59 protein-coding genes and 3 pseudogenes are annotated in these 55,037 nt (G+C 73.0%); 51 read left to right on the top strand and 11 right to left on the bottom strand.

Features of this window, described 5'->3' with window-relative positions:
- Window positions 1-388: 388 nt before the first annotated feature.
- Window positions 389-604, top strand: coding sequence for an I78 family peptidase inhibitor (locus tag OG422_RS06045; protein WP_143941144.1), 216 nt, complete (start codon window positions 389-391; stop codon window positions 602-604).
- A gap of 106 nt (window positions 605-710) precedes the next feature.
- Here OG422_RS06045 and OG422_RS06040 read toward each other — a convergent pair whose 3' ends face one another.
- Together OG422_RS06040 and OG422_RS06035 are read right to left on the bottom strand one after the other, a co-directional pair.
- Window positions 711-1,733, bottom strand: a complete 1,023-nt coding sequence (locus OG422_RS06040; protein ID WP_405740565.1) for a phosphatase PAP2 family protein — start codon at window positions 1,731-1,733, stop codon at window positions 711-713.
- 325 nt (window positions 1,734-2,058) lie between these two features.
- Window positions 2,059-3,249, bottom strand: coding sequence for a hypothetical protein (locus OG422_RS06035; RefSeq protein WP_143941146.1), 1,191 nt, complete (start codon window positions 3,247-3,249; stop codon window positions 2,059-2,061).
- Between the two features lie 214 nt (window positions 3,250-3,463).
- On the opposite strand from OG422_RS06035, the gene OG422_RS06030 reads away from it, so the two are divergent.
- Together OG422_RS06030 and OG422_RS06025 are read left to right on the top strand one after the other, a co-directional pair.
- The gene (locus tag OG422_RS06030; RefSeq protein ID WP_405740562.1) at window positions 3,464-5,086 is read left to right on the top strand and encodes an MFS transporter; all 1,623 of its coding nucleotides are present in this window, start codon (window positions 3,464-3,466) and stop codon (window positions 5,084-5,086) included.
- Window positions 5,087-5,225: 139 nt separating this feature from the next.
- A complete protein-coding gene (locus OG422_RS06025; RefSeq protein WP_405740559.1) occupies window positions 5,226-6,422 on the top strand; it encodes an acyl-CoA dehydrogenase family protein in 1,197 nt (398 codons plus the stop codon).
- 174 nt (window positions 6,423-6,596) lie between these two features.
- Here the strand turns inward: OG422_RS06025 and OG422_RS06020 are convergent, their stop codons facing one another.
- The gene (locus OG422_RS06020; protein WP_143941149.1) at window positions 6,597-7,043 is read right to left on the bottom strand and encodes a cell division protein SepF; all 447 of its coding nucleotides are present in this window, start codon (window positions 7,041-7,043) and stop codon (window positions 6,597-6,599) included.
- Between the two features lie 400 nt (window positions 7,044-7,443).
- Between OG422_RS06020 and OG422_RS06015 the strand changes: the two genes are divergently transcribed.
- The 5 genes and pseudogenes from OG422_RS06015 (at window position 7,444) to OG422_RS05995 (ending at window position 10,293) form a co-directional block, all read left to right on the top strand.
- Window positions 7,444-7,701, top strand: coding sequence for a hypothetical protein (locus OG422_RS06015; protein ID WP_405748081.1), 258 nt, complete (start codon window positions 7,444-7,446; stop codon window positions 7,699-7,701).
- Window positions 7,698-8,302, top strand: a pseudogene (locus OG422_RS06010) (nitrate- and nitrite sensing domain-containing protein); the annotation flags it as partial. The gene OG422_RS06015 and the pseudogene OG422_RS06010, both read left to right, overlap by 4 nt.
- A gap of 33 nt (window positions 8,303-8,335) precedes the next feature.
- Window positions 8,336-8,722, top strand: a complete 387-nt coding sequence (locus OG422_RS06005; protein WP_405748079.1) for a hypothetical protein — start codon at window positions 8,336-8,338, stop codon at window positions 8,720-8,722.
- A pseudogene (locus OG422_RS06000) lies at window positions 8,644-9,123 on the top strand (ATP-binding protein); the annotation flags it as partial. The gene OG422_RS06005 and the pseudogene OG422_RS06000, both read left to right, overlap by 79 nt.
- Before the next feature lie 651 nt (window positions 9,124-9,774).
- Window positions 9,775-10,293 carry a GTP-binding protein gene (locus OG422_RS05995; RefSeq protein WP_405747656.1) on the top strand — a complete coding sequence of 173 codons (519 nt, stop codon included), beginning with the start codon at window positions 9,775-9,777 and terminating at the stop codon, window positions 10,291-10,293.
- A gap of 131 nt (window positions 10,294-10,424) precedes the next feature.
- On the opposite strand, the gene OG422_RS05990 is transcribed toward OG422_RS05995, so the two are convergent.
- Complete coding sequence (locus tag OG422_RS05990) at window positions 10,425-11,372, bottom strand: ABC transporter substrate-binding protein (RefSeq protein ID WP_405740555.1); 948 nt, start codon at window positions 11,370-11,372, stop codon at window positions 10,425-10,427.
- Complete coding sequence (locus tag OG422_RS05985; protein ID WP_405740552.1) at window positions 11,369-11,866, bottom strand: GNAT family N-acetyltransferase; 498 nt, start codon at window positions 11,864-11,866, stop codon at window positions 11,369-11,371. Before OG422_RS05985 ends, OG422_RS05990 begins: the two co-directional genes overlap by 4 nt.
- Before the next feature lie 750 nt (window positions 11,867-12,616).
- Here OG422_RS05985 and OG422_RS05980 point away from each other — a divergent pair.
- The 11 genes and pseudogenes from OG422_RS05980 to OG422_RS05930 all read left to right on the top strand — a co-directional run bounded on the left by OG422_RS05980 (window position 12,617) and on the right by OG422_RS05930 (window position 24,417).
- Window positions 12,617-13,495, top strand: a complete 879-nt coding sequence (locus tag OG422_RS05980; RefSeq protein ID WP_405740549.1) for an amino acid ABC transporter permease — start codon at window positions 12,617-12,619, stop codon at window positions 13,493-13,495.
- Window positions 13,492-15,411 carry an FAD/NAD(P)-binding protein gene (locus OG422_RS05975; RefSeq protein ID WP_405740546.1) on the top strand — a complete coding sequence of 640 codons (1,920 nt, stop codon included), beginning with the start codon at window positions 13,492-13,494 and terminating at the stop codon, window positions 15,409-15,411. Before OG422_RS05980 ends, OG422_RS05975 begins: the two co-directional genes overlap by 4 nt.
- Window positions 15,395-15,937: pseudogene (locus OG422_RS05970) on the top strand (ABC transporter permease subunit). The gene OG422_RS05975 and the pseudogene OG422_RS05970 overlap by 17 nt, the downstream one beginning before the upstream one ends.
- Window positions 15,934-16,764 (top strand): amino acid ABC transporter ATP-binding protein, encoded by an 831-nt coding sequence (locus tag OG422_RS05965; protein WP_405740543.1) that lies wholly within the window; start codon window positions 15,934-15,936, stop codon window positions 16,762-16,764. The pseudogene OG422_RS05970 and the gene OG422_RS05965 overlap by 4 nt, the downstream one beginning before the upstream one ends.
- Before the next feature lie 75 nt (window positions 16,765-16,839).
- A complete protein-coding gene (locus tag OG422_RS05960) occupies window positions 16,840-17,079 on the top strand; it encodes a hypothetical protein (protein WP_405740540.1) in 240 nt (79 codons plus the stop codon).
- A 28-nt stretch (window positions 17,080-17,107) separates the two neighbouring features.
- Entirely contained in the window at window positions 17,108-18,166 is a 1,059-nt protein-coding gene (locus OG422_RS05955; RefSeq protein ID WP_143940203.1) for an LLM class flavin-dependent oxidoreductase, read from the top strand.
- Entirely contained in the window at window positions 18,163-19,539 is a 1,377-nt protein-coding gene (locus OG422_RS05950; RefSeq protein WP_405740537.1) for an NtaA/DmoA family FMN-dependent monooxygenase, read from the top strand. The genes OG422_RS05955 and OG422_RS05950 overlap by 4 nt, the downstream gene beginning before the upstream one ends.
- Window positions 19,536-20,327 carry a DUF1684 domain-containing protein gene (locus OG422_RS05945; protein ID WP_405740534.1) on the top strand — a complete coding sequence of 264 codons (792 nt, stop codon included), beginning with the start codon at window positions 19,536-19,538 and terminating at the stop codon, window positions 20,325-20,327. The genes OG422_RS05950 and OG422_RS05945 overlap by 4 nt, the downstream gene beginning before the upstream one ends.
- 301 nt (window positions 20,328-20,628) lie before the next feature.
- On the top strand, window positions 20,629-21,534 hold the full coding sequence (locus OG422_RS05940; protein ID WP_405740531.1) for a S1 family peptidase: 906 nt from the start codon (window positions 20,629-20,631) through the stop codon (window positions 21,532-21,534).
- Between the two features lie 211 nt (window positions 21,535-21,745).
- Window positions 21,746-22,756, top strand: a complete 1,011-nt coding sequence (locus tag OG422_RS05935; RefSeq protein WP_405747654.1) for a slipin family protein — start codon at window positions 21,746-21,748, stop codon at window positions 22,754-22,756.
- A gap of 593 nt (window positions 22,757-23,349) precedes the next feature.
- Window positions 23,350-24,417: a S1 family peptidase gene (locus OG422_RS05930; RefSeq protein WP_405740528.1), complete on the top strand. Its 1,068-nt coding sequence runs from the start codon at window positions 23,350-23,352 to the stop codon at window positions 24,415-24,417.
- Between the two features lie 105 nt (window positions 24,418-24,522).
- Here the strand turns inward: OG422_RS05930 and OG422_RS05925 are convergent, their stop codons facing one another.
- A complete protein-coding gene (locus OG422_RS05925; RefSeq protein WP_405740525.1) occupies window positions 24,523-25,005 on the bottom strand; it encodes a subtilase-type protease inhibitor in 483 nt (160 codons plus the stop codon).
- A 350-nt stretch (window positions 25,006-25,355) separates the two neighbouring features.
- On the bottom strand, window positions 25,356-26,417 hold the full coding sequence (locus tag OG422_RS05920; RefSeq protein WP_405740522.1) for a DUF3533 domain-containing protein: 1,062 nt from the start codon (window positions 26,415-26,417) through the stop codon (window positions 25,356-25,358).
- 241 nt (window positions 26,418-26,658) lie between these two features.
- On the opposite strand from OG422_RS05920, the gene OG422_RS05915 reads away from it, so the two are divergent.
- A complete protein-coding gene (locus OG422_RS05915; RefSeq protein ID WP_405740519.1) occupies window positions 26,659-30,189 on the top strand; it encodes a DNA polymerase III subunit alpha in 3,531 nt (1,176 codons plus the stop codon).
- Window positions 30,186-31,442: a hypothetical protein gene (locus tag OG422_RS05910; RefSeq protein WP_405740516.1), complete on the top strand. Its 1,257-nt coding sequence runs from the start codon at window positions 30,186-30,188 to the stop codon at window positions 31,440-31,442. The genes OG422_RS05915 and OG422_RS05910 overlap by 4 nt, the downstream gene beginning before the upstream one ends.
- Window positions 31,443-31,506: 64 nt before the next feature.
- On the opposite strand, the gene OG422_RS05905 is transcribed toward OG422_RS05910, so the two are convergent.
- Window positions 31,507-32,790, bottom strand: a complete 1,284-nt coding sequence (locus OG422_RS05905; protein WP_405740513.1) for an APC family permease — start codon at window positions 32,788-32,790, stop codon at window positions 31,507-31,509.
- Between the two features lie 81 nt (window positions 32,791-32,871).
- On the opposite strand from OG422_RS05905, the gene OG422_RS05900 reads away from it, so the two are divergent.
- A complete protein-coding gene (locus OG422_RS05900; RefSeq protein WP_143940195.1) occupies window positions 32,872-33,339 on the top strand; it encodes an Lrp/AsnC family transcriptional regulator in 468 nt (155 codons plus the stop codon).
- Window positions 33,340-33,380: 41 nt separating this feature from the next.
- Here the strand turns inward: OG422_RS05900 and OG422_RS05895 are convergent, their stop codons facing one another.
- A complete protein-coding gene (locus tag OG422_RS05895; protein WP_405740510.1) occupies window positions 33,381-34,322 on the bottom strand; it encodes an NADP-dependent oxidoreductase in 942 nt (313 codons plus the stop codon).
- Between the two features lie 69 nt (window positions 34,323-34,391).
- Between OG422_RS05895 and OG422_RS05890 the strand changes: the two genes are divergently transcribed.
- On the top strand, window positions 34,392-35,405 hold the full coding sequence (locus OG422_RS05890) for a GlxA family transcriptional regulator (protein ID WP_405740507.1): 1,014 nt from the start codon (window positions 34,392-34,394) through the stop codon (window positions 35,403-35,405).
- A gap of 41 nt (window positions 35,406-35,446) precedes the next feature.
- Window positions 35,447-35,929 carry an NUDIX domain-containing protein gene (locus tag OG422_RS05885; RefSeq protein ID WP_405740504.1) on the top strand — a complete coding sequence of 161 codons (483 nt, stop codon included), beginning with the start codon at window positions 35,447-35,449 and terminating at the stop codon, window positions 35,927-35,929.
- Window positions 35,930-36,007: 78 nt separating this feature from the next.
- Here the strand turns inward: OG422_RS05885 and OG422_RS05880 are convergent, their stop codons facing one another.
- Window positions 36,008-36,343: a hypothetical protein gene (locus tag OG422_RS05880; RefSeq protein WP_405740501.1), complete on the bottom strand. Its 336-nt coding sequence runs from the start codon at window positions 36,341-36,343 to the stop codon at window positions 36,008-36,010.
- A gap of 430 nt (window positions 36,344-36,773) precedes the next feature.
- Here OG422_RS05880 and OG422_RS05875 point away from each other — a divergent pair, with 430 nt between their 5' ends.
- Window positions 36,774-38,009: a helix-turn-helix domain-containing protein gene (locus OG422_RS05875; RefSeq protein ID WP_405740498.1), complete on the top strand. Its 1,236-nt coding sequence runs from the start codon at window positions 36,774-36,776 to the stop codon at window positions 38,007-38,009.
- The gene (locus tag OG422_RS05870; protein ID WP_405740495.1) at window positions 38,006-38,563 is read left to right on the top strand and encodes a flavoprotein; all 558 of its coding nucleotides are present in this window, start codon (window positions 38,006-38,008) and stop codon (window positions 38,561-38,563) included. Before OG422_RS05875 ends, OG422_RS05870 begins: the two co-directional genes overlap by 4 nt.
- Window positions 38,564-38,782: 219 nt before the next feature.
- On the opposite strand, the gene OG422_RS05865 is transcribed toward OG422_RS05870, so the two are convergent.
- Entirely contained in the window at window positions 38,783-39,163 is a 381-nt protein-coding gene (locus OG422_RS05865; RefSeq protein WP_405740492.1) for a GntR family transcriptional regulator, read from the bottom strand.
- Between the two features lie 769 nt (window positions 39,164-39,932).
- Here OG422_RS05865 and OG422_RS05860 point away from each other — a divergent pair.
- From OG422_RS05860 to xerC, 25 genes are all read left to right on the top strand, one after another.
- Window positions 39,933-40,316 carry an ATPase gene (locus OG422_RS05860; protein ID WP_405747653.1) on the top strand — a complete coding sequence of 128 codons (384 nt, stop codon included), beginning with the start codon at window positions 39,933-39,935 and terminating at the stop codon, window positions 40,314-40,316.
- A gap of 34 nt (window positions 40,317-40,350) precedes the next feature.
- Complete coding sequence (locus OG422_RS05855; RefSeq protein ID WP_405740489.1) at window positions 40,351-40,533, top strand: hypothetical protein; 183 nt, start codon at window positions 40,351-40,353, stop codon at window positions 40,531-40,533.
- A gap of 272 nt (window positions 40,534-40,805) precedes the next feature.
- Window positions 40,806-40,928: a hypothetical protein gene (locus tag OG422_RS05850; RefSeq protein WP_405740486.1), complete on the top strand. Its 123-nt coding sequence runs from the start codon at window positions 40,806-40,808 to the stop codon at window positions 40,926-40,928.
- A gap of 69 nt (window positions 40,929-40,997) precedes the next feature.
- Complete coding sequence (locus OG422_RS05845) at window positions 40,998-41,309, top strand: hypothetical protein (RefSeq protein ID WP_405740483.1); 312 nt, start codon at window positions 40,998-41,000, stop codon at window positions 41,307-41,309.
- Window positions 41,306-41,680 carry a hypothetical protein gene (locus tag OG422_RS05840; RefSeq protein ID WP_405740480.1) on the top strand — a complete coding sequence of 125 codons (375 nt, stop codon included), beginning with the start codon at window positions 41,306-41,308 and terminating at the stop codon, window positions 41,678-41,680. Before OG422_RS05845 ends, OG422_RS05840 begins: the two co-directional genes overlap by 4 nt.
- Window positions 41,677-42,144 carry a Pycsar system effector family protein gene (locus OG422_RS05835; protein WP_405740477.1) on the top strand — a complete coding sequence of 156 codons (468 nt, stop codon included), beginning with the start codon at window positions 41,677-41,679 and terminating at the stop codon, window positions 42,142-42,144. The genes OG422_RS05840 and OG422_RS05835 overlap by 4 nt, the downstream gene beginning before the upstream one ends.
- A complete protein-coding gene (locus OG422_RS05830) occupies window positions 42,141-43,409 on the top strand; it encodes a hypothetical protein (protein WP_405740474.1) in 1,269 nt (422 codons plus the stop codon). Before OG422_RS05835 ends, OG422_RS05830 begins: the two co-directional genes overlap by 4 nt.
- Window positions 43,410-43,631: 222 nt before the next feature.
- Entirely contained in the window at window positions 43,632-44,117 is a 486-nt protein-coding gene (locus OG422_RS05825) for a hypothetical protein (RefSeq protein WP_405740471.1), read from the top strand.
- Window positions 44,114-44,449, top strand: a complete 336-nt coding sequence (locus tag OG422_RS05820) for an RRQRL motif-containing zinc-binding protein (protein ID WP_405740468.1) — start codon at window positions 44,114-44,116, stop codon at window positions 44,447-44,449. The genes OG422_RS05825 and OG422_RS05820 overlap by 4 nt, the downstream gene beginning before the upstream one ends.
- 12 nt (window positions 44,450-44,461) lie before the next feature.
- Window positions 44,462-44,770 carry a hypothetical protein gene (locus tag OG422_RS05815; protein ID WP_405740465.1) on the top strand — a complete coding sequence of 103 codons (309 nt, stop codon included), beginning with the start codon at window positions 44,462-44,464 and terminating at the stop codon, window positions 44,768-44,770.
- Between the two features lie 189 nt (window positions 44,771-44,959).
- A complete protein-coding gene (locus tag OG422_RS05810) occupies window positions 44,960-45,160 on the top strand; it encodes a hypothetical protein (protein WP_405740462.1) in 201 nt (66 codons plus the stop codon).
- Window positions 45,157-45,399 carry a hypothetical protein gene (locus OG422_RS05805; protein ID WP_405740459.1) on the top strand — a complete coding sequence of 81 codons (243 nt, stop codon included), beginning with the start codon at window positions 45,157-45,159 and terminating at the stop codon, window positions 45,397-45,399. The genes OG422_RS05810 and OG422_RS05805 overlap by 4 nt, the downstream gene beginning before the upstream one ends.
- 51 nt (window positions 45,400-45,450) lie before the next feature.
- The gene (locus tag OG422_RS05800; protein ID WP_405740457.1) at window positions 45,451-45,678 is read left to right on the top strand and encodes a hypothetical protein; all 228 of its coding nucleotides are present in this window, start codon (window positions 45,451-45,453) and stop codon (window positions 45,676-45,678) included.
- Window positions 45,671-46,471, top strand: a complete 801-nt coding sequence (locus OG422_RS05795) for a hypothetical protein (protein ID WP_405740454.1) — start codon at window positions 45,671-45,673, stop codon at window positions 46,469-46,471. Before OG422_RS05800 ends, OG422_RS05795 begins: the two co-directional genes overlap by 8 nt.
- 1 nt (window position 46,472) lies before the next feature.
- The gene (locus OG422_RS05790; protein ID WP_405740451.1) at window positions 46,473-46,640 is read left to right on the top strand and encodes a hypothetical protein; all 168 of its coding nucleotides are present in this window, start codon (window positions 46,473-46,475) and stop codon (window positions 46,638-46,640) included.
- Window positions 46,641-46,643: 3 nt separating this feature from the next.
- The gene (locus OG422_RS05785) at window positions 46,644-47,150 is read left to right on the top strand and encodes a hypothetical protein (RefSeq protein WP_405740448.1); all 507 of its coding nucleotides are present in this window, start codon (window positions 46,644-46,646) and stop codon (window positions 47,148-47,150) included.
- An 87-nt stretch (window positions 47,151-47,237) separates the two neighbouring features.
- On the top strand, window positions 47,238-49,487 hold the full coding sequence (locus OG422_RS05780; protein WP_405740445.1) for a hypothetical protein: 2,250 nt from the start codon (window positions 47,238-47,240) through the stop codon (window positions 49,485-49,487).
- A 175-nt stretch (window positions 49,488-49,662) separates the two neighbouring features.
- A complete protein-coding gene (locus OG422_RS05775; protein WP_405740442.1) occupies window positions 49,663-50,151 on the top strand; it encodes an AAA family ATPase in 489 nt (162 codons plus the stop codon).
- Between the two features lie 9 nt (window positions 50,152-50,160).
- The gene (locus OG422_RS05770) at window positions 50,161-50,319 is read left to right on the top strand and encodes a hypothetical protein (protein ID WP_405740439.1); all 159 of its coding nucleotides are present in this window, start codon (window positions 50,161-50,163) and stop codon (window positions 50,317-50,319) included.
- A 17-nt stretch (window positions 50,320-50,336) separates the two neighbouring features.
- Window positions 50,337-50,798 (top strand): single-stranded DNA-binding protein, encoded by a 462-nt coding sequence (gene ssb, locus OG422_RS05765; RefSeq protein WP_405740436.1) that lies wholly within the window; start codon window positions 50,337-50,339, stop codon window positions 50,796-50,798.
- Window positions 50,799-50,883: 85 nt separating this feature from the next.
- Window positions 50,884-51,765, top strand: coding sequence for a bifunctional DNA primase/polymerase (locus tag OG422_RS05760; protein WP_405740433.1), 882 nt, complete (start codon window positions 50,884-50,886; stop codon window positions 51,763-51,765).
- Window positions 51,762-52,112: a hypothetical protein gene (locus tag OG422_RS05755; protein WP_405740430.1), complete on the top strand. Its 351-nt coding sequence runs from the start codon at window positions 51,762-51,764 to the stop codon at window positions 52,110-52,112. The genes OG422_RS05760 and OG422_RS05755 overlap by 4 nt, the downstream gene beginning before the upstream one ends.
- A complete protein-coding gene (locus OG422_RS05750) occupies window positions 52,109-53,341 on the top strand; it encodes a DUF3631 domain-containing protein (protein WP_405740427.1) in 1,233 nt (410 codons plus the stop codon). The genes OG422_RS05755 and OG422_RS05750 overlap by 4 nt, the downstream gene beginning before the upstream one ends.
- A 138-nt stretch (window positions 53,342-53,479) precedes the next feature.
- Window positions 53,480-53,683: a helix-turn-helix domain-containing protein gene (locus OG422_RS05745; RefSeq protein ID WP_405740424.1), complete on the top strand. Its 204-nt coding sequence runs from the start codon at window positions 53,480-53,482 to the stop codon at window positions 53,681-53,683.
- A 67-nt stretch (window positions 53,684-53,750) separates the two neighbouring features.
- Window positions 53,751-54,914 (top strand): tyrosine recombinase XerC, encoded by a 1,164-nt coding sequence (xerC, locus tag OG422_RS05740; protein WP_405740421.1) that lies wholly within the window; start codon window positions 53,751-53,753, stop codon window positions 54,912-54,914.
- Window positions 54,915-55,037: the final 123 nt, after the last annotated feature.

Below are 55,037 nucleotides of genomic sequence, written 5' to 3'. Positions count from 1 at the left end.
GGAGCGGCGGGCGGCTCGTCGGCGGCCGGGAGGACCGATGTGCGAAAAGTGTGTGTGGAATGTGTCTCATTTCGCGGGCGGCCGCGGCCGGTGAATTCCCCCATCCGACGGGAATCCGCGGCGCGGTCGGGGCGTAATTCCGGCCGTGCTCACCCTTCCGGGTAAAGAGCCCGGCCGGGGTGTCCGGAATTCACGCCCGGCGCAATGGTGGATGCTTTGTTTTCCACCCGGATGCGCCGGTGTACGACGCGTAAGAGTGACGGAAGTTACCGCAAACGCCGAGACGTTGGCTGTGACACAAGTGTGACCAAGGAAAGACCGTGGAGAGACCGGAGCGAGGAACCGAACGCCCTTCCGTGTACCGCCGCGGGCGCCTACCGTGACACCCATGGCACCCGAACCACAGCTTCCGAACGAACCCGACGACGACCCCGAGGCGTACGTCGGCCTCGCCCGTCAGGAGGCGGAGGAGCGCGCCGGCGGCCGCGGCTGGAGCACCGTCCGCTCGCTGCCGCCGGGCGCGCTGATCACCATGGAGTACCGCGCCGGACGGCTCAATTTCGAGGTCGAGAACGGCCGGGTACGCCGCAGCTGGCGGGGGTGAGGCACCCGCGTACGACGAAGGCCCCGGCCGCTCACAGGGAGCGGCCGGGGCCTTTCGGCGCGGGGGTGCGGGTGTGCGTACCGGCCCCGCGGTGTGTGCGGCGGTCTCAGCCGCCGGGGCCGCGCCCGGTGGCCGGGCTCAGCGGCGTGGTGCGTGGCAGACGGTCGGCGTGCGGCGGCCGGCGGCTGCCCGCCGGGGTGACCGGCGCGCGCTCCGCGCGGGAGGCGTACGGCCGCGCCGGGTGATGCGGGCGTCCGTCCGGCGCGCGGGTGGCGCCGCTCCGCGCCGACGGGCCGGGGACGGCGTCGTGCCATACCACCTCGCCGTCCGGGGTGACGGGCTGCAGCGAGAGCCCGGCGGGGGCGGCGGCCGGGAGCGGGCCGCGCAGCGAATCGGGGCGCAGTCGCAGCCAGAGCCGCAGGATGATGCCCATCAGGCGGTCCTCCACCCAGATGATCCCCGGCTCGATCCACGGCAGCGCCAGCAGCACCAGCAGACCGGCGGCCCAGCCCAGCAGGACGTCGCTGACCCAGTGCGTACCGAGGTAGACCGTCGTCATCCCGACGCCCAGCGCGCCCAGCGCGGCGATCACCGAGAGGGTCCTGCGGCGCAGTGACGTGGTCGCCAGATACGCCAGCACGCCCCACGTGACCACGGCGTTCGCGGTGTGTCCGGACGGAAATATATCGCCGCCGAGCCACATCTCGTTGGAGCCGACGGCCGTCGCGTAGTGCGGTCCCAGGCGGCCCATGCCGATCTTCGCGGCGCCCACCGTCATGTTCAGCAGCAGCAGCGAGGCGCCGAGGACCAGCAGCGGGTGGAGGTTGCGCTGACGCCAGCAGCGCCAGCCCAGCCACGCGGCAACGGCCACCGCCGTGGGGCCGCGCTGGCCCAGGACGACGAAGTAGTCGAGGAAGGCATGGATCGACGGCCACTGCTTGTAGGGCCGGAAGAACATGACCTGCCAGTCGAAGGTGACCAGCCAGGTGGAGGCCAGCACCCCGGCCACGATCACGAGATACACCGCCAGCGTGCCCCAGAACAGCCATTGGCGGGTCGGGGTCATGTGTGGTCGGGCGCGATCGGGCGGGTGCCCCTCCCTCTGGTCCAGCTTCTCATCGGTACGCACTCAATCGACGTTACCGCGTGTGATGTAGGCACCTGGTCAGACCGTGCGCTTTGTAATGACGATGTGATGTGGAATGTGCCCGGGAAGTCGCCGGGCGGCGGCGAATCGGAACCGAATTAACGGAGAATCGGATTCCCGCCCGAGCTGCTCGCCGGACTTCATCGAGAGCTTTATCTTCTTTTCGCCACAGCCGTTTATCCGTGCGCGGTACGGGCGTCGCCCGCCGTTTCCCGGCGCCGGAGCGGTGACGGAGGGGGATCGTCCGGTCACGGAGGGCCGGTGCAGGCGGCCAGGGGAGTCGACGTGGTAGTCCCCGGAGGTCCGGTCACGGAGGGCCGGTGCCGTTGAGCCAGAAGGCCCCGTAGAGCGCCGAGCCCACCGCCACCGCCCCGATCAGCAGCCCGGCCCGCAGCGGGCGCCACCGGGCGAGGCCCGCGGCCAGCGGCAGCAGCAGGGGGTACGCCGGAAGCATCAGCCGCGGTTTGGAGCCGAAGAAGCCCTTCGCGGTCAGCGCGAGGAAGACCACCACCCCGCAGTAGACGAGCAGCGGCAGCGGCTGTCCGCGGCGTACGCCCGCCGCGTAGAGGACGAGGACCAGCGCGACCCCGGCCGTCAGTCCGAGGCCACCGGCCCAGCCGGGCCCGGACAGCAGGCCCCACAGGAAGCGGCCGAAGGCGAAACCGCCGTCGAAGCCGTTGCCCCAGGCGCCCTGGACGTCGAGATAGCCGGTGAGGCTGCCCTGTTGCGCGCCGACCCACAGGAAGTAGCCGCACCAGCCGAGCGGCGCCACCAGCACACCCGCCACCAGCCCGCGGCGCCGCGCCAGGCTCGACCGCAGCGTGGCACCGCCCGCCCGGTCGGCGAGGAGCGCCGCCGCGGCGGTCAGCCACACGGCGGCGACCACGGCGACGCCCACCGGCCGGGTCAGCCCGGCCAGCGACGCCAGCACCCCGGCCCACACCCACCGCCCCGTCCACACTGCGTACACGCCCCACGCCGCGAGGGCGGTGAACAGCGACTCGGAGTACGCCATCGACTGCACGATGCCGATCGGCAGCGCACCCCACAGTGCGGCCAGCGCGACCCCGGCCCGCGGCCCGTACAGCCGCTCGCCCGTCGCGTACAGCGCCCAGGCGGCGGCGAGGGAGGAGAGCCAGGCGACGGCCATCCCGGCGTCGGCGGGGGAGAGTGGGGTGAGTGCCGAGCCCAGCCGCTCCAGCCACGGCAGCAGCGGGAAGAACGCGAGGTTGGAGTGGGTGCCGCCGTCGGGGAGCGGCACGGTGTAGCCGTAGCCCAGCTCCGCGACGCGGGTGTACCAGAGCGAGTCCCAGCGGGCGGTGAGCAGCGTGTGCCAGCTCGCGCCCCGCGAGGCGGACCAGACGGCGAGGACCGCCCAACCCAGCAGCCGGATCGCCGCGAAGGCCGCCAGCCCCGGCAGCGCGCGGCGCAGCGCGGCCCGGACGGCGGGGCGGCACAGCGTCCGGCCGGGGGCGGCGGCCGAGGCGAGATCATTCATCCGGACGATTATCCAGGTGCCCGGCGGGCGTCGTGCGGGCCCCGGGGAGGCAACTGCGGGCGCTGCGATACGCGTCTCATCAGGAGGTGAGCCTCACGACACCGTTCCCCACTCGCGTAGTCTGACGTCTCAACTCGCCCGTGCCGCCGGTTTGACCCGGGGCTTTTTCGTGCCCCGGTCCGCGGCCGCGAGTGCCTGACAGGGAGGTACGTGCATGACCGGGACGAGCCCGTCCGGCACGGGACGGACGGCCGGCGTTCCCCGGCTCCCCGGTGGGGGCGCGAACCGCTGGACCGTGCTGATCGTGCTCTGCGTCAGCCTGCTGTTCGTCGCGCTGGACACCACGATCCTCTACGTGGCCGTGCCCTCCGTCACCGAGGACCTGCGTCCCGGGCCGGTGGAGCTGCTGTGGATCGTCGACGTCTATCCGCTGATCGCGGCGTCGCTGCTGATCCTCTTCGGCACGCTCGGCGACCGGGTGGGACGGCGCCGGATCCTGCTGCTGGGCTACGGCCTGTTCGGCGCGGCGTCGGCCCTCGCGGCGCTGGCGCCCAATCCGCAGATCCTGATGACGGCCCGGGCGCTGCTCGGCATCGGCGGCGCCATGATCATGCCCGCCACGCTGTCGATCCTGCGGCAGGTCTTCCCCGACCGCCGGGAGCGGGCCGTCGCCATCGGGGTGTGGAGTGCGGTCGCCGCGGTGGGCGCGGCGGTCGGACCGGTCCTCGGCGGCTTCCTCGTCGAGAACTTCTGGTGGGGCTCGGTCTTCCTCATCAACGTCCCGATGATGCTGGTCATGCTGCTGATCGGCCGCTGGCTGCTGCCCGAGTCGCGGGGTGAGCGCAACGGCCCCTGGGACGTGGTCGGCGCGGTCGTCGCGGCGCTCGGCGTCCTCGGTGTCGTGCTCGGCGTCAAGCGGATCGGCGGCGGCACCGCCGTCCTCGGGGTGACCACCCTCGGCCCGATCGTGCTGGGCCTGCTGCTGCTCGTCCTCTTCGTCCGGCGGCAGCACCGCCGGGAGCACCCGCTGATCGATATGCGGCTCTTCGCCCGGTCGGCGTTCGGCACCTCCGTCGGCTGCATCGTGCTGGCGATGCTGGCCCTGGTCGGCCTCCAGCTGATAGCCGTGCAGTACCTCCAGCTCGTGCTCGGGCTCTCGCCGCTGCAGACCGGGCTGCGGATGCTGCCACTGGTCTTCGCGGCGATGGCGGCGGGCCTCACCGGCTCCCGGATCCTCCAGATCCTCGGCCCGCGCACCATGGTCTCCTGCGGTTTCGTGCTCACCGCCGGCGCGGTGCTCTGCCTGACCGCGATGAACGCCCACGACCGCTTCTGGCTGCTCTCCGCCTGCTTCGTCCTCCTCGGCTTCGGCTTCCAGGTGACGCTGTTCGGCGCGTACGAGTCGATGCTCAGCGAGGCGCCTCCGGAGCAGGCGGGCGGCGCGGCGGCCATCGGGGAGACGTCGTACCAGCTCGGTGCGGGCATCGGCGTCGCCCTCCTCGGCAGCGTCATGAACGCCGCCTACGCCCCCGGCGTCGGCCATGTCGCGGGGGTGACCGCGCGGGAGGCGACGTCCGCGTCGCACTCGCTCGGCGAGGCGTACAAGGTGGCGGCCGCGCTCGACGGTCCGGCCGGGGCGGCGCTGCGGGTGGTGGCCCGTGACGCCTTCGTCCGCGGGCTGCACATCACGCTCGTCGCCAGCGCGGTGCTGCTGCTGGCCGGTGCGGCCATCGCGCTGCGGCTGCCGCGCGGCGCCACGGACTCCGTGGAGCGCGCCGAGGGCGACAACGCGCCGGGCCTGGACGCCGAGCCCGCCGCCGCCCGGACCCACGGCTGACGGCCCGCCCTTCTTCCCCCCTTTTTCCGGACACCCCGCCGCGCGGTGGCTCTTGCCCGCGCGGCGGGGTGCGCCGTACCGTCGGACCGCGCTATAACTACCACTGCTAGTTTTCCGCCGATCTGCCGGAGGCCCCGCCATGTCCGCCACGCCCTCCTCGCCGCTCCCGCCGTTCGACGCGGGTGACCCGCTGGGCCTCGACGACCTGCTCACCGACGAGGACCGCGCGGTACGCGACACCGTCCGCCGCTGGGCGGCCGACCGGGTCCTGCCGCACATCGCCGGGTGGTACGAGCGCGGCGAACTCCCCGGCATCCGCGACCTCGCCCGCGAACTGGGCTCCCTCGGCGCCCTCGGCATGTCCCTGACCGGCTACGGCTGCGCCGGGGCCTCCGCCGTCCAGTACGGCCTGGCCTGCCTGGAGCTGGAGGCCGCCGACTCCGGCATCCGCTCCCTCGTCTCCGTCCAGGGCTCGCTCGCCATGTACGCGATCCACCGCTTCGGCTCCGAGGAGCAGAAGCAGCGGTGGCTGCCGCGGATGGCGTCCGGCGAGGTCATCGGCTGCTTCGGCCTCACCGAACCGGACCACGGCTCCGACCCCGCCGGGATGCGCACCCACGCCCGCCGCGACGGGTCCGACTGGGTCCTGAACGGCCGCAAGATGTGGATCACCAACGGTTCGGTCGCCGGGGTCGCGCTCGTCTGGGCCGCCACCGACGACGGCGTCCGCGGCTTCGTGGTCCCCACCGACACCCCCGGCTTCGCCGCCCCCGAGATCCACCACAAGTGGTCGCTGCGCGCCTCGGTCACCAGCGAACTGGTCCTGGACGACGTCCGGCTCCCGGCCGACGCGGCCTTGCCCGAGGTCCGCGGGCTGCGCGGCCCGCTGAGCTGTCTGAGCCACGCCCGCTACGGCATCGTCTGGGGCTCCATGGGCGCGGCCCGCGCCAGCTTCGAGGCGGCGCTGGAGTACGCGCGCACCCGCGAGCAGTTCGGCAAGCCCATCGGCGGTTTCCAGCTCACCCAGGCCAAGCTCGCCGACATGGCCGTCGAACTGCACAAGGGCATCCTGCTTGCCTACCACCTCGGGCGGCGGATGGACGCCGGGCGGCTGCGCCCGGAGCAGGTCAGCTTCGGCAAGCTCAACAACGTCCGCGAGGCCATCGAGATCTGCCGCACCTCCCGCACGATCCTGGGCGCCAACGGCATCTCCCTGGAGTACCCGGTCATGCGGCACGCCACCAACCTGGAGTCGGTGCTCACCTACGAGGGCACCGTCGAGATGCACCAGCTGGTGCTGGGCAAGGCGCTCACGGGGCTGGACGCCTTCCGCTGAGCGCGGCGGTACGAGGCGGGCACGCGGGTGCGGGAGGGCCGGGCACCCGCCCCGCTGCGTCCCTGCCCGTCGTCGGACAGGGAAGACTCGTCCGTCGCCGGACAGTGAAAAGCGGAGGGTGCAGCGGTGTCCGCCGCCTTCCCCTCCGCCGGACGGAACCGGGCCCGCGCCCGGTCAGCTCTGGTTGAAGAACCCGCCGTTGCGTTCCCGCGTCTCGCCGCTGACGACGCGGTAGTCGGCCGGGGTGAGCAGGAAGACCCGGGTGGCGACCCGCTCGATCGAGCCACGCAGCCCGAAGGCGAGACCGGCGGCGAAGTCCACCACGCGCTTGGCGTCACCCGACTCCATCGCCGTCAGGTTGACGATCACCGGGACGCCGCCGCGGAACAGCTCACCGATGCCGCGGGCGTCCCCGAAGCCGTCCGGGGTGACCGTGGCGATGCGGGTGCTCTGGTCCTCGGCGGGGCTCTCGGCCACCCGCAGACCCGGGTCGGTCACCCAGGAGCCGGTCCCCTGGGCCCCGTGCTCCGGTCCCTCGGCATAGTCGTCGTCGTAGTAACGCTCGTCATCGTTGTCGTCGACGAGGCCAAGCCAGGCACTCGCCTTGCGCACCGATCCCATGGACGCCTCCTCTCACCCGCGGTGTCTGTATGTCCGCCCCCCTATGGTCCTTCATGAGGCGGAGGGTGTGCCAAGTGGATAGCCGCCGCACGGGGGGTTCGTGACAGATCTGGTGCAGAGCGGATGGCGGCTTGTCAGCTTCCGCGGGTGGGACGGGAACTGACGTGGTGATGGAAGTCACGATAGGCCCGGGCTGCGGACCATGTCGACACGCGGTCCGCGGGAACCCTCCTCGACCGCCGGGTAGGTTCCGGCGGGAGACCAGGGCATATGTCCCCGGCCCGGGGAAACGTCCCGGAGCCGGGCAGATGATCGGGTGACCGACACAACGGAAGGTCGTTGACACGGCAGCAGATTTCCGTCTGCTGTCCGGACCACACACCTTCGAAAGTCTCTCCCAGTGGAAACACGGACCAAGGAAGCCGGATCCGCGCGCTTCCGGCGGGCGTTCACGGCAGCCGTCGTGGCGCCGCGCACCATCCGCGCCAAGCTCATCCGCATCCTCTGCGTCGCGCTCGCGATACTCCTGGCCCTGCTCGGGTTCTCCGCCGCCCACCAGATCGGCGACTACCAGAACGCCAGCGCCACCGCGTCGGACGCCCATCTCGCCGACGCCGCCAGGGGTTCCTCCACGAACACCAGAAGGAACGCGGACTGACCACCGGCTACGTCGGCGGGATCAAGCAGTTCCGCACCGGCATGCCGGCCCAGCGCACGCTCACCGACGCCGCACGCACCAAGGTCGACGGCGAGCTCGCCGACCGCGACGACCCCGCGGCCGACTCCGTCCGCACCGCGCTGCGCCGCGCCGACGCCCTCAAGGACATCCGCGCCGCCGCCGACAACGGCACCGGCGTCGTCGCCCGCACCTACGACTACTTCACCGGCACCGACGAAGCCCTCGGCCGCCTCGACCTCGGCCTCGTCCACGTCCGCGACGCACGGCTGCGCGCCGACCACCAGGCGCTCCAGGTCCTGGGGTCGATGAAGGAGCTGCTGGGCCAGGAGCGCGCCATCGTGCTGGGCTCGCTGCATGCCGGGGCGTTCCGCGGGACGACTACACCCGCTTCCTGACCGCCCGCGCCGGACGCCTGTCGGCCGCGGCCGGCTTCCCCGAGTGGGCCACCGGCCCCCAGCAGCAGGAGCTGAAGGAGGCGCTGGCGACGCCCGCCGCGCAGCAGCTGCTCGGCTACGTCCAGGAGAGCGTCGCCGGTCACGGCCGGCTGCCCGCCCGCATCCCGGCCACCGCCTGGTACGAGTCGGCGACCTCCACCATCAACGGCCTGCGCACCGTGCAGAGCTCGCTGGGCAAGGACATCACCGCCCGCGCCGGTGAGCTGGAGTCCGACGCCACCCGCACGCTGGTCTTCTTCGGACTGCTGGCCCTCGGCTCGATCGCCGCGCTCGCCGCCCTCGCGATCGGCGCCGCCCGCTCGGTCTCCGGGCCGCTCGGCGCGCTGACCCGGCAGGCCCGTGATGTCGCCGGGAACCGGCTGCCCGCCGCCGTCGCCCGCGTCCAGACGGAGTCCGGCGCGCCCGAACCGCTCGGCCCGCTGGCCGTACCGAGCACCTCTTCGAGCTGGACCACCTCGCCACCCGTATGCGCCGCAACGCCGAGAGCCTGCTGGTGCTCGCCGGTGAGGCCAGCCCGCGGACCTGGGCCACCCCGCTGTCGGTGACCGACGTCATTCGCGCGGCCCTCTCCGAGGTGGAGGAGTACCGCCGGGTCAGCCTGCGGCAGGTGGACGCCGCGTTCCTCAGCGGCACTGTCGTCTCCGAGATCGCGCATCTGCTGGCCGAGCTGGTCGAGAACGCGCTCAGCTTCTCCCTGCCGGACACCGACGTCGAGGTCGAGGGCCGCCGCACCAGCGCCGGTTACCTCGTCGCCATCGTCGACCACGGCACCGGCGTGGCCGCCCCGGCGATGGCCGAGGCGAACGTCCGGCTCTCCGGGGCCGCCGGCTTCATGGCCGAACCCACCCGGTTCCTGGGCCACTTCGTCGTCGGCGCGCTGGCCCGCAAGTGCGGCATCGAGGTCTGTCTCGGCGAGGCACCGGCCGCCGGAACCGTCGCCCGGGTGCTCATCCCGGCGACCCTCCTGACCGACTCCGCGGCCGCACCGGCCGTCCCCGCCGTCCCTCCTGCGCGCGGGAGGAAGGAGCAGACGGTGCCCGACGAGCAGACGGACCCGGCGGACGCGAAGGGCCGGCGACCGGCCCGCCCGGAGGCCGCCGCCCCGGCCGCCCCGGACCGCGACGCGGCGCCCGTACCCCGCCCCGCCGGTGGTGCCGCCGAGGCGCTGCCCCGGCCGCGTGCCGCCCAGGACGCCGAGGAGAACGCGGCGGCCCCGGCCGGACCGCGCGGCTCCTCCGCGGCCCGTACCCGTAACGGCCTGGTCAAGCGGGCGCGGCGCAGCGCCATCCGGTCCGCGGTGGGCGAGGCGGCGGCGCCGCGCTGGCAGCAGCAGGCCGCGCCGACGCCGGAGCGCTCGCCCGACCAGGTCTCCGGGATGCTCGCCGGGCTGCGCAGCGCCCATATGCGCGGCGCCATCAGCGTCGAGAAGGAGAAGGAGCGGCAGGCGCAGCGGGAGCGGAACGAGGAGCGGGCGCGTGAGCGGGCGGCGCGCCGGGAGCCGGAGTCCGGCACTCCGGCCGGGCCCGCGGCGGACGCGGCCCCGTCCGGGCGGACGCCGGAGCGGGCGCCGCAGCAGGAGAAGGAGAAGACGACGTTCATCGGCGCGGTCTCGGAGATCGAGCCGCTGGACACCGAAGCCGCGATCACCCAGGTCTCGGTCGGGGTGAACTCGCTGGTCGGGGTGGAGAACAAGACCACCACGACCGTCGCGCTGGACTTCGGCCGGATCACGCTCGACCCGTCGATCGTGCTCTATCTGTTCGGCACGCCGGGCCAGGACCGGTTCTCGTTCCTCTGGGACGACCTGGTGGAGGGCGCGCTGGGCTCGATCGTGCTGGTGGACACCCGCCGGATCGAGGATTCGTTCCCCGCGCTCGACTACTTCGAGGAGCGCGGGACGCCGTTCGTCCTGGCGGTCAACCGCTTCGACGGCGCGCAGCTCTTCGCGCTGGACGAGGTCCGCGAGGCGCTGGGCATCGGCCCGGAGGTGCCGGTCCTCACCTGCGACGCGCGCAACCGGTCCACGGTCCGCGATGTGCTGGCCGCGCTGATGGACCAGGTCGTGCACCAGCACGTCACAGGGGGACCGGCGAAGGCGGGCGCGGCGGCGCGGTAGCCGGCGGCGCATCGGCGGTGCGGGGCACGGGCGGTCCGGAAGGGCGGCCCGTGCCCCGCGTGCGTGTCCGCGACGTCCCGCCTGGCGTGCTCCGGGCGGACGACGGGACTTTGCGGACACGCCCGTGTGCGTCAGCGGATCTCCGGGGGACTGATCCGCGAGGTGGCCAGCGCCGAGTCCGCGGTGCCCCACTTCTTGAGGATTTTGTGGTAATTCCCGCTCTTGATGAGGTGGTTGACGGCGGCCCGGAAGGCGGGCGTCAGGGGGCTGCCCTTTGTGAAGGCGAAGCCGACGTCCAGCCGCTTGTAGGCGTTGAGGAATCGCAGCCCGGGCTGGCGGCTGACGGCGTACCGCAGACCGTTGACGGTGCTCATCACCACATCGGTGCGGCCCTGCTGGAGCGAGGCGTACAGCGCGGACACCTCGGCGTACGTCTTGACGTCGTACGGCTTCTTCCCGGCGGCGGCGCAGCGGGGGCGTTCCTTCTCCAGCGTCGCCTCGAAGGTCGTCCCGGCGCCGGTGGCGACGGTCAGACCGCACAGCTGCGTCAGCGCGGTGACCTTCTTCAGCGCGCTGTCCTCGCGGACGGCGAAGCCCTGGCCGTCATTGACGTACGTGACGAAGTCGAGGGTCTTCCGGCGGGCGTCGGTGACGCCGAAGTTGCCGGTACCCACGTCGTACCGGCCGCTGCCGAGGGCGGGCAGGATCGCCTCGAAGCTCGCCGGCTCCCGCTTCAGCCGCAGGCCCAGGACCTTGCCGACGGCGTCCGCGAGGTCGATGTCCTCGCCGGCGACGGTCCTGCCGTCCGGCAGATAGACGGCGCCGGGTAGCGCACTGATGCTGGAGGCGAGGGCGAGCGCGCCGCGGGCGCGGACCCCGTCGGGCAGCAGCGCGGCGGCGGCCGGGTCCTTGGCGATGCCGGAGACGACGTCTGTGGTGGGCACGGCTGAGCTGTGGCCGTCCGGCGCGTCCTTGCCGGTGGCCGCCGGTTCGGCGCACCCGGCGAGGGTCAGCGCGGCGGCGGTGAGAAGGGCGGCGACGCGCATCGCGGTCCGCTCGGGGAAGCTGGGGCTGGTCATGGGCGGCGGGTCTCCAGGGGCTTCTCGAACGGCAGCGGGCCGATCGACTCCGGCGGTGCGGTCAGGTCGAAGAGCGGGCGGTAACCCGCGGCCAGGTACAGGCCCCTGGCCTCCGGCTGGCGGGGCCCCGTCGTCAGGTAGAGGCGGGTGTAGCCATGGGCGGCGGCCTCCTGCTCCAGTGCCCGGAGCACCCGGCGGGCCAGCCCGCGGCGGCGGTGTGCGGAGTGCGTCCAGATGCGTTTCAGCTCCGCGGTGCGGGCGTCGTGGCGGCGGTAGGCGCCCCCGGCGACCGGCTCGCCGTCCTCCAGGAGCAGCAGGAACGTGCCGTGCGGCGGGGCGAACTCGGACGCCGGGTACTGCCGGCGGAGGTCGACGGGTCCGCCGTAGCGGGAGGTGTATTCGTGGGTGAGTTCGTCGAGCAGGGGGCGGGCGAGTGGGTCGGTGACGGTGGTGTGCAGCACGGTCGGGCCGTCGGCGCGGCGGACGGCGGTCACCGGACCGGCTCCGCGGCCGGCACCGCACTCCGCGGGCGGGGAGCCGCAGGGGAACGGCGGACCGTGCCGCTCGCCGACGCCCGGGGGCGCGTCGAATCCCAACTCCTCGGCGAGCACGGCCAGTTCGATGACGTCGCGGAACCGTTCGGTGGGGAGACGAGGTGTCCGGAGCGGGCGTCCGGGACGTGGTCGATGAGTGTCATGACGCCGAAGCGCATATCGCGCCCTTCTTCGAGCGTGCCGAAGGAACGAGGAGGCGGGAGCAGGGGGCCGCGCGGGTCCGGGCGCGCCGACGGCGGAGCGCACGGGCAGGCGGAGGTGACGCGGGTGGTGCGGGGGAGCCGGGGCGGCGGGCGTCCGGGATCCGGGAAGCGCGAGGGGAGGGTGCGCCGACGGGCGGCACGGTGTGAAGGCGCGGTGGCGGGAAGGCGGAACCGCGGATCGGCCCGTCCGGCGAAGGCGGCGGGCCTCAGGGCAGGGGGTCAGCTCAACAGGACGACGACCACACGCGACCGAAGTCGATGTGGTCGCGGGTGACCAGCCACTGCCATGCGTTCATGCGGCCAAGTGGAACAGGCATCCGGTGGCGCGTCAACTGCCCCGAGACGGACTGCTCACAGTGTGGACAGCCTTGACAGAACGGCGTGTTGACCCCATAGCCTCGGTCCACGGCCGTGCTGAGGGGCGCGACCGTTCTGCCTGTGAAGGCGCATCTCCCGTGTTCGATCACCGCATCCACGGAGCCTTCGCATGCCTTCCGGCACCCTCCGCACCCCTGCCGTTTCCTCTTCCGCCGCCCCGCCCGCCGACGGGCGTCCCGTAGGCGACGCGCCACCGCGCATCGTCGCCCGCCGCCCGCTCGGCCGGTGGGCGGCCGCCGTCGTCGTCCTCGTCCTGCTGGGTCTCGTACTCCGCTCCGTCGCCGGGAACGACGCCTTCCGGTGGGACCTCGTCGCCGCCTACTTCCTCACCACGCCGGTCCTGAACGGTCTGCTGCTCACGCTCTGGCTGACCGCCGCCGTGATGGTCCTCGGCTTCGCACTGGGCACGCTGCTCGCCACCATGCGGCTGTCCGCCAACCCCGTGCTGCGCGGCGTAAGTTCGGGGTACATCTGGCTCTTCCGGTCGATGCCGATCCTGGTGCAGCTGCTGTTCTGGTTCAACATCGGCGCGCTCTACCCGACGATCCTGGGCGTCAGGACCGTCCATCTGCTCGCGCCGCCCGCCATCGCCGTCCTCGGCCTGACCCTCCACGAGGCCGCGTACGCCGCCGAGGTGGTCCGGGCCGGGATCCTCTCCGTCGACCGGGGGCAGACGGAGGCCGCCCAGTCGCTGGGGCTCGGCCGGTGGCGGCGGCTGCGCCGGATCGTGCTGCCGCAGGCCATGCGGTCGATCGTGCCGCCCGCCGGGAACATGCTGATCGGCACCCTCAAGGGCACCTCCGTCGTCAGCATGATCGCCGTCAACGACCTGCTCTACTCCGTGCAGCTCATCTACCACCGCACGTACCAGGTCATCCCGATGCTGATGGTCGCCACCGTCTGGTACGTGATCATCACCTCGCTGCTCGGCATCGGCCAGCACTACGTCGAGCGGCGCTACGCCCGCGGAACGGCCGGTGCCCGGTGAGCGCCGCGCCGCGCGGGGCCGGGCGCCCCGCCGTGGTCGTCGTCGGCGCCGGGCCCCGCGCCACCGGTCTCATCGAGCGGATCGCCGCCAACGCCCCCGAGCTGTACGGCGACGCCCCGCTCGACCTGCACCTCGTCGATCCGTACCCGCCGGGCGGCGGCCGCATCTGGCGCCGCGACCAGTCGCCGCTGCTGTGGATGAACTCGCTGCCCGACGACTCCACCCTCTTCACCGACGACACCGTGGAGATGGCCGGTCCGGTGCGCCCGGGCCCGTCGCTCGCCCAGTGGTGCGCCGCGGTCCGCTCCGGCGGCATCCGCGTCACCCCCGACGTCGCCGCGGCCGTCGCCGCCCTCGGCCCGCGCGACTTCCCCGGCCGACGGCTCCAGAGCGCCTATCTGACCTGGGCGTACGAGCGTGCGGTGGCCGCGCTGCCGCCGCGGATCGCCGTCCATGAGCACCGGCGGCGCGCGGTCCGCCTCGCCGGGCCGGCCGACGGCCGCCAGCAGGTGTGGCTGGAGGGCTGCCCCGCGCCGCTCACCGCCGACGCCGTGGTGCTCGCCCTCGGGCACCTCGACGCCGAACCCGACGCGGGGCAGCGGGAGTTCGACCGGTTCGCGAAGCGCCACGGGCTGACGTATCTGCCGCCGGGCTTCACCGCCGACGCCGGCCTCGGCGGGCTGCGGCCCGGCGAGCCGGTGCTGGTCCGCGGGTTCGGCCTCGCCTTCATCGACCTGATGGTGCTGGTCACCGAGGGCCGCGGCGGCCGGTACACCGAGGCCGTCGAAGGAGGGGCCGGGGAGCTGACCTACCACCCGTCGGGCCGCGAACCGGTGCTGCACGTCGGGTCGCGGCGCGGCGTCCCCTACCGCTCCAAGATCGGCTACGAACCGGACGCGCCCCGCCCGCCGCTGCCGCGGTTCCTCGGCCCCGCCGAGGTCGACGCGCTGCTCGCCCGGCCCGGCGGCTTCTCCTTCGACGCCGACGTCCGCCCGCTGATCGAGGCGGAGCTGGGCTTCGCCCACTACCACCGCCTGTTCGCCGCCCACCCCGAGCGCACCCGGATGCCCTGGCCCGCCTTCGAGCGCCGGTACGCCGCCGGGGACGCGGCCGCCCGCCGCGCACTGGCCGAGGAGGCCGTACCGGACGCGGCCGACCGCCTCGACCTCACCGCCCTCGACCACCCGCTGGCCGGGCTGCGCCTCCCGGACGGCGACGCCCTCCAGGACGCGCTGCGCGCCCACATCGAGGCCGATCTGACTCGCCGTCACGATCCGGCGTACAGCCCCGACCAGGCCGTTTTCCTCGCGCTGCTCTCCGTCTACGGCCAGCTGATCCGGATCGGCGACCGCGGCCCCTGGTGGCACGGCTTCTTCAGCTATCTCGCCTCCGGGCCGCCCGGCCCCCGGCTGCGGCAGCTGCTCGCCCTCTCCCGCGCCGGACTCGTCCGCTTCCTCGGCGCCGACACCACCGTCACCGCCGACGCGGTCACCGGACGGTTCACGGCCCGGTCGGCGACCGTGCCGGGCGCCGCGACCCCGGCCCGGGCGCTGGTCGAGGCGCGGCTGCCGGAGCCGACCGTGGCCCGCTCCGCCGACAGTCTGCTGCGCGCCCTGCACGCCGACGGCGCCGCCGCGACCCCCGCCGGACTGCTCGCCGTGGACCCCGCCGACGGCCGCGTCCTCGACCGGGCGGGCCGCCCGCACCCGCGCCGTTTCGCCCTCGGCCCGCACACCGACGCCCGCTCCGGCGGCGCCTTCACCCGACCCCGTACCAACGCCCCCGCCTTCCGGCAGAACGACGCGAGCGCGCGGGCGCTGCTCACCTTCCTGACGGAGCGTGCGGCCCCGCCCGCCGCGCGGCCCCGCACCGCCCGTACCGCCACCCGCGAGGACCGCCATGCCGCTGACCGCTGAACCACCCGCCGCCACGGCACCCGCACCGCCCGGAGACGCTGCGGGTGGCGCCCGTACGCCACCCCTGGCGCTGGGTCGCCGTCGCCGTGACCGCCGTGCTCCTCGCACAGTTCGTCCACGGGCCGGCCACCAACCCGGCCTGGGAATGGGGGGTGTTCGCGCAGTACGTCACCGCGCCGGCGGTGCTGCACGCCGTCGGCACCACCCGCCGGCTGACCGTCCACGGCACCGCGCCGGGCTTCGCCCTCGGCTGCGGCAACTGCGCCGGATCGTGCTGCCGCAGGCGACGCGCGCCCTCGCGCCCCACGCCGCCAACGGGGTCATCTCCCTCTTCAAGGGCACCTCGATCGTCTCCGTCATGGCGATCGGCGAACTCTTCCACCAGGCCCAGGTCATCCACGGCCGCACCGGCCGCGTCGTCCCGCTGCTGAGGGTCGCCACCGTCTGGTACCTGCTGCTGACCAGCGCGCTCTCCGCCCTCCGGCACCACGTCGAACGTCACTTCGCCAAGGGAGCCACCCGATGAGTCCACAGCCCGCGATGGTCGAGGTCCGCGCCGTCCGCAAGAGCTTCGGCCCGCTCGACGTCCTCAAGGGGGTGGACCTGCGGGTCGCCGCCGGTGAGGTCACCGTCGTCATCGGCCCGTCCGGCTCCGGCAAGTCCACCCTGCTGCGCACCCTCAACCATCTGGAGAAGGCCGACAGCGGCACCGTCACCGTCGACGGCACGCTCGTCGGCTACCGCCGCTCCGGCGACAAGCTGTACGAGCTGCGCGAACGGGAGATCCTGCGGCAGCGCACCCATATCGGCTTCGTCTTCCAGGACTTCCACCTCTTCCCGCATCTGACGGTGGTGGAGAACCTCACCGAGGCGCCCGTGGCGGCGCTGCGCCGCTCCCGCAAGGAGGCGACCGCCACCGCGCTGGCGCTGCTGGCGCGGGTGGGGCTGGCCGACAAGGCCGACGCCTATCCGCGGCAGCTCTCCGGCGGCCAGCAGCAGCGCGTCGCCATCGCCCGCGCCCTGGCCCTGGAGCCCAAGCTCCTCCTCTTCGACGAGCCGACGTCCGCCCTCGACCCGGAGCTGGTCGGGGAGGTCCTCGACGTCATCAAGGACCTGGGGCGTGCCCGTGAGGTCCCGCCCTCCGGGCGGACGACGGGACCTCACGGGCACGCCCCAGCCCGGCAGGGCACCACGATGATCGTCGTCACCCATGAGATCGGCTTCGCCCGGGAGGTCGCCGACACCGTCGTCTTCATGGACGACGGCCGCATCGTCGAACAGGGCCCACCGTCCCAGGTGCTCGGCGCGCCCCGCGAGGCCCGCACCCGGGCCTTCCTCTCCAAGGTCCTGTGAGATGCCCGGCCCCCGAGACACCGCCCCGAGGAACCTCGCCGTGAACCGCCGCCGGGCGCGTCCGTCGTGTACCACGTGAACACCGCGGGGCGTACGCAGAGCATCGGGCGGTTCTCCGGGGGCGGCGACGTCGTCCGGGGCACGATCGCCGCCACCACGAAGAAGGGCAGCGGACTGGTCGGCGCGTACGCCGCGGCGCTGCGCGCCGTCATCGCCGACGGCAGTTACCGCGCGGTCCTCGACCACTGGGGACTGGGCGCCGAAGCCCTCACCACCTCGCAGATCAACCCGCCCGGCCTGCCCCGGACGCACTGACCGGCACCCCTATCGGAAGGCAACCCCCATGGCCTCACCCACACCGCAGCGGCGCCCGATCCCGCTGGCCATCGCCCTCGACGGCCCCCCGGTCACCGGCCGCCCGGCCGCCCCGGAACGCTTCGACGCGTCCGGCCACCTCCGCCTGGTCCGCCTCGCCGAGCGCGGCACCCTCGACTTCGTCACCCTCGGCGACGCCTTCGGACGGCCGGGCCCCGACGCGCTCGCCGTCCTGTCCCGGGTGGCCCCGGCCACCGCACGCATCGGCCTCGTCCCCACCGTCACCACCACCCACACCGAGCCCTTCCACGTCGCCACCTCGATCGCCACCCTCGACTGGGTCAGCGGCGGCCGGGCGGGCTGGCAGCCCGAGGTGTCGCTCTCCGCGGCGGAGGCGGCGCTCTTCGGCCGCCGCCCGGCGCCCGCGCCCGACGCGGCGTGGCGGGAGGCGGGCGAGGTCGCGGAGGTCGCCGCCCGGCTCTGGGACAGCTGGGAGGACGATGCCGAGATCCGCGACCGGGCCGGCGGCCGCTTCATCGACCGCGACAAGCTCCACTACGCCGACTACGCCGGGGAGTTCTTCTCGGTCCGTGGCCCGTCCATCGTGCCCAGGCCCCCGCAGGGCCGACCGCCCGTCGTCATCGACGCCACCGGCAGCGGGCCCGAGGGCGCGACCGTACGGCAGGTGGCCGCCGCACACGCCGATGTCGCGCTGGTCCGCGCCCAGGATCCGGGCACCGCCTCCGCCGCCCGCGACGACCTGCGCTCCCGCGCCCGCGCGCTGGGCCGCGACCCGGACCGGCTGCTCGTCCTCGCCTCGGTGGAGATCGAGCTGTACGCCTCCGGGGACGCCGTCGCCCTCGCCGAGCTGATCGGCGACTGGTACGCCGACGGCGCGGCCGACGGCTTCCATCTGCGCCCCGCCGAACCGGCCCGTGATCTGGGCCTGCTGGTCGACGGCACCGTCCCGGTCCTCCAGCACCGCTGCCTGCTCCGCCGCTTCTACCCGGGCGCCACGCTCCGCGAGCACCTGGGCCTGCCCCGCCCCGCCAACCGCTACGCCCGCGCCCGAGAGGTCTCGCGATGACCGCCGCCCCGCACCCGTCCGACCCGTCCACGCCCCGGCAGATCCATCTGGCCGCGCACTTCCCGGGCGTCAACAACACCACCGTCTGGGACGACGCCCCGCCCGCCACGGGCCGGGGCGCCGCCCGCCATCCCTCGCTCGGCAGCCAGATCCGGTTCGACTCCTTCGTCCACCTCGCCCGGACCGCCGAACGCGGACTCTTCGACTTCTTCTTCCTCGCCGAGGGGCTGCGGCTGCGCGAACACAAGGGCCGCATCCACGACCTCGACGTCGTCGGCCGCCCCGAGTCGCTGACCGTGCTGACCGCGCTCGCCGCCGTCACCGACCGGCTGGGCCTGGCCGCCACCGTCAACGCGACCTTCAACGAACCGTACGAACTGGCCCGGCGGCTCTCCTCGCTCGACCACCTCAGCGACGGCCGGGCCGCCTGGAACGTCGTCACCACCTCGGACGCCTTCACCGGCGAGAACTTCCGCCGCGGCGGCTACCTCGACCGCGCCGACAGGTACGCCCGCGCCGCCGAATTCGTCGCCGCGGCCCGGGAGTTGTGGGACTCGTGGAGCGGCCCGGCGCCCGAGCCGGTCCGGTACCGCGGCGCCCACTTCGACCTCGCCGGGCCGTTCACCCTGCCGCGCTCCCCGCAGGGCCACCCCGTCATCATCCAGGCCGGGGACTCGCCCGAGGGCCGGGACTTCGCCGCCGCCACCGCCGATGTGATCTTCACCCGGCACAGCGGGCTCGCGGCGGGCCAGGCGTTCTACGCCGACGTCAAGGGGCGGCTCGCGGCCCACGGGCGGCGGCCGGACGACCTCAAGATCATGCCGGGGGTGACCTTCGTCCTCGGCGACACCGCCGCCGAGGCCCAGGAGCACGCCGCCGAGATCCGCCGACGGCAGATCTCCCCGCAGAACGCCCTGCTCGCCGCCGAGCAGATCTGGGGCGCCGACCTCTCCGGGTACGACCCGGACGGGCCGCTGCCGGACATCGATCCGGACCCGCACTCGGAGCTGGCGCAGGGCCGCGTCAAGATCGCCGACCCGGCGGCGGTGGTCGCCAAATGGCGGGCGTTGTCGCAGGCCAAGGGGTTGTCGCTGCGTGAGACGGTGATCGAGACGACCGGGCGGCAGTCGTTCGTCGGCACTCCGCAGGCGGTCGCCGCGGAGATGGACGCGTTCGTCCGCGCCCGGGCGGCCGACGGGTTCATCCTCGTCCCGCATCTGACGCCCAACGGGCTCGACCCGTTCGTCGACCGGGTCGTCCCGCTGCTCCAGGAGCGCGGCGTCTTCCGCACCGAGTACACCGGCAGCACCCTCCGCTCCCATCTCGGTCTTCCGGAAGCTGTCACTCCGGTATGGCAGGGTGAGGCGTCATGAACACCGGCACGGACGCCCGCGCGGCGTGGCAGACCTGGCGCGAGCACCGCGTCACCGACATCTCCCGGCCGTACGGGCCGCTGGCCCTGACCGGCACCCACTGGCTCGCCGACCACCCCGACGGCCGGATCCCGGGACTGCCGGGCCGCTGGGACGACGACGGTGACGCGGTCGTCCTCCACGCCACTCCGGCCGACGGCCTCACCGCCGACGGCACCCCGCTCGATGGTGAGATCCGCCTCGGCCCGGACACCGGGCCCGAGTCCGCCCGTATCGCCCACGGCGACCGGCGCCTGCCGGTGCTGCGCCGCGAGGGCCTGTGGGCGGTCCGCGACGTCGACCCCGCCGCGCCCGCCCGCCGCGACTTCACCGGCATCGACACCTACGACCACGATCCGCGGTGGGTGGTGCCGGGCCGCTTCCGCCCGTACGAGGAGAGCCGCGCGGTACGGGTGCCCAACGCCGACGGCGTACGGCGGGAGCTGGGGCTCGCCGGGGAGCTGACCTTCACCGTGGACGGCGCGGAGCACGCGCTCCAGGTCGCGGTCGAGGGCGACGGGTCGCTGTGGGCGGTCCTCGCGGACGCCACCAGCGGCACCGAGAGCTACCGCTTCCGCTTCCTGCGGCCCCCGGCGCCCGCCGCGGACGGCACCGTCACCGTTGACCTCAACCGCACGCTGCTGCCGCCGTGCGCCTTCGCCGACCACTTCATCTGCCCGTTCCCGCCGCCCGGCAACACCCTGCCGTTCGCGCTGCGGGCGGGTGAGCGGAACCGTTCCGGCGCCTGATCCGTCCCACCGCCGACCGAGGGGGTCAACCGCCGTCCCGGCACACCCGTGAGGGCCTGCCGGGGCGGCGAACTCCGTGCTGCCCGGAGGTGGTTGGCGCCGGTCCGGCTTCCCCCTTGCGTATCACGGCCCTCTTGCGCGGCGGTCGGATCCATCCGAGACTCCCGTCAGCGCTTGTCAGGGGCACGCTAAAGCGATCGTGCGGAAGTGCGGATTTCGGCGCGCCGATTCCCGCGCGTGCCCCTCGGCTGCGCCTCACGGGCCGCCGCGGGCGGCCCACCGATCCCCTCGGAGGAATCACGTGAGGAACGAGCGCACCATTCCCCGCAGCGGCGTGCAGAGACGCACCCGACTGCTCGCCGTGGCGACCGGACTGCTGGCCGTGGGGGCCATCGCCGTCCCGTCCGCCAACGCGCAGAACCCCGCGCCCACCACGAAGTACAGCGCCGCCCAGCTCTCCGCGGCCGGCTCCGCGGTCCGCGCCGCGGACGTCGCGGGCACCGCCTGGTCGGTCGACCCGGTGGGCAACGAGGTGGTCGTCACCGCCGACAGCACCGTCTCCCGGGCCGATCTCGCGAAGATCGAGCGCGCGGCGGGCAGCAACGCGGGCGCCGTACGCGTCGAGCGGACACCCGGCACCCTGCGCAAGCTGATCTCCGGCGGCGACGCCATCTACGCGCCGAGCTGGCGCTGCTCGCTCGGCTTCAACGTCCGCAGCGGCAGCACGTACTACTTCCTGACGGCGGGTCACTGCACCGACGGCAACCCGCCCTGGTACAGCAACTCCTCGGGCTCCACGAGCATCGGTCCGACCGCCGGGTCCAGCTTCCCCGGCAACGACTACGGCATCGTGAAGTACACCGGGTCGGTCAGCCACGAGGGCACCGTCGGCAGCCAGGACATCACCAGCGCCGCCACCCCGACCGTCGGCCAGTCCGTCACCCGCCGCGGTTCCACCACCGGCATCCACAGCGGCACGGTCACCGGCCTGAACGCCACGGTGAACTACGGCAACGGTGAGATCGTCTCCGGTCTCATCAAGACCACCGTCTGCGCCGAGCCCGGCGACAGCGGCGGCCCGCTCTACTCCGGGTCCACGGCTCTCGGCCTGACCTCCGGCGGCAGCGGCGACTGCACTTCGGGCGGTACGACGTACTTCCAGCCCGTCACCGAGGCGCTCAGCGCCTACGGCGTGAGCGTCTACTGATCCCCTCGGGGCGGCCTGGCTCACCGCTCCTGATCTGCTGATATCGGCGTACGGCCGGATGACGGTCCGGACCGGGCCGGGACCCTGCCCGCCGGCGGGCAGGGTCCCGGCCTCCCGTGTTTCCGGCACCGGATGACGCCCGCTGCTCCGGGCATACCATGGTAAAGAGCGTAAAACACCCGGAGTGGCAGAGGTCAGTCAGGGGGCCGTGATGCTGGAAGAGCTGGTGAGTGGCGGGGTAGCCCTCGCCTCGGTGGGCGTCGTCTATCTCCTCGCGGCGGCGCGCGTGGTCAAGCAGTACGAACGCGGAGTGGTCCTGCGGCTGGGCCGACTGACGTCGGCGGTCCGCGGCCCCGGCTTCACCATGATCGTCCCGGGTGTCGACCGGATGCGTAAGGTCAACATGCAGATCGTGACGATGCCGGTGCCCGCGCAGGAGGGCATCACCCGCGACAACGTCACCGTCCGCGTCGACGCCGTCGTCTACTTCAAGGTCGTGGACGCCGCCGACGCCGTCATCGCCGTCGAGGACTACCGCTTCGCCGTCTCGCAGGTCGCGCAGACCTCGCTCCGCTCCATCATCGGCAAGAGCGATCTCGATGATCTGCTCTCCAACCGCGAGAAGCTCAACCAGGGCCTCGCCGTGATGATCGACAGCCCCGCACTGGGCTGGGGCATCCAGATCGACCGGGTGGAGATCAAGGACGTATCGCTGCCGGAGACCATGAAGCGGTCGATGGCCCGCCAGGCGGAGGCCACCAGGGACCGCCGCGCCCGCGTCATCAACGCAGACGCCGAACTCCAGGCGTCGAAGAAGCTGGCCGAGGCCGCCCAGGCGATGTCCGGCCAGCCCGCCGCGCTCCAACTGCGGCTGCTCCAGACCGTGGTGGCCGTCGCCGCCGAGAAGAATTCCACACTGGTCCTGCCCTTCCCTGTGGAGCTCCTGCGCTTCCTGGAACGCTCCGGCCTCCAGGCCCAGGCCGAAACGGCCCGCGCCGAGGCGGCGACCGGTACCTTCGGCCGGGTCCCGCCCGCGTCGACCGGCGCGAGCGCCGACGGGGCCGGCGACCATGCCCTGGAGGACGGGACAGTGGGACCGGTCGAGCCGGTCGAGGACGTGGGGGAGATCAAGGATGTCAGCGGCGTCATCGAGGACATCGGGCGTGTCGCGGACGTGGAGAAGGGTGACACCGGCGAGGGCGGCCGGGGCGCGGGGGCCTGAAACCGGGCGGTGAGCGCCCGAAGCCGGACGGGTGAGCGTGACCCGTCCGGCTTCTTCTGTGCCCGGCCGACACTCCTGAGCGGCACGGAGAAAGCGGGTGCCTCGGTCCCAGGTCGTAAGTGCCGGAAGGTCAACTGACCCGCGCCGGACGGCGATACGGCCCGGACGGCGACCCTTCACCGACGCGCGGGCCCCATGGCGACAACGCCACGGGGCCCGCGCATGTCTCTTCGTGCGGGCGGCGCCGGTGGCGTCCGCCGGTCATGAACTGAGGGATTTCGGCCAGGGGGCGCAGTCGTGTGGCCGGGGAGAGCCGGAGGTCGGGGCGGCCGGCAGTGTCCGCACTCGGGACGGACGTGCGCGGATATCGGTGTGACCGGCGGGTGGGGAAGCGGTGAACTCCCGGAGGCGAGACCGGAACTCGGTCTTGTGCACGGGTGAGACGGGTGGGAATACTCGGCGGCGCACGTTGGCATGGACGCGACTTTCCGGGGTGTCGTGCGGGAAGCCGTCCGTCCGTGACCTGCTCCCCCCCCACACTCTCCGGGTCCGTGTCCCCCTCGCGGGCCCTTCCCCCCACGGGAGGTACCGAGTTGAAGCACCGTCGCATACCCCAGCGCCGCGCGGTCCTGGCCGGCGCGGGAGCACTGGCTCTCGCCGCCACCGCCACGCTCACTCTGCACAGCGCCAACGCCGCAACCGTCCCGCAGTCGGCGAAGCTCTCCCCGGCGGCGGCGACCACCCTCGCCTCGCAGGTCAACTCGGCGGGCACCGCCGGTTCGTACTACGACGCCCAGGCCAAGAAGCTCGTGGTCAACGTCGTGGACGACGCGGCGGCCAAGTCCGTACGGGCCAAGGGCGCCGAGGCCAGAATGGTCACGCACTCGATGGCCCAGCTGGACTCGGCGCGCAGGACGCTGAAGGCCGATGCCACCATCCCCGGCACCGCCTGGGGCGTCGACCCGCGGACCAACAAGGTCGTGGTGACCGCCGACCGCACGGTCAAGGGTGACTCGCTCGCCAAGCTCACCAAGGTCACCAAGGGCCTGGGCGACAAGGTGACGCTCCGCCGGACCCAGGGTGCGCTGAAGCCGCTGGTCGCCGGCGGCGACGCGATCTGGGGCAGCAGTGCCCGCTGCTCGCTCGGCTTCAACGTCGTCAAGGGCGGCCAGCCGTACTTCCTGACCGCCGGTCACTGCGGCAACGCGGTCAAGAGCTGGTCCGACCAGCAGGGCGGTCAGGAGATCGCCACCACCGAGGACTCGACCTTCCCGGGCAACGACTTCTCGATCGTCAAGTACACGGGGGACACCGACCACCCCAGCGAGGTGGACCTCTACAACGGCAGCGCCCAGAAGATCACCAAGGCCGCGGACGCGACCGTCGGTGAGAAGGTGCAGCGCAGCGGCAGCACCACCCAGGTGCACGACGGCACGGTCAAGGCGCTCAACGCCACCGTCAACTACCAGGAGGGCACGGTCGAGGGACTGATCCAGACCGACGTCTGCGCCGAGCCCGGCGACAGCGGCGGCGCCCTCTTCGACGGTGAGTCCGCCCTCGGCCTCACCTCCGGCGGCAGCGGCGACTGCTCGCAGGGCGGCGAGACCTTCTTCCAGCCGGTCCCCGCGGCCCTGCAGAAGTACGGCGCCGAGATCGGCTGACGCTCCACCGGACCGCGCGCCCGCCGGGCCTCCCGGCGCGGTGTGACGGTGCCCCCGGCCCCCGGACGTGTACGGCGTCCGGGGGCCGGGGCGCGTCCGGGGCGGTCAGAACGCGAAGACGGTGTTCGCGGCGGCGCGCAGTTCACAGGAGTTGGCGAAGGTGTGCGTGTACGTCACCCGCCTGCCCTGCCAGACGCCGTCCGCCGTCACCACGACCGGGTCCCACTCCCGGGTGCACGCCCCGGTGCCGTCGGTGCGGGTCACCCGGTCGAACTCGCCGCCCGCCGCGCGCAGCCGGGAGCAGGCCCCGGCGGGCAGGGGGTGCGTACCGGACGCCTTCGGCGTACAGCTCAGCGTCACGGCGCGCTGCACCGCGGTGTCCGCGCGGTGTTCACCGTGGCCGACCGTCAGGACGAGGGCGGTCGGGGCGTAGAGCTCGGCGGACCGGGCCGGGGTGTGGTCGGTGGCCGGGGCGACGACCGCGACCGGGGTGGTGGTGACCGGTGGGGTGGTGGCCTGCGCGGTGGAGGCGAGCGTGCCTATGACCAGTGCCGCGCCGAGCGCGACGCCTCCAACGATGTACCGCATTGCGAACACTCCTTTGCCTGTAGGTGCAGATGTCGGACGGGAGTCTGGCTCAGCAGCCGGGCGCCCGCATCTCGATCGTTCACTTTGAGTCGATGGATGAACGCCGTGGGTAGTGGCGCGAAGGTTGTGGTGAGAGTGTGGAGACCCGGCGCCGGAACGGTGCCTTCGCTGTTGGTGCGGGGCCGTCGCCCTCCCGGCCCGCTCGCGCGGCGGGGGAGCGGATCCGGCCGTCACCCCCGGCACCGGTCCCCGCCCGGCGCTCCCCGAATGGCCCGAAGGTGGTGCGTACGGGGAGGTGGGGCGGCCCGGATGCGGCGGTTCCGGGCCCTGGCGGCCCCCGTCCCGTCCGCTCAGGCACGCGGTGTCACCGGCGCCAGCGTGTTGTTCCGGCGGTCCCGGTCGCGGAGCGCCGCGAGGATGACGCTGAGCAGTACGCCGCCCACGGCCCAGGCGGAGAGGACCAGCAGTGACGAGGTCAGGCCGTTGCCGCCGAAGTAGGCGAGGGAACGGGACGCCCAGGTGCCCGCGCCCGGTGGCAGCGCGGGGCCGATCGCCCGCCAGAAGGGCGGCAGCAGCGGATACGGATATGCGCCGCCCGCGCTCGGGTTGCCGAACACCACGATCACCAGGATCGCCAGCCCGATGCCGATGACGCCCAGCAGGGTCTGGAACGCCAGGGTGGTCGCCCCCACCGCGAAGACGATCAGTGCGCCCAGCCCCCACAGCCCGAACAGGCTGCCGGGCAGCGCGTTCAGCACCGGGCCGATCACCACCGCCCCGGCCAGCCCGGCGAGGAGCGAGTAGACCGCGAGGGCGCCCAGCCGGATCACCGCGCGGGCGGTGTTCGCCGGGCGGGCGCCCGCGCTGATCGCCAGGATCGCGGCACACAGATATCCGCCCACACACCACCCCACGACCAGGTAGAACGACGACAGGCTGCGCGAGTCGCCGTCCGCCGCGGGCCGTACGTCCTCGGTGCGCAGGGTGCGGCCCTCTGCCCTGTCCGCCGCCTTGACGACCGCCTCCGTCGCCTGCGACAGCGCCGCCCCGCCGCCGCTCGCGACCAGGAGCCGGTCGGTGGTGGAGCGCGGGTCGACGACCAGCGCCGCGTCGATCTTCCGGTCCCGCAGCTGCTGGAGCGCCACCTCCCGGGACGGCAGCGCGCGCGGGTCCAGGGGGGAGCCGGGCAGCCCGTCGAGCTTGGTCACCAGCGCGCCGCGGGCCTGCGCGGGCGCGACCACGCCGAGCGCGATATCGGTCGGCTTCGGCGCGTGGAAGGCGCCGGCGTAGGACGTGATGAACGCGACCATCAGGCCGAGTACGCCGGTCACCAGCAGCGCGGCGCGGATGCTCACCGCGCTCCGTACCTCCTGGAGGAAGGTCATCCGGGTGCCGTCGTCGGTCGTGGCCATGGGCCGCTCCTCGCCGTGTCGCGCCGGTGCTCGTACCCGGCTGTGCTCCCACATCCTCCGGTCGGCGCAGGCATCGCGCAGAGCGGGCGGGGCCGAACGACGGAGGCGCCGGACGGCGGGTGGCCGCCCCACGCCGGGTCACCCGAATCCCGTACTCGTACGAACGTTCGAATGAGGGGTTATGGTGGAGGAAAGCGGGAGACGCGGACAGCCGGGGGGCGGATGAGGTGCAGGAGGTGCGATGCCGGGGTTCACGCATCTGCACACCGCGTCCGGGTTCTCCCTGCGCTACGGCGCCTCCCGCCCGGAGGTGCTGGTCGAGCGCGCCGCCGAGCGGGGTCTTGGTGCCCTCGCGCTGACCGACCGGGACGGCCTCTCCGGCGCCGTACGGTTCGCCAAGGCCGCCGACCGCGCCGGGATCCGCCCGCTCTTCGGCGTCGACCTCGCCGTCGCGGACCCCGCCCCGGGCACCGCGCCCCGCCGCCGCACCCCGGTGCGCGGCGGCGCCTTCGTCGACGAGTCCGCGCCTCGCGCCGTCTTCCTGGCCCGCGACGGCGCCACCGGCTGGGCCGCCCTGTGCCGCCTGGTATCGGCCGCCCACGCCACCGGCGGCGACCGGCCGGTTCTGCCACGGGCGGCGCTGGGGTCCGCGCCGGACGGCCTCCTCGTCCTGCTCGGGCCCGACTCCGACGTCGGCCGGGCGCTCGCCGCCGGCCGCCCCGACCACGCCACCCGCCTCCTCGCCCCCTGGCGCGAACGGTACGGCGACGCGCTGCGCCTGGAGGCCGTCGACCACGGACGGCCCGGCTCCGGGCCCGGATCGCTCCGCCTCGCCGCCCGCACCCTCGGCCTCGCCGTCGACCAGGGCGTGGCCGCCGTCCTCGCCAACGCGGTGCGCTACGCCGACCCCGGCCAGGGACCGGTCGCCGACGTCCTGGACTCCGCCCGCCGCCTGGTGCCCGTCGCCCGCCGCGCCGCGGCCCGGGACAGCGGCGAGCGCTGGCTCAAGGACGCCGCCGCCATGGCCCGCGCCGCCGAGCGGATCGCCGGGGCCGCCGGTTTCCGGCGCGAGCGCGCCCACCGCCTGCTCGCCCTCACCGAGGAGGCCGCGGACGCCTGCCGGGTCGATCCGGCGGACGACATCGGGCTGGGCCGCGTCCACTTCCCCGAGGCCCGTCTCGTCGGCGCGGCGCACCGCACCGCCGCCCGCGTCCTGCGCTCGCGCTGCGCCGCCGCGATGGTGCTGCGCGGCTACGACCGCGACCGCGCGCGCTGGGAACGCCTCCACGACGAGCTGCGCACCATCGAACGCCTCGGCTTCCCCTCGTACTTCCTGACCGTCGCCCGCGTCGTCGACGACGTGCGGGAGCGGGGCATCCGCGTCGCGGCCCGCGGCTCCGGTGCCGGATCGTTCGTCAACCATCTGCTGGGCATCGCGCAGGCCGACCCCGTCGCCCACGGGCTGCTGATGGAGCGCTTCCTGTCCGAGCGGCGGGTGGCGCTGCCGGACATCGACATCGATGTCGAGTCCGCCCGCCGCCTGGAGGTCTACCGCGCGATCTTCGACCGCTTCGGCGCCGAGCGCGTCGCGACGGTCGCGATGCCCGAGACCTACCGGGTGCGGCACGCGGTACGGGACGTCGGCGCGGCGCTGGGCATGGACCCGGCGCGGGTGGACCGGCTCGCCACGTCCTTCCCGCACCTCCGCGCCCGCGACGCCCGCGCCGCGCTGGCCGAGCTCCCGGAGCTGCGCGGGGTGCGGGAGAGCGCGAGCGAGCGGCTGTGGGAGCTGGTCGAGGCGCTGGACGCACTGCCCCGCGGCATCGCCATGCACCCCTGCGGCGTGCTGCTGTCGGACGCCTCGCTGCTGCGCCGCACCCCCGTCGTGCCGACCGCCGTGGTGGCGCCCGGCGGACCCGGCGGCGCGGCCACGCCGCTGGCGATGTCGCAGTTCGACAAGGAGGACGTGGAGGATCTGGGGCTGCTCAAGCTCGATGTGCTGGGCGTACGGATGCAGTCCGCGATGGCGCAGGCGGTCGCCGAGATCGGGCGGGCCACCGGCCACCGCCCCGACCTGGACGATCCGGCGCAGGTCCCGCCCGGCGATCCGGCCACCTACGAGCTGATCCGTTCCACCGAGACGCTCGGCTGCTTCCAGATCGAATCGCCCGGCCAGCGCGACCTGGTGGGACGGCTCCAGCCGGCCACCTTCCACGACCTGGTCGTCGACATCTCGCTGTTCCGCCCCGGCCCCGTCGCCGCCGACATGGTGCGGCCCTTCATCGAGGCCCGGCACGGCCGCGCGCCCGTCCGCTACCCCCACCCCGACCTGGCGGAGCCGCTGCGTGAGACCTACGGCGTGGTGGTCTTCCACGAACAGCTCATCGAGATCCTGCGGATCATGACCGGCTGCGGGCGCGGCGAGGCGGACGAGCGGCGGCGCGCGCTGTCCGATCCGGCCCGCCGGGACGAGACCCGCGCCTGGTTCGCGGAGCGTGCCGGGAAGCGCGGCTACCCGCCCGCGGCGACCGCCCGCACCTGGGAGATCGTCGAGGCGTTCGGCGCGTACGGATTCTGCAAGGCGCACGCGGTGGCCTTCGCGGTGCCGACGTACCAGTCCGCCTGGCTCAAGGCGCACCACCCCGCGGCCTTCTACGCCGGGCTGCTCACCCACGACCCGGGGATGTACCCCAAGCGGCTGCTGCTCGCGGACGCCCGGCGGCGCGGGGTGCCGGTGCTGCCGCTGGACGTGAACCGGTCCGCGATCACCCACCGCATCGAACTGGTGCCCGGTCAAGGGGGTGTCGCGGTCTGGGGCGTGCGGCTCGCGCTCGGGGACGTCCACGGGATGAGCGGGGCCGAGGCGGAGCGGATCGTGGCCGGGCAACCGTACGTTTCGCTCCAGGACCTGTGGCAGCGGGCCCGGCCCGGCCGTCCGGTCGCCGAACGCCTCGCCCGGGTGGGCGCGCTGGACGCCTTCGGCGCCAACCGCCGCGATCTGCTGCTCCACCTCTCCGAACTCCACCGGCGGCAACGGCGCGTCCCGTCCGGCCAGTTGACGCTGCCCGCCCGGGGCGCGGACGGTGCGGATCCGGTTCCCGATCCCGTCGAGCCCACCGGGCTGCCCGACCTCACCGACGTCGAACGCATCGGCGCCGAGCTGGGCATCCTCGGCATGGACGCCTCCCGCCATCTGATGACCGATCACCGGGAATTCCTCGCGGAGCTGGGCGCGCTGCCCGCCCGGCGGCTGCGTGACGCCCGGCACGGCGAGACGGTGCTGGTCGCCGGGGCCAAGGCAGCCACCCAGACCCCGCCGATCCGCTCCGGCCGCCGGGTCGTCTTCACCACCCTCGACGACACCACCGGCCTGGTCGACTGCGCCTTCTTCGACGCTCCCCCGGGCCCTGGCGGTCCGGGAGGTACCCCCTCGTCTCTCGATGCGTGCGCGCACACCGTCTTCCACTCCTGGCTGCTGCTGGTGCGCGGCACGGTCCAGCGGCGCGGTCCGCGCAGCGTGAGCGTGGTCGCCACCGCCGCCTGGAACCTCGCCGAACTGGCCGAACTCCGCCGCACCGGCGGCCTGGAGGCGGTCACCGCCCGCCTCGCCGCCCCCGCGCCCCCGGCCGACGCCCCCGCGGACGCCGGACGCACCCTCCGCCTGGAGACCGGCTACACCCTGCACCCGTGGGCCGACCTCCGTCCCGCGGGGGAGGCGGGCGCCGCCACCGGGCGCAAGCTCTGGCATGCGAGTCCGGGGAGTGCGGGATGAGTGCCGATCCGCGTTCGGAGGGGCGGCGTTCGGAGGGCGCGCGCCCGGCCGGCCCGCGCCCGGCCGGCCCGCGCCCGGCCGACCCGCGTACCGAGGCCCCGCACCCGGAGGGCTCACGCCCCGAGGCCCCGCACCCGGAGGGCTCCCGTCCGGCTGTCCCGCACCCGGAGGCCGCTGCTCCGGACGCCCCACCCCCCGGCCTCCTCCACGTACGATTCGCCACCGCCTCCGGCGACCAGGCCGACGCCGGACTGTACGGGCAACTGCTCGCCCTGCTGGGCGAGTTCACGCCCGTGGTGGAGGCGGCGCCGCCGGATGCCGCGCTCGCCGACGTCCGCGGTGCGCGCCGTTATTTCGGTACCGACGCCGCCGGTATCGCCGCCCTGGTCCGGCTGCGTGCCCTGGCCCGGTACGGCGTCCGGTGCACCATCGGCGTTGCCGGTAACCCGCTGCTCGCCCGGATGGCGGCCCAGGACGCCCCGCCGGGCGGCATCCGGACCGTGCCGGGGGACGGCCCGTCGATCGCCGTGTTCCTCGCCCGCCGCCCGGCCGTCGCCCTGCACGGCGTGGGCCCGGCGGCCGCCCGTGCCCTCGGCGCCCACGGTCTCGACAGCGTCGGCCGGATCGCCGCCGCGCCGCCCGCGACCCTCCGGCGCATCCTCGGCGCGCGGACCGGCCGCACGGTGTACGACCGGGCCCGCGGCATCGACCCGACGCCGGTCACCCCCCATCCGGCCACCCGCTCCCTCGCCGCCGAACACCGCTTCCCGTACGACGAACTCGACCCGGACCGGCGTCGCGCCGCGCTCCTCGCGCTCGCCGACGGCCTCGGCTCCGGGCTGCGCACCACCGGCCGGGCGGCCCGCGCGCTCACCCTCACCGTCCGCTACGCCGACGGCACCTCGACCACCCGCACCCGGCGGCTGCCCGAACCGACCGCCCACGGTCCCGCGCTGACCGCCGCGGCCTACGCGCTGCACGCGGCGCTCGGTCTCCAGCGGGCCCGGGTGCGGGCGGTGGCGCTGCGCGCCGAGGACCTGTGCGGGGCCGAACGCGCCACCCGGCAGCTGATGTTCGACCCGTCCGGCGGCGCCCCCGACGACCGGGCCCGCCGCATCGAGGCCGCCGCCGACCGGGCCCGCGCCCGCTTCGGCGCCACCGCCGTCCGCCCGGCGGCCGCACCCCCGCCCGTACGGCACGGCCCCGGTCCGTACGGTGAGGGCGGGCCCGTACGCCACGACCCCGGACGCTGAACCAGTCCGGGGTCGCATCGCGCAGGTCAGGCGCGTACGTGCAGGTCAGGGCGGGTCGCGCCGCTCAGGCCCGTAGCCGTCGCGCCGTCAGGAAGACGAACGACGCGACCGCCAGCACCAGCGGCAGGAGCAGCAGCGCGCCCGAGAAGGCCAGCACGCCCGTGGTCAGGACGGCCGAGCCGAGGACGCCCCACCACAGCCAGGTGCGCCGCTCCAGCAGCACCAGCGCCGCGCCGAGACCGGCCAGGGTCACCGCCGCCAGGCAGGTGGCGGTCGCCCGCATCAGCAGGTCCAGGTCGGCGCCGCCGAACCCGGCGGCCACCCCCAGCAGCGCGCAGGCGCAGCCCAGTACCGCCAGCGACCGGCGCGGCACCTCGCCCGGCCCGCAGCCCTTGGCCAGTGCCCGCGGTGCGGCCCCGTCCCGGCCGAGCGCCGCGCCGAGCCGGGAGGCGCCCGCCAGATACGAGTTGACCGCGCCGAAGGTGAGGAAGAGCGCGGCCACCGCGGCGACCGGCCGTGCCGCGGCGCCCACGCTCCGGGTGAGCAGCACCGTCAGCGGGGTGTCGGTGTCCGCCGCGGCCGGGCCCAGCACGCCGATGGTGACGACCGCGAGGCCGAGGTAGAGCACGGTGATGGTCAGCAGGGTGTTGCGGGTGACCTTCGGCAGGTCCCGGGCCGGGTCGGCGAATTCCCCGGACAGATGGCTCGCCGCCTCCCATCCGGCGAACGCGAAGAACAGCACCGACGCCGCCGACCCCACCGACGACCACCCGCCCGGCAGGAACGGCGTGAAGTGCGCGGCGCTCACCCGCGGCGCCGAGGCCAGCACCGTGCACAGCAGCACCGCGGCCAGCCCCGCGCCGAGCAGCAGCTGCACCCGGCCCGACATCCGCAGCCCGACCGCGTTGGACGCCAGCGCCCCGGCGATGACCAGCCCGCCGACGACGGCGGCGCCCGCCTCGCCCCAACCGGCCGCGTCCGCCACGTACGTGCCGCCGATCCAGGCGGCCGAGACCACCCCGATCGGCACCGCCCCGTAGAACCACCAGCCCACCGTGGCCGCGGCGCGCGGCCCCATCGCGCGGTGCACATAGGTGGCGACCCCGCCGCCGTCCGGATGGCGGGCGCCGAGCGCCGCGAACGACGCGGCCACCGGGACGCACATGGCGAGCAGCAGGATCCAGGCGAGGAGCGAGGCGGGTCCGGCGGCCGCCGCGGCCAGCGAGGGCAGGGTCAGCACCCCCGGCCCGAGCACGGCACCGGCGCACAGCGCGGTGCCGCCACCGACGCCCAGCCGCCGTACATGCGGCGGCCGGACGGCGGAAAGCGATGTCTGTTGTACGGTCACGGTGGGCGAAGTTATCCGGTTGAATGATCCAAAGAAGGGTCAGCCGAACAAAATTCGGTACAGGGCCCATCATGGGGTGTCATGGACGACATTGATTCGGCGATTGTCCGGGAACTGCAGCGCGATGCGCGGCAGACCAACCGCGACCTCGCCCGCACCCTGCGCATCGCCCCCTCCACCTGCCTGGAGCGGGTCCGCGCGCTGCGCGCCCGCGGCGTGATCACCGGCTACCGCGCCACCGTCGACCTGCGCGCCCTGAACCGCCCCGTCCAGGCGCTGCTGACGGTTCGCATCCGGCCGATGAACCGCGAGGTCATCGAGCGGTTCAAGGCGTTCCTGACCGGGCTGCCCGAGGTCTTGACCGTCTACGTGGTCGCGGGCGGCGACGACTTCCTCGTGCACGTCGCCGTACCGGACGTCGACCGGCTGCACGCACTCCTCATGGATCAGGTCTTCAAGCGCCGCGAGGTCGTCGACTGCCGCAGCTCGGTGATCTACCAGCACGTCACCAACGACGTCGTCGAGGCGCTGCCGCCCGCCACGTCCTGACCCGCACGGGGCCCGGGCGGCGCGCCCGGGCCCCGGCCGCCTCACACCGTCAGGACGATCTTCCCCGCGGTGCGCCCGGTCTCGCCCAGCTCATGGGCCCTGGCCGCCTCGGACAGGGGGAACGCCGCGGCGATCTCCGCCCGCAGCCGCCCGGCCGCCGCCAGCTCGGCGATCGCCCGCATGCCCTGCTGATCGTGCTCGACGACCATGCCCGCCGCCCGCACCCCGAGCCGTGTGGCCTCGGTGCGCACCGCGTCGTCGGCGCCGAGGATGCTCACATACGCCCCGCCGGGGCGCAGCGTGCGCAGCGACCGCGGGCCGTACTCCCCGGCGATGGTGTCCAGGACGACGTCCACGTCGCGTACCGCCTCGGCGAAGTCCACCGTGCGGTAGTCGATCATCTCGTCGGCGCCCAGCCCGCGGACGAACGCATGCTTCGGCTCGCTGGCGGTGCCGATCACATACGCGCCGCGCGCCGTGGCGATCTGCACCGCCAGATGCCCGACGCCGCCCGCCGCCGCGTGGATCAGCACCCGCTGCCCCTCACGGAGCCCGGCGGTGTCCACCAGCGCCTGCCACGCGGTGAGCGCCGCCAGCGGCAGGGCACCGGCCTGGACGTGGTCGAGGGTGTCCGGCTTCGGCACCAGCGCCCGCGCGGGGGCGAGGACGTACTCGGCGAAGGCGCCGACGCCGTCCGGGTAGGGCAGCATCCCGAACACCTCGTCGCCGACCTCGTGCAGCGCCACGCCCCAGCCGACCGCCTCGACCACGCCGGACACGTCCCAGCCGAGCACCAGCGGCAGCGGCCGGGAGACGGTGGTCCGGCGCTGCCGGTTCTTCCAGTCGGTCGGGTTCAGCCCGGCGGCGCGCACCCGCACCAGGACCTGGCCGATACCCGGCACCGGCCGCTCCCGTTCGGTCTCCGTCAGCACCTCGGGGCCGCCGAAGGTGTCCTGGCTGATCACTCGCATCGTGTTCGTCATGGCTCCACGGTGCCCGCCGGGCCCGATCAGGAAAATGGCAGAATTGCCATCCTCCGCTAGGATCGTGCCATGCCTGCTTCCGTGCCCGCCCCGGCTGCCGCCCCGCACCGCGTCGTCGTCCTCGCGCTCGACGGCGTCTACCCCTTCGAACTCGGCATCCCCGCACGGATCTTCGGCGCCCTCCCCGGCCGGTACACCGTCCTCACCTGTAGCGCGGACGGCCGCCCGGTCCGCACCCGCGCCGATTTCACGATCACCGCGGACCACGGACCGGAAGCCCTCGAATCAGCCGATACGGTGATTATTCCGCCGTCCGCGGTCACCGAGGCGCCGGACGCCCTGGCCCGGGTCCGCCCCGGCGCCCGCCTCGTCTCCATCTGCACCGGCGCCCGCGTCCTGGCCGCCGCCGGACTGCTCGACGGCCGCCCGGCCACCACGCACTGGTACGACGCGGCGGAGTTCGCCCGCCGTCACCCCCGCGTCCGCGTCGACCCGGACGTGCTCTTCGTCGACGACGGTGATGTGCTGACCTCGGCGGGCGCCGCCTCCGGCGTGGATCTCTGCCTGCATCTCGTCCGCCGGGACCACGGCAGCGAGATCGCCAACCGGGTGGCACGGGCCTGCGTCGTCCCCGCCTGGCGCGACGGCGGGCAGGCGCAGTACATCGAGCGCCCGGTGCCGTCGCCCGCCGCGGAGAGCACCGCAGCGGCCCGCGCCTGGGCCCTCGACCACCTCCAACTGCCGCTGACCCTGGCTGACTTGGCGGGTAAGGCGCGGATGAGCGGGCGGACCTTCGCCCGCCGGTTCCAGCAGGAGCTGGGCATGAGCCCCGGCCGCTGGCTGATCCAGCAGCGCGTGGACCGCGCCCGCCATCTGCTGGAGTCCAGCGACCTCTCCGTCGACCGGATCGCGGGCGAGGTCGGCTTCGCCACCGCGGCGTCCCTGCGCCAGCACCTCCAGGCGGCGATCGGCGTCTCCCCGCTCGCCTACCGCCGCACCTTCCGCGGCGGCGCGGCGCGCCCGGCCGGTGCGGGCACGGACCGCCCGGCCGTCGCCGCCGCACAGCCCGGCGCGGGAGCCTGAGCCACCGGGCGCCCGCACCGGCGGACGCGCAGACTGACCCCATGGCCGCGAAACGCAGCGCCGGACTGCTGCTGTTCCGCCGCGGTGACACCGGCGACAGTGGCATCGAGGTACTGCTGGCGCACATGGGCGGGCCGTTGTGGGCGCGGCGCGAGGCGGGCGCCTGGTCGGTGCCCAAGGGCGAGTACGTACCGCCGGAGGAGCCCCGGGACGCGGCCGCGCGGGAGTTCACCGAGGAGCTGGGGCTGCCACCGCCGCGTGGGACGTACCTCCCGCTGGGCGAGGTCCGGCAGAGCGGCGGCAAGACCGTGACGGTCTGGGCGGTCGAGGCCGACCTCGACCCGGACGCGATCATGCCGGGAACCTTCGAGACGGTCTGGCCGCCCCGCTCCGGCACGGTGTGCACCTTCCCGGAGATCGACCGCGTCGCCTGGTGCACCCCCGACGAGGCCCGCACCCGCCTGGTGACGGGCCAGCGCGCCTTCCTCGACCGGCTCGCGGAGCACCTGGCAACCGCGGGCTGAGCCACCGGCGCCGGGCCGTACGACGGCTCCCCGGACGGCTCCCGTCCTGGCTGCTGTCCGTCCGGCCGGTCCCGCTGCTCAGACCCGGCCGCGTACCGCCCGGTGGTGCTGGCGGGAGAAGAGGAAGGCGGCGCCGGTGGCCAGCAGCGCCATACCGCCGAGGGCCGGCGGCCCCGCCTCCCCCTCGCTGCCCGTCCTGTGCCCGGCGTCCCGTGCGCCGTGCGCCTCCTCGCGCGCCGCGCCGTGCGGGAGAGCGGCATCCCGTACGACGGCGGGGCGCGGCCCCGGGGCGTGTGCGGCGGCGGGGGCCGGGCAGGCGAGGGCCCCGGTGAGCGCGGCCAGAGCGGCGAGCGCGAGCGGGGCCGGCCGGACGGGGGGCACCGGCGTACGGGAGGCCGTGCGGAGTACGGGCATCGGGATCTCCTTGTCGCGCCGGTGGCGAGGCGGGTGCGGTGGGGGACCGGGTGGTGAACGGCAGTACCCTCCCCGGCATGCCGGCCGCCGACCCGCGCACCCGCCTCGTCACCGCAACGCTAACCAACCCGCGCCGCCGATCCGGCGCCGAAGCGGCCCCAGGAGTGATCCATAAGGCTCCCTTAAGGTCCGGCTAAGCGCGGGCTCAGGTTGCGTGGACAACCCGGGAGCGGAGCCCCGGACTTCACTGCTCCCATCGTCCATGACCGTCCAGGGCGGTCCACCTGGATTCGCCTCCGGTGGCTCCCTGTGTGGCTCCCTTTGGCCCCGTTGCTGGCTCCCCGGTGTGGACGGCAGCGGGGCCGCCTATCCGCAGTACGACCAGCTCTGTACCGTGAAGCAAGCCCCTAATCTGCAGGAGGCAGCACCCATGCGTGGTCTCGGGGATCACCTCAGCATCGGCGAACGGATCGCGTTCTACCGGAAGCGTCGTGGCTACACGCAAGAGGTCCTGGCCGGACTCGCCGGCCGCAGTACCGACTGGCTCGCGAAGATCGAGACCGGCCGAAGGAAGCCGCCGCGCATCGACATGCTCACGGAGCTTGCGCACATCCTGCGCGTGCCTCTGGGAGACCTGCTCGGCCAGACGGTTCTCGTGGAGAGCGGCCAGCAGCAGGACGATGTGCCGGCCGTACGTGATGCGCTCATGAGCCCACGTCGACTCTCGCGGCTGCTCTTCGGTCCGGAAGTCGAAGCGCAGCTCCCGACGCCCGCTCCCGTGGCGGTACGCGTGGAACATGCTTGGAACGACTACCAAGGCGGTCGACTCGGCAGCGTCATCGCCGCGCTTCCTGCCCTCCTCCGGGCCGCACAGGAGCTGGAGGACCGCGCTGCGCGAGTTGGCGATGACCGGCGGGACTGCTGGGCGGTATCGGCCCGCACCCATCACCTCGCCGCCACCACCCTCGCGAAGATCGGCGAGTCCGACATCTCGTGGCTGGCTGCTGAGCGGGCCATGCGAGCGGCGGATGAGTCGGATGACCCGCTGGTTCTCGCCTCGGCAGCTCGCTCCGGCACGCACTCATTGATCGCGAACGGGCGCTATGACGATGCTCTGGAGCTCGGAAACACCGCCGCAGCATGGCTGTCCGCACGTGTGTCGGAGACCGACCCTGCTGCGCTCAGCCTGCTGGGGATGATCCACCTGCGTGCCGCGGTCGCCGCAGCACGTCATCAGGATCGCCCGACCGCAACGACCCTGCTAGACCGGGCGGAGGAGCTGGCGGACGACCTGGGGTCGGACGAGAACTACTGGCAGACCGGTTTCGGTCCGACGAATGTGGCGCTCCACCGGCTGTCCGTCGAGCTGGACCTCGACAACATCTCCTACGTGATCGCGCACGGAGGGATCGACGTGGACCACATGCCGCAGGAGCGCAGCGTCTCGCACCGGATCGATTACGCGCGCGGGCTTTCGCTGGCCGGCCGGACCGACGACGCCTTCGTTGCCCTACGGACGGCCGAACGGACATCCCCGCAGCTCGTACGGAACAATCCCAGGGTGCGCGAGACGCTGCGGGATCTGATCAAGCAGTCCCCGGTGACCGGCGGAGCGCGTTCGTCCGAAGTTTTCGGAATGGCTCAACGATGCAGGGCGGTGCAGTGAGCAAGCGCGGTGTGCTCGGAGTTGTGGGGTCGGCGGCCGGCGGCGTGGAGACGCTTCGTACGGGGCTCGTCGAACCGGCGCTGGAGCGTGGTTGGCAGGTGGCGGTGACGCTGACACCGACCGCGGGACAGTGGCTGCGGGCGAACGGTGAGGTTGAGCTGCTGGAGCAGCTGACCGGCTTGCCCGTACGAGATCAGCCGCGGACCCCCGGCGAAGCGCGCCCGCATCCGGCAGTCGACTGCTACGCGGTCGCTCCCGCATCGGCCAACATGGTCGCGAAGTTGGCGACCGGCCTCATGGACAACCAGGCGCTTACGCAGGTCGGAGAGGCAATCGGAACCCTTGACCTGCCCGTCGTGGTCTTCCCTCGCGTGAACGCGGCGCACGCTCGCCACCCGGCGTGGGAACGCCATATCGGGGACCTCCGGAGAGCTGGTGTCCATCTCGTGTACGGGCCGGAGGTTTGGCCACTGCGCGAACCGCGGAAGGCGCCCGCGGGACGTGGTCTGCCCTGGACGGCGGTGCTGGACGCAGTGGATGCGGCCACGAGTTGATGGGTAGAAACCCAGCCTGAGCGGCAACAAGAGAGGACCCGGACACTCTGTCCGGGTCCTCTCTTGTTGCCGACCCCATGCTTCTCGGCATGACGGGGATCGACGAACGACATGACGTCCTGGGGGGCCTGACTCCCGCCGAGCTGGCTCTGGTTACGACGAGCCTGGCCCAAGCGCGCACCACGGCGAGCGGACTACTTTGCCGAGCTGACGCGCTGCTCAGGCAGGCGGAGACGGGTCTGCCACGACCTTCTCAAGGCGATCGAGACGCTCGCCGAGCAGGCGGAGGGTGTCATGAATCGAATTGAGCTCCTCCGCGAGCGCGACGTAGGCGGGGCTGCTTCCTGGTTCGGTTCCAAGCCGCATAGCAGGGTCGCGGACGAACGTCCCCCGACCCTGCTGGCTCAGGAGCAGGCCTTCGTCGCGGAGCTGGTTGTAGGCGCTCTGCACCGTCATGAGCTGGACGCCGAGTTCCTTCGCGAGCTGACGGGCCGGCGGCATGCGGGAGCCCGTCTCGCGCTGGCCGTCCGCGATCTCCTTGCGGTACTTCGCGGCGATGTCCTTGGCCGTGGGCTTGGGGGCGTCGGAGCTGGGGGTCATACCTCCGAGCGTAACCGGACCTAGGTCAATCTCCAGGGCCGAGCGGGCGAGCAACTTGACATTCAGATTGACCTAGGTCAATCTGAATGTATCGCGAGGGCGCCACCACAGGGCCTAAGTGTCAATCGCTTGACCTGCATAAACGCGTCATCTGTGCCGTCCGGACGCCCCCGTGAAACGGGGCGAAAGTGAGCGGCCGTTGCTTGAGAACTCAACAGTGAGACAAACGACGGGGTTCGAGTCCCCGTCCCCGCAACGGCCCGGGTGATGGCCGCCCGGCGGCCACTTCGTGGCAGGCGAACCTGACCTGCCCTCGCGTGCCAGCTCTGGAGAACACCCCTCGGGAAGCATCCCTTCAGCAGTCTGGAGGTCAGTCCTGCGGGTGCCACCTGGCACGCGCCGCCCTGTTGGCGTCAGAGCAGTGACGATGACGCACCCGACCACGGCTCGGGACCGGCACACCGCCGCAAGCGGTGCACCGGTGAACGCCGACTCGGAGACCGCCCGGAACACCCCGGGCCGACCGAAGGAGACCCCATGGGTCGTCGACATACCTAGGCACTGCCGATGCAGGACCAGCCCGGCAGCCACGCCCACCGCGTCCCCGCCCGGCGCCGCCTCCGGACACGTCCGACAGAGGCGGCGCCGCGCATTCACTGGAGCCCCGCGGGCTATCTGCGGCCGGTTGCCTCCCCCGCCCGTCCAGCCTCTTTGGTGCTGTACGGGCGGGGCTGAGGGGAGCCGGAACATCCCTCCGACCTCAAGGAGCATCGTGAGCACTGTCGAGATCACGTCGTTCGGCTATCTCCACGCCGAACCGCCCACCGCGCATCTGACCATCGACCTGCGTCAGCATTTCCGTGACCCGCACGTCCGGCCGGAGCTGCGGTACATGACCGCCGAGGACGAGCCGGTCCGTACCGCGGTCCTGAACACCCCCGGCATCACCGACCTGATCACGTCCACCGCTGCGGCGGTGGACGCGTTCGCCGCCGGGCCCAGCACCGGCGTGGTGACCGTCGCCGACGGATGTGCCGGCGGCCGCCACCGTGCCCCGACCTTCGCCCGCGCCTTGGCCGATCGGCTCCTCCAGGCCGGGCACACCGTCGTCCTCACCCACCGCGACCTGGACAAGCCCGTCGTCCAGCGCTGACAGCCGCCAACGCCAGATGAGAGGACCACTACTGATGGAGATCGACCTGACCGGCAAGAGCTGGGCGAACAAGGTGTCGCCCGAGATGACGCTCGACGAGCTCGGGGACGCCATGGACACCTACCGCTCCACTGGCTGCCAGCTCGACGCCAACGTCGCCCTCGGCTACCAGGCCGAATGGGAGCGCCGCTTCGGCCTGGAGGGCTACGGCGACTGACCCGAGCAGCACTGATCGCTGTATCGCCCTGATGGTCGCAGGCTGGGTTCGACTCCCGGCCAGGGCACTCGGTCCGCCACCCGGCGGGCCAACAAGAAGCGCGGGCTCCGGAGTTGCGCCTCCGGAGCCCGCCACAGGATCACCTGACTGGAAGGCAAACCTGTGAAGAACATCTTCGCATCCCTCCCCGCCCCGCTGGCATCCAGCGATCAGGCCGATGAGGCCCTGCGCCGCGCTCAGGCGGCCGACGCACGGCGCGAGGGCGGTGCCTGATGGAAAACGCCGAACAGGTGGCCGCTGACGCGCTCACCCAGCAGCGCATCGAAGCCGCCGCGGAAGCCGCCCGCGCCGCCGAGGCCGCCCGCGCCGCCGCCGCAGAGCAGCAGAACAACTAACCGCCGCCCGCCCCTTTCGCTGGCCGCCGCCTTTTCTGGGCGGCGGCCAGCGGCACACCCGGAGACATCATGAAGAACTTCTTCGGCCGCCAGCAAGCGGTCACCGACCTCGACGCCATCGAGCTGGCCCTCGGCACCCCGCCCGCCCTGTGGCTGGGCGAGGACGGCGAGAGCCCCGCCGAGCGCGCCGCCCGCCTCGACGCGGCCGCCGACATCATCGCCGCTGACCCGGACCTCTACGACCGGTCCCTGCACGCCGCGGCAGACCTCCTGGAGACCCACCCGCACCTGACCGCCCTGCCGGTCCATCGCACCCCTGCCACGGTCATCCCGCTCCGAGCCCGACGCACCACCGGCTACGTGGCGGAGGCGGCGGCATGAGCGACAACACGACACCCGCCGCGCACCTGCAGGCGGCCTCCGAAGCAGTACGTCAGCACAACCACTCCGCCGTGAACGGCGGGTACACGAGCACGCCCGAGGCCAGCCGGGCCGCCGTCGCCCTGGTGGAGATGTGCCAGCGGACGCGGCAGGCCCTCGACCACATGGGCGCCCGCGTGCAACGGGACCTGGCCGCCGGGGTGCTCGCCCCGGACGACCGGACCGCCCCCGAGGTCCACGCGCACGGCGCCGAACTGGCGCTGCTGGACGCGGGCGCCGCCCTGGCCGTCTTGCTCGGCTACCTCCAGGAAGCCAGCGGCCACCTGTGGCACCTGGGCATGACCTACATCCCCGAGGAGCCCGACGCATGAGCTACCAGGACCCCGCCCTGGCCGCCGCGCACGCGGAGGTCAAGGCCGAGCTGGCCCGCACCGACACCAAGGCGTCGTTGCTGCTGGCGTTCAACGGTGCGCTGACAGCCGGCGTGTGGACCGTGGCCACCCGACTCCACCTGAACCTGCCCGCCATGGCCGTTGGGATCGGCGGCGCTGCGGCGTTGCTGACGTCCTGCGCCGTGCTGCTGTCCACGACCCGGCCCAACCTCGGCGGACGGCACCGCAGTCCGTCGGGCTTTCCGCTCTGGGCCACCCTGACCCCTGACACCCTCCTCACTGCTGTCGCCGAGGAGCACCGCGCCGCGCACGTCGTCGCCCTGTCGAAGATCGCCGTCGCCAAGTTCGCCCGCCTCCAGCGGGCGATCGACCTCACCCGCGGCGCCGGCGCCGCCTTCGTCCTCGCCGCCGTTCTGGCGTGGGTCGGGGAGGTGGCGGCATGAGCGAAGAGACCCGACCGCGACGCCCCCTGACCAAACTGCAAAGGGCGGTGCTGATCGGCGCGTTCGTGCCGATGGTCGTCACCGGCGGCGCGGGTGCGACGGGGACGTTCAGCAACATCTCCCACGCCTACGGCAGGGGCACCGCGCTCGGCGCGGTGGCGGCCGGTGAGGGCGTCACCGCAGTCCTGGCGCTGGTGTTGCTGGGGCTGACGATGCTCGGCCAGACCTCCCACCCGGTGATCCGGGTGGGCCTGTGGGTCCTGCCGGCCTCCGCGGCGGCGATGTCTGCCATGGCCGCGCCGGACACCGGCCGGGCCATCATCTACGCCCTCACCCCGATGGGCATGTGCGTGGCGGCGGAGGGCATGGCGTTCCTGGCCCGCCGCATCGTCGTCCACCAGGACGGCCGCGACGCCGACGCCGACCGCAAGGCCGCGGCGACGGTCCAGGCGCTGGCGTATCAGCGGGCCCTGTCCGCCAACCACCCCGACAAGAAGAAGCGGCACAAGGCGGAGCGCAAGTCCTGGAAGCTCGCCAAGAAGGTCGGCGTCGGCGACACCACTCTCGCCCCGAAGTTGCTGACGGTTCAGCGCGAGCGGGTCACGGACGGCGCCGACACCGCCCTGGCGTCGATGTTCGCCGTCACACCCCCCGTCACACCCGTGACGCCTCCCGTCACACCCCCCGTGACGGCCGTGACGGACGCCGTGACGCCCCCCGCGCTGCCGCAGGCGCCGCCCAGCGCCCCCGACAGCCTCCCGGCACCGCCTCAGAACGCGCTCCCGGAGCCCGAGGACGACAAGCCGCAGGCCAGCGCCCCGGACGCTCCCGCAGAAACCGTGATCCCCCTGCCCACGCCACGCTCCGATACGTCCGCATCGGATGTCGTCACGCCCGTCACGGTGGGCGTGACACCCGTGACAGACCCCGTCACGGACCCCGTGACGGGTGTGACGGACCCCGTGACGGCCGACGAGCCGGACACACCCGACGACGACGGTGAGTCCGCCGGTGTTGAGGCCGTGACGCTGGAGGAGATCGCGGCCGTGGCGGGAGTGCTCACCCCCGTGCCGGGTGAGCCGCTGACCGACGCCCAACTGGATGTCGTGCTGCGGCACCTGCGGTACTCGGACGATCCGCCCCTGTCCTACCGCAAGGCCGCCGAAGCCTTCCGCGCCGCCGGCTTCGTCAGCGGTGAAGGCCGCATCCGCAAGGCGTGGGGCGAGCTGGTCTCCCGCGAGGAGAGCAACACCGAACAGCAGTAGTCCGGCACCACCAGTGACGGCCAGCCCCATGCCGGGCTGGCCGTTGCTGCGACTGCCGGAAGTCGACAGCGCAGACCCGACGAGCAGGCGACGAGTGACCCGGCCAGCACCCCTGGCCGGTGAGCAGACCCGCCAGCAGACCCGACGAGCGTCACCCGGCCCGACCAGCAGTCGAGGCACACCCCGAACACACACCGCCCTCGCCAGCTAAGGAGCTTCCGCATGATCGCCCTTGTCCGAACCCGCACCCTGCGGGCCCTGCGTGACGGCCTTTCCGAGGCCGAGACGGCGACCACCGCCGCCCGCGCCGAGGCCGCGCAGCGCCAGCAGAGCGCGGAGATTGCCCTGGAGGAACAGCGCGCCGCGCTTGCCCAGGCCGCTGTCGACGTCGCCCGGCTCGAAGGCGAACTAGCGGCCCTGCGGGCCCAGTCCCTCCTTGATACCGAGGACCGCCAGGCTCTGCGGACCCTGCTGCGGACCGTCCGCAAGCAGCTCGCCCGGGAGGCCGACCGCGTCCACATCCTCTTCCGCTCCGGCGAGCTGCACAGCGTGCACGCCACCCGGGACGCGGCGGAGATCGCCGCCGAAGCCGAGGGCGCCTCGCGGGACGGATGGATCTCGCTCCCCGCCTCCTGGACCGACTCCCCGGCCTCGGCGTCCGAGACCCGGTGGCGCCTTCAGTCGTTCGCGCTCGGCGGCACCCGGTGAGCAACCTGCCGGTCTACCCGTGGCGCCTCGCCCCGGACGGCCTGGCCACCCGCCGCCAGCTCCGCGCCCTCGGTCTGCGGCCCGGCGGCCAGGACGTCGCCGCCCAGCTCGAACGGCCCCGGCGCCGCGGCGGCCCGCTCGTCGCCTACCTCTACCGCATCGACCGTGCCGTCCCGGTCCGGCCGATGACCCTGGCCCGCTGGGCGGCCCTGGGGCGGGCGCTGGCCGCTCGCCGGACCTGCCCTGCCTGCCGCCGTGACACCGGCTGCACCATCCCCACTTCGCTCGGCGTCTGCGTGCTCTGCGCCGACGCGCCTGTTCTCGCTGCCTGAAACGGAGCCCTCATGCAGTCCCGTTCTCGTCGTCTCCTGACCGTCGCCGCTCAGCTCGGTGCCGGTGGCCTCATGGCCGCCAGCGTCACCTCCGACCTGGCCCCCTACCAGGTGCCCGGCTCCACGACCGCCTCGTGCGCTATCGCCTTCGGCGCCTGCGCCTTCACCGGGGTCGGCCAGGCCATCGACTTCTTCACGCGCACCGTCCACCGGTGCCCGGACTGCTCCATGACCGTCCGGCTGCACGGCACGGACGCGGCCGAGGCCCGGCGCTGGCAGGAGGCCATCGCCGACCACCCGCAGCACCGCCTGCCCCACTGAACGCTGAACGACGGAGGTCCCGGCCCTGCAAGGCCGGGACCTCCCCTCTTTCTTCCGGGTGGCCGCTGCTGCCAGGCGTCCGGCCACCCGTGCCCGTCCCGTACGAGACAGGAGCACACCCAGCATGACACCGCACACCTTCACCAACCGCCCCCAGCACGCCACCAACGCCCTGCGGGGTGAGTGGTGATGGCGTTCTTCGGCCTGTTCGGCAACGACCGCGAGATGGCGGAGACCACCTACGCCGGCCGTGAGTCCGCCTCCGATCGTGCGGCCCGCAAGCGTCGCGAAGGGCACCGCCGCAACGCCACCGCCACCTACCGGCAGGGGCAGGCGTGGGAGGACGCCGAGCGTGAGCGGCAGGACCGCGGCGGGAGGCGGCGCCGGTGACCAGCCGTATGACCCCCGAGCTGCTGAACGCGCGGTCGCTGGCGGCGGTGGCCACCGTCCCGCCGTCCTACGACGGCGTCGCCGCCTGCGCCCCGCACATCCGGCTCTTCGACCAGGCCAGCAGCGGACACTCGCCCGCCGACGTCCGCCACCGGGCCGCCGGCATCTGCGCCCGCTGCCCGCTCGCGGCCCGGTGCGCCTTCCGCATCCAGCCGCCCCGCCGCTACCGCCGCACGTGACCACCGCGGCCCGCACCTGGTGCGGGCCGCCTCCGCCTTCGGGGAGCCTTCATGTTCGCTTGCCTGCTGATCCGCCGTCCCCGCCGCCTGCGCCGTCTGCGGCGGCGGGCGGCTGCCGCCGCACCGACCACCCGCACCTACCTGCCCGGCCTCCTGGCCGAACCGCCCCGCACCCGCCCTGGCGTGCCGGTACCGGACGCCGAGGAGCTGGAGGTCAAGGCGAAGCTCCACTCCCTGATCATCGGCCCCACCCCGCTGAGGGGCGGTCGCGGTGACTGACGCCACCACCGAGGCCAAACCCGCCGAGGCCGGGGAGGAGACGCCGCCGGAGGGCGGGTGGCCGCTGGCGGACGGCGGATGCTGCGCCGCCTGCCCGATCCGCGCCGGGTGCGCGCTCGCGGCGGAGACCTACCGGGTCTGCCCGATCACCGGCACGGTCCCGCCGACCGCGCCGCCGCCCCGCGCCCCGGAACCGCCCGCAGGGCCCACCAACGTCTACGACGACCCCGACGCCCTCCTCGACGTCCAACCCGAGCCCGGGACGGAGACGGGGCCGGGACGGCGGTTCGATGCGACCGCCGTCGCCAGCCGCGGCGTCGAAGCGGCCATCTCCAGCGCCTTCGGCCTGGGGTGGACCGACATTGCCGCCTTCCTCATCGAGCGGGGCGGCGGGCGGACCGACTCCGAGGGCAACCCCGTCGACTGGGGCCGCCTCCAGATCAAGAGGAACTTGTTGTGCGGCGCGCTGGCGATGGCGGTGCCGCTGGGGGAGCACACGGCGGCCGGGTGGGTCGCCGACACTCTCCACCGCTACACCCTCACCGCCGTCTTCGCCCCGGCCGGTACGGCAATCGCTTTCGCCGGGCCGGTCGTCATCGGGCTCTTCGTGCCCGGCTTCAGCGGCATCGCCCGGTTCATCATCGCCGCCGCCTGCACCGCCGGCCGCGCCGTGGTGTGGGTGGTGCGCTCCCGGCTCGGCTGGGTCATCACCCGCCCCGCCATCTGGGCCGTCATCGGCGGCATTGCCCTGCTCACCGGCCGCGCCCTTCTCCGTTTCTTCACAGGAGCCTGACGTGGCCTTCTTCGCCGTTTTCTTCGGGGCCGCCCTCGGCCTCTTCCTCATAGCCGTCGGCCCCAGGGCGGGCGGCCGCCTCGTGATCACCCTGGCCGCCTGGGGCGCCCTGGGCTGGCTCGCCCTCCTGACCTACCGCTCCCTCCTCCACGCCCTCACAGGAGCCTGATCCGTGGACCTCTTCGACAACCCGGCTGCGAACGCGTCGTTCGGCAGCCTCGCCTGCGCCGCCATCGGCACCGTCGTCATCGTCGCCGGATTCAAGTACAAGTGGCTCAAGGCCAAGTCCACCGTGCTCCTGGTCGCGGTGTTCATCCTGCTGGTCACCGTGAACTCGGGTGGCCTCCTCGGTGAGATCGCCGGGGCCATCCGCCATGTCCTCAACGCGGGTGGTGAGGCCGCCGTGCAGGGGGTCTCCGGCACCAAGGTCACCCCTAACGCCCCGCACACCACCGTCAGCCCGGTCTCCGCAGGCGGCGCCGTCGTCGGCCTGTGCGGTATCGCCTGGTACGGCGTGAAGTTGTTCGCCGCCAAGGGCAAGGCCAAGGACCTCAAGGAGATGTGCGTCGGCCTGGGCGTCGGCGTCTGCTATGGCACGGGCTTGGGTTTCACCGGCTACTTCGTCGCCGCCAGCGTGCTGGCTGCCAACAACGTCGGCCTGTGGCTCGTCGGCGGATGAGCCGGGGCACGACGGTCCTCCACACCCCCTTTTTCGGCGGGTGTGGTGGGCCGCCGTGCCCCGGAACCGCCGCCGACGGAGGACGACATGAGCACCACCCACCACCAGCCCCAGGGTGACGTCCTCCCCACCGAGGACCACCCCGTCTGCACCGACCTCAAACCCACCAACACCACCACCCCCGCTCACCCCGAACAGGCCCCCGCCGAACCGCCCACCCCCAGCAACACAGCCACCGCACGCGTGACGAAGACCGTCCTGCGCACCATCGCCGGGCACACCCTGCCTGGTCTGCGCCACACCTGGGCTGCCCTGCACCACTGGACGACCCTGGCGTACATGTCGGACGAGGAGATCCGTCGGCGCCTCGTCAAACGCCATCTCGACACCTACGTTGAGCAGCGCGACGACATCACCCGCCAGATCGAGCAGACCAGCAAGAAGACCCGCAAACTCGCCCGTGACGCCGTGGATTTCGGCCTCACCCGCGAAGACGCCAAGCGGCTCAAGGATCTCGGCGCCGAGCTGCAGCTCCGCCGCACCGCCGGTACCGCACTCACGCAGATCAAGTTCGACGTCGCCGGGGCCCAGCCGAGCACCGCGCAGGTCCGCCGCTTCCGCACCCTGCGCGCCCTCGGCCGTTTCGCCGGGGTCCTCGTCCCGGCGACCGCCACCACGCTCGGCGTCATCCTCGCCGCCCCGGTGGCGGGGCTGGTCGCGGTGCCGGTCTTCGCCGGGGCTGCCTGGTGGCTCGGCCGCCACCCCCTCACCCTCACCACCCGGCCTCTGCCCGCCGACCTCACCGGCCCCCGCGAACTCGAACCCCCGAAGACCCCGGCCGCCGCCGAGAGCGCCGCGTCGTCGGGTGCCGCCAAGGAGGTGCCGGAGGAGGTCATCCGGCTCGACGCCGCCCTGACCGCAGCTGGGTTGCTCGCGAAGGGCCGTGGCCTCGACATCATCGAGGCTCCCGACTTCAGCATCGGCAACGGCTACACCCTCGTCGCCGACCTGCCCAAGGGCGGCGGGAAGCTCGTGCGGGACGTGCTGAACAAGCTCGACGTGATCGCCGGTGAACTCGGCCGTCCACCCATGCAGCTCGTCATCCGCGAAGTCCCCGGTTCCGAGGGCGGGCACGGCCGCCGGATGCGCCTGTGGGAAGCCGAGACCGACCCCTACCTGGCCGTCGGCCACGCCACCAGCCCCCTCACGGACGCCGAGACCTGGGACTTCTGGTCCGGCACCCCGCTCGGCCAGACCGTCCAGGCCGAACGCCGCACCCTCCCCACCGAGTTCGGCGGTGGCTTCACCAGCCACTTCTTCTCCGGGATCATGCGCTTCGGCAAGACCGCCGCGATGCGCCTGGACGTCGCCGCTGGCCTCCTCGACCCCGGCGTCCGCCTCTACCTCGCCAACGGCAAAGCCGGAGTCGACTGGCGCGCCGCGGCTGAGGTCGCGCACCGCTTCACCGAAGGCACCGACGATGCCGGGCTCGCCGCGTTCGAGGCTCTCCTCGACGAGCTCGTCGACGACATGAACACCCGCTACCGCGACCTCGGCGACCTCGCCCACCTCGTCCCCGACGGCCGCCTCACCCCCGACCTCGCCCGCAACCACCACCTGCCCGTCCTCCTCGCCGCCATCGACGAACTCCAGCTCTACCTCCTCGCCCTCCCGCCCAAGCGCCGCGACCGCGCCCTCGAAAAGCTCAAGAACCTCCTGCGGGCCGGACCCGCCGCCGGCGTGTTCCTCGTCGTCGGCACCCAGCGCCCCGACGGCGAGGAGGTCCCCACCGGGTTCCGGGACCTCTTCGGCGTCCGCGTCTCCGTGCGGTGCCTCGACTCCCGCTCCAGCCGCATGAGCCTGGGCGACCTCGCCTCCGACGCCGGAGCCGACGCCTCCGTCCTCACCGAAGACCACATCGGCGTCGTCGTCGCCGCCACCGGCCACCGCTGGGAAATCCTGTCCGCCGACTTCCTGCGCCTGTCCGACTTCGCCGCGATCTGCCACCGCGCCCGCCGCCTGCGCGAGCAGGCCGGGACCCTCACCGGCGACGCCGCCGGACAACCCCGCATCTCCGAACCCCGCGAAGTGCGGGCGGTCCGCGCCTGCCTCACCGCCCTCGACGACCTCGACACCGACCGCGCTCGCCTCGAAACCCTCGCCGACGCCATCGGAGACGACACCGAATTCGAGGACATCGACAAGACCCAACTCGGCACCCTGCTCCGCAAAGCCGGGTGCGGACCCGCCGTCAGCATCGGCGCCGTCGACGGCCTCAAGAACGCCCGCGGCTACAAGCGCACTGCCCTCGAAGACGCCCTCGACAGCGCCACGTAACCCGCTCGGGAACCCGCTCAGCCCCCGCTCGATGCCCGCTCGTAGGGCGCTCGGCACCCGCTCGCCCCCGCTCCCTCCGAGCGCCCTGCGAGCGGGTACAGAGCGCCCTGCGAGCGGGGTGGACACCCCCTGTGACCTGCGAACGAGCGGGTACAGCCTCTTATCCAGGAGAACCATGGAATTCGCCCCCGGAACCCTGATCGTCCTCGTTGGACCCGCCGGCAGCGGCAAAACCACCTACGCCGCCGCCTTTCCCGACACCTGGCGCGTCTCCCTCGACGCCTACCGGCGCCTGGCCACCGACGACGCGGCCGACCAGACGGCCACCCCCACCGCGGCCCAGATTCAGAACCTCCTCCTCGACGCCCGCCTCGCCCGCGGCCTCACCACGATCGTCGACTCCACCAACGTCTTCGCCCACGTCCGCGCCGGACTCCTCGCCCGCGGCCGCTACTACGACCGCCCCATCACCGTCGTGCTCTTCACCACGCCCCGCACCCTGTGCGAGCAGCGCAACGCCGCCCGCGACCGGCGCGTACCCGTCGACGTGATCCACGCGCAGGACACCAGCCGCCCCACCCGCGAGCAGCTGCTCGCCGAGGGCTTCACAGACATCCGCCTCGCACCCCCCACCACCGCCCCCCTCACCGTCACCCACAGCTAGGAGCACCTCATGGAATGCGAAGGCGAACTCATCGACGGCATCTGGCAGCCCTGCGGCTGCGACGACTGCCAGCAGGCCGAATGCGACGCCATCGAAGCCGACGTCGAGTACGGCGCCCTCACCGAGGACGAAGCCCTCGACCTCCATTACCACAACTGCCACCTCTAACCAGCAAGGAGAAGCGCATGGCCATGGGAGAAACCCCGATCACTATCACCGGCAACCTGACCTCGGACCCGGAATTGAAGTTCACACCGTCCGGCGCGGCGCTGGCGAAGTTCACCGTCGCCTCCACACCCCGCACCTACAACCGCGAGACCAACCAGTGGGTCGACGGCACGGCCGCGTTCTTCCGCTGCGCGGCCTGGCGGCACCTCGCTGAGCACGTCGCCGAATCCCTCACCAAGGGCACGCGCGTCGTCGTCTCCGGCCGGATCCGCCAGCACAACTGGGAGACCCCCGAGGGGGAGAACCGGTCGATGCTCGCCGTCGAAGTCGACGACATCGGCCCGTCGCTCCAGTTCGCCACCACCACCGTCACCAAGACCGGCCCCCGCAACGGCGGTAGCAAGCCCACCGGCAGCGGCGACGTCTGGGACACCACCCCGGCGCCCAGCACGCCCGGCGGGGACACACCGCCGTTCTGATCACGCCCGGGGCGACCGCCACGTCTCGCCAAAGAACGCGGTCGCCCCGGCTCCCAGCCCGTACTACAGAACTGGAGACCCCAGCATGACCCATACCTCCGCTCGCCACCCAGACCACCTGCGACTGGCCCTCACCCTGGCCGCCACCGGCACACCGGTCCTGCCCCTGAGCCGCGGCAAGCGCCCCGTCGCCAACTGCCCCGCCTGCGCGGGAAGCGCCTGCGGGGACCGCCCCCACATGCGCGCCGCCGGGCCGTGCCAGTGCCCGCGGCCGTGCCACGCCTGGGCCGCCGCCACCACCGACCCCGACGTTCTCACCTCCACTGCGTGGGCTCCGGCCTGGCGTGCCGCCGCCGCCGTCGCCTACGACCCCGGCACCGCCGGGCTCACCGTCGTCGACCTGGACGACGCTGCCGCCGTCGAGTGGGCGCGTGCGAGCCTGCCGCCGACCCGGACCGTCCGCACTACCCGCGGCCAGCACTGGATCTACTCCGGCTCGATGCGGTCCGCGAACCGGGTCCGCCCCGGCGTCGACATCAAGTCCCGCATGCAGTACGCCCGGTGGCTGGGCCCCGGCACCGGCGAGATGGAACACCTCCCGCCAGCGGTACGCGCCCTGGTCGAAGAAGACACCACCCCGCGCCCGGTGACGGCCTGTTCCCCCACCGTGCGGCTGACCGTCGACCGCAGTGGCGCCACTGGATGCCGTCACACCGAGCGCTACGTCCTCACCGGCCTCCTCCGCGGCGTCGAACTCATCCGAGCCCGCACCGAGAGCGGCGCCGGATCCCAGGCGTACGGCGCCGCGTCCTTCCTGGCCGCCCAGCACGCCGACTGCCCTGGCCCCTGCGACCTCGACCACCTCGCCGAACACCTCGTTGACGCCGCCGTTTCCGTCGACGTCCCCGAGTCCTACGCCCGTCGCGCCGTCACCCGCGGCCTGGCCGGCACCCGGAAGGCAGCATGAACCCCCACCCGGGCGCCGGGGTGGTCTCTTCCACCCCTCACACGCGCGCCGCTCACCCCGCCGACTCGGCCCAGCCCAAGACCGCCGGGGGCGCCCCGAAGGGCGTCGCCGAAGGCGTCCTTTCAGCTCTTCGCCCTGACCCGCACCCGGCCGACGGGCGACACCCCGTCGCCTGGCTGCACATCACCGCACCCCGCGGTGCATCTCCCACCGCCCGGTCGGTGTGCGTGTGCGGGCGGGACCTGTTCGCCGCTGGACACGCCAAGGTCCACGCCCTCATCGCCGACCACACCAACCACCGCGACGCCTGCCCCCAGCGCCCGCGCCACGAAAGGAACAGCGCATGACCAGCCCCGACGCCATCGACGGCGCCGCCCTCCTCAACGAGATCGAGGCGTTCCATCGGCGCTTCAACGTCTTCCCGCGCCAGGCCGCGTATGTCGCGGTGACCCTCTGGGACGCCCACGCGCACCTCTTCGACGCCTTCGACTCCACGCCCCGCCTCGCGTTCCTCAGCCCGGAGCCCGGCAGCGGCAAGAGCCGCGCCCTGGAGATCGTCAACACCCTCGTCCCGCGCGCCCTGGCCACCGTGAACGCGAGCGCCAACGCCCTGTTCAGGGTCGTCACCTCCGACGCCGGCCGCCCCACACTCCTCTTCGACGAGATCGACACGATCTTCGGCCCCAAGGCGGGCGGCAACGAAGAACTGCGAGGCTTCCTCAACTCCGGCTACCGGCGCGGCGCCTCATCCCTGCGCTGCGTCGGCGAAGGAACCAACCAGAGCGCCGCGCCCTTCCCCTCGTTCTGCGCCGTAGCCATCGCAGGTCTCGGGTCCCTGCCCGACACGATCCTGACCCGCTCCGTCATCATCCGCATGCGCAAGCGTGCCCCCAACGAGAAGGTCGAGCCCTACCGCCAGCGGATCCACGAGAAGGAGGGACACGCGCTGCGCGACCGCCTCGCCGAGTGGGCCGACCAGGTCCGCGACGACGTCACCGACGCCTGGCCCCAGCTCCCCGACGGAATCTCCGACCGGCCCGCCGACGTCTGGGAACCCCTTCTCGCCGTCGCCGAGGCCGCGGGCGGGGACTGGCCCGAGCGCGCCCGCGCCGCCTGCGTCGAGCTGGTCGCCGCGGCGACCGACGGCGACCCCGTCTCCGTCGGCGTCCAGCTCCTCACCGACCTGCGAGACAAGGTCTTCCAGGGCGTCGACCGGATGCCCACCGCCGCCATCCTCGCCATCCTCCTGGAGTTGGAAGACGCCCCCTGGGCCGACATGAACGGCCGCCCGCTCACCTCCCGGGGCCTGGCGAAGATGCTCGGCGAGTACGTCACCAGCAACAACACGCCGATCAAGCCGCGGTCAATCCGGACCTCCTCGGGTGTGCCGAAGGGCTACTACGCCGAAGACCTCGTCGACGCGTGGGACCGCTACTGCTCCGCCCCCACCCAGACATCCGCTACATCCGCTACATCCGCTACGCCCCAGGTCAGCGGGGGTGTCGCTGTAGCGGATACGAGCGCTGTAGCGGATCGAACCGCAACACCCACCCTCGCCCTCGCCCCCACCGCCTAGCACGCCTATCCGCTACACCCCGCACATCCGCTACACCAAAACCGGCCCTGACCTGCGGTGTAGCGGATGTAGCGGATGTAGCGGACTCCCCAGGAAGGGGAGACGAAGACCTGATTCGTCTCAACGAAAGAGGAGTTCATGGCAACGGCTCCGACACAGCCTCGCCTCTACAAAGTTGAGGATGCAGCGCGATTGTGCGGCCTTGGTCGATCGATGGCGTACGAGGAGATCCGACTCGGACGGCTCCGCACTGTGCGGGTCGGACGACGCCGACTCATTCCGCTTCAGTACATCGACGAATATGTCGCTTTGCTGATGCAGGAGTCAGACGCAGCTAGCTGAATCGGCAAGCGAGTGGGGTCACGTCGCCAGGCGACGTGACCCCACTCCAATTCTGGGAGGAAAATGCGTGACTAGCCGCAAGTCCAACGGTGAAGATTCGATCTACTGGGACAAATCCAAAGGTCGATACATCGGAGCGATCTCGCTCGGATATTTTCCTGACGGTCGACGTAATCGACCAAAGGTTTCAGGGAAGACCAAGACTGAGGTTCGAGCCAAGCTTCGAGAGAAGAAGAAGGAAGCCGAGGCGGGTGTGAGGTCGCGCGCCACCTACACCGTCGAAAAGGCTGTGAGGGCATGGCTAGCCCATGGGCTCAAGGGGAGGGACAAGGGGAGCATTGAAACCTACACCAGGATGGCCACGAATCACGTGATCGCTGACCTGGGAAGGGCGAAGCTGACCGATCTCACGCCTGACGCTGTCGACTGCTGGCTTGACGAGAAGTCGATGGTCCTCGCGAAAAGCTCGTTGGAGATGATCCTTTCGATCCTGCGTCGGTCGATTTCGCATGCGCAGCGCAGCGATCTGGTCATGCGCAATGTCGCTGAACTCGTAGAATTGCCTGACGGTCAGCCAGGTAGGCCGAGTAAATCGCTTACGCTGAAGCAGGCGGAGTCTGTGCTTGCTGCGAGAAAAGGGTCTTGGGTTCACGTATACGTTGCGGTTTCACTTCTCGTAGGTATCCGGACAGAGGAGGTTCGACCCCTTACGTGGAGTCGGGTGCACCTTTCCCCGGAAGGGGAATTTTCACCGCACATTGAAGTTTGGAGGTCAGTGCGTCGACATGGAGAAACCAAGACTCAGAGGAGTCGACGCACTTTGGGGATGCCCCAAGGGCTGGTGGAACTCCTTGCGGAGCATCGTGTGACGCAGCAGGCTCGGCGAGAACGGCTGGGCCTAACCTGGGACCCTGACGGTTTCGTCTTCGGTACGGACGTCGGTGAGCAACGAACCGCGAACCATGTGCGGCGCAACTTTCGTGCGCTACTGCGTGACGCCGGGTTCCCGGACCCGACGCAGTGGACGCCACGGGAGCTCCGGCACAGCTTCGTCTCCATCCTCTCGGACCAAGGTGTCCCAGTGGAGAAGATCGCTCAGCTTGTAGGCCACAGCTCGACACGGGTGACCGAGGCTGTCTACCGGCACCAGATCCGCCCCGTGATCACGGAGGGGGCTGAGGCCATGGACGAAATCTTCTTCAGAGGCGTGAACGGGAACGCCGGGGATTGAGGCGCGCTTGCCTCGCGTGGCTCCCTGTTTGGCTCCCAGGTGAGCCACGGGGAGCCACCTCCCTACGTCTGACCTGCTGCGTACCCTTCCGGCTCCCTTAAGGTCCGGCTAAGCGCGGGCTCA

Source organism: Streptomyces sp. NBC_01525, assembly GCF_045040405.1.
Lineage (GTDB): Bacteria > Actinomycetota > Actinomycetes > Streptomycetales > Streptomycetaceae > Streptomyces > Streptomyces benahoarensis.
Note: the sequence above shows the minus strand (reverse complement) of the source record. Positions and strands in the feature narration are given on the sequence as shown.

Excerpts from the sequence above, each read along its gene's own strand:
- OG422_RS06045 (WP_143941144.1), top strand. The coding sequence starts at position 389 with ATGGCACCCGAACCACAGCTTCCGAACGAACCCGACGACGACCCCGAG.
- OG422_RS06035 (WP_143941146.1), bottom strand. The coding sequence starts at position 3,249 with ATGAATGATCTCGCCTCGGCCGCCGCCCCCGGCCGGACGCTGTGCCGC.
- OG422_RS06030 (WP_405740562.1), top strand. The coding sequence starts at position 3,464 with ATGACCGGGACGAGCCCGTCCGGCACGGGACGGACGGCCGGCGTTCCC.
- OG422_RS06025 (WP_405740559.1), top strand. The coding sequence starts at position 5,226 with ATGTCCGCCACGCCCTCCTCGCCGCTCCCGCCGTTCGACGCGGGTGAC.
- OG422_RS06020 (WP_143941149.1), bottom strand. The coding sequence starts at position 7,043 with ATGGGATCGGTGCGCAAGGCGAGTGCCTGGCTTGGCCTCGTCGACGAC.
- OG422_RS05990 (WP_405740555.1), bottom strand. The coding sequence starts at position 11,372 with ATGACCAGCCCCAGCTTCCCCGAGCGGACCGCGATGCGCGTCGCCGCC.
- OG422_RS05980 (WP_405740549.1), top strand. The coding sequence starts at position 12,617 with ATGCCTTCCGGCACCCTCCGCACCCCTGCCGTTTCCTCTTCCGCCGCC.
- OG422_RS05965 (WP_405740543.1), top strand. The coding sequence starts at position 15,934 with ATGAGTCCACAGCCCGCGATGGTCGAGGTCCGCGCCGTCCGCAAGAGC.
- OG422_RS05955 (WP_143940203.1), top strand. The coding sequence starts at position 17,108 with ATGGCCTCACCCACACCGCAGCGGCGCCCGATCCCGCTGGCCATCGCC.
- OG422_RS05950 (WP_405740537.1), top strand. The coding sequence starts at position 18,163 with ATGACCGCCGCCCCGCACCCGTCCGACCCGTCCACGCCCCGGCAGATC.
- OG422_RS05945 (WP_405740534.1), top strand. The coding sequence starts at position 19,536 with ATGAACACCGGCACGGACGCCCGCGCGGCGTGGCAGACCTGGCGCGAG.
- OG422_RS05935 (WP_405747654.1), top strand. The coding sequence starts at position 21,746 with ATGCTGGAAGAGCTGGTGAGTGGCGGGGTAGCCCTCGCCTCGGTGGGC.
- OG422_RS05925 (WP_405740525.1), bottom strand. The coding sequence starts at position 25,005 with ATGCGGTACATCGTTGGAGGCGTCGCGCTCGGCGCGGCACTGGTCATA.
- OG422_RS05920 (WP_405740522.1), bottom strand. The coding sequence starts at position 26,417 with ATGGCCACGACCGACGACGGCACCCGGATGACCTTCCTCCAGGAGGTA.
- OG422_RS05915 (WP_405740519.1), top strand. The coding sequence starts at position 26,659 with ATGCCGGGGTTCACGCATCTGCACACCGCGTCCGGGTTCTCCCTGCGC.
- OG422_RS05910 (WP_405740516.1), top strand. The coding sequence starts at position 30,186 with ATGAGTGCCGATCCGCGTTCGGAGGGGCGGCGTTCGGAGGGCGCGCGC.
- OG422_RS05900 (WP_143940195.1), top strand. The coding sequence starts at position 32,872 with ATGGACGACATTGATTCGGCGATTGTCCGGGAACTGCAGCGCGATGCG.
- OG422_RS05895 (WP_405740510.1), bottom strand. The coding sequence starts at position 34,322 with ATGACGAACACGATGCGAGTGATCAGCCAGGACACCTTCGGCGGCCCC.
- OG422_RS05890 (WP_405740507.1), top strand. The coding sequence starts at position 34,392 with ATGCCTGCTTCCGTGCCCGCCCCGGCTGCCGCCCCGCACCGCGTCGTC.
- OG422_RS05885 (WP_405740504.1), top strand. The coding sequence starts at position 35,447 with ATGGCCGCGAAACGCAGCGCCGGACTGCTGCTGTTCCGCCGCGGTGAC.
- OG422_RS05880 (WP_405740501.1), bottom strand. The coding sequence starts at position 36,343 with ATGCCCGTACTCCGCACGGCCTCCCGTACGCCGGTGCCCCCCGTCCGG.
- OG422_RS05875 (WP_405740498.1), top strand. The coding sequence starts at position 36,774 with ATGCGTGGTCTCGGGGATCACCTCAGCATCGGCGAACGGATCGCGTTC.
- OG422_RS05865 (WP_405740492.1), bottom strand. The coding sequence starts at position 39,163 with ATGACCCCCAGCTCCGACGCCCCCAAGCCCACGGCCAAGGACATCGCC.
- OG422_RS05855 (WP_405740489.1), top strand. The coding sequence starts at position 40,351 with ATGGAGATCGACCTGACCGGCAAGAGCTGGGCGAACAAGGTGTCGCCC.
- OG422_RS05850 (WP_405740486.1), top strand. The coding sequence starts at position 40,806 with ATGGAAAACGCCGAACAGGTGGCCGCTGACGCGCTCACCCAGCAGCGC.
- OG422_RS05845 (WP_405740483.1), top strand. The coding sequence starts at position 40,998 with ATGAAGAACTTCTTCGGCCGCCAGCAAGCGGTCACCGACCTCGACGCC.
- OG422_RS05840 (WP_405740480.1), top strand. The coding sequence starts at position 41,306 with ATGAGCGACAACACGACACCCGCCGCGCACCTGCAGGCGGCCTCCGAA.
- OG422_RS05835 (WP_405740477.1), top strand. The coding sequence starts at position 41,677 with ATGAGCTACCAGGACCCCGCCCTGGCCGCCGCGCACGCGGAGGTCAAG.
- OG422_RS05830 (WP_405740474.1), top strand. The coding sequence starts at position 42,141 with ATGAGCGAAGAGACCCGACCGCGACGCCCCCTGACCAAACTGCAAAGG.
- OG422_RS05825 (WP_405740471.1), top strand. The coding sequence starts at position 43,632 with ATGATCGCCCTTGTCCGAACCCGCACCCTGCGGGCCCTGCGTGACGGC.
- OG422_RS05815 (WP_405740465.1), top strand. The coding sequence starts at position 44,462 with ATGCAGTCCCGTTCTCGTCGTCTCCTGACCGTCGCCGCTCAGCTCGGT.
- OG422_RS05810 (WP_405740462.1), top strand. The coding sequence starts at position 44,960 with ATGGCGTTCTTCGGCCTGTTCGGCAACGACCGCGAGATGGCGGAGACC.
- OG422_RS05800 (WP_405740457.1), top strand. The coding sequence starts at position 45,451 with ATGTTCGCTTGCCTGCTGATCCGCCGTCCCCGCCGCCTGCGCCGTCTG.
- OG422_RS05780 (WP_405740445.1), top strand. The coding sequence starts at position 47,238 with ATGAGCACCACCCACCACCAGCCCCAGGGTGACGTCCTCCCCACCGAG.
- OG422_RS05775 (WP_405740442.1), top strand. The coding sequence starts at position 49,663 with ATGGAATTCGCCCCCGGAACCCTGATCGTCCTCGTTGGACCCGCCGGC.
- OG422_RS05770 (WP_405740439.1), top strand. The coding sequence starts at position 50,161 with ATGGAATGCGAAGGCGAACTCATCGACGGCATCTGGCAGCCCTGCGGC.
- ssb (WP_405740436.1), top strand. The coding sequence starts at position 50,337 with ATGGCCATGGGAGAAACCCCGATCACTATCACCGGCAACCTGACCTCG.
- OG422_RS05760 (WP_405740433.1), top strand. The coding sequence starts at position 50,884 with ATGACCCATACCTCCGCTCGCCACCCAGACCACCTGCGACTGGCCCTC.
- OG422_RS05755 (WP_405740430.1), top strand. The coding sequence starts at position 51,762 with ATGAACCCCCACCCGGGCGCCGGGGTGGTCTCTTCCACCCCTCACACG.
- OG422_RS05750 (WP_405740427.1), top strand. The coding sequence starts at position 52,109 with ATGACCAGCCCCGACGCCATCGACGGCGCCGCCCTCCTCAACGAGATC.
- OG422_RS05745 (WP_405740424.1), top strand. The coding sequence starts at position 53,480 with ATGGCAACGGCTCCGACACAGCCTCGCCTCTACAAAGTTGAGGATGCA.